51 protein-coding genes, 5 tRNA genes and 1 riboswitch (2 of these 57 only partly in view) are annotated in these 56,774 nt (G+C 61.8%); of the genes, 37 read left to right on the top strand and 19 right to left on the bottom strand.

Annotation, left to right across the window (positions count from 1 at the left end; genetic code table 11):
• A protein-coding gene (locus LDN75_RS15280; RefSeq protein ID WP_223933188.1) for a DNA alkylation repair protein crosses the window boundary here: on the bottom strand, window positions 1-286 show its 5' end (the start). The gene continues 401 nt to the left of window position 1, outside the view; the window shows 286 of its 687 coding nt (coding positions 1-286); it begins with the start codon at window positions 284-286; its stop codon lies off the left edge, out of view.
• A 180-nt stretch (window positions 287-466) separates the two neighbouring features.
• On the opposite strand from LDN75_RS15280, the gene map reads away from it, so the two are divergent.
• Window positions 467-1,234, top strand: a complete 768-nt coding sequence (gene map, locus LDN75_RS15275; RefSeq protein WP_223933186.1) for a type I methionyl aminopeptidase — start codon at window positions 467-469, stop codon at window positions 1,232-1,234.
• Window positions 1,235-1,258: 24 nt separating this feature from the next.
• Here map and LDN75_RS15270 read toward each other — a convergent pair whose 3' ends face one another.
• Both LDN75_RS15270 and LDN75_RS15265 read right to left on the bottom strand, forming a co-directional pair.
• Window positions 1,259-1,879 (bottom strand): GNAT family N-acetyltransferase, encoded by a 621-nt coding sequence (locus LDN75_RS15270; protein ID WP_223933184.1) that lies wholly within the window; start codon window positions 1,877-1,879, stop codon window positions 1,259-1,261.
• Window positions 1,880-1,946: 67 nt separating this feature from the next.
• Window positions 1,947-2,504, bottom strand: coding sequence for a single-stranded DNA-binding protein (locus tag LDN75_RS15265; protein WP_223933181.1), 558 nt, complete (start codon window positions 2,502-2,504; stop codon window positions 1,947-1,949).
• Between the two features lie 220 nt (window positions 2,505-2,724).
• On the opposite strand from LDN75_RS15265, the gene LDN75_RS15260 reads away from it, so the two are divergent.
• Window positions 2,725-2,797: transfer RNA gene (locus LDN75_RS15260), tRNA-Arg, on the top strand.
• 131 nt (window positions 2,798-2,928) lie between these two features.
• Here LDN75_RS15260 and LDN75_RS15255 read toward each other — a convergent pair.
• Together LDN75_RS15255 and LDN75_RS15250 are read right to left on the bottom strand one after the other, a co-directional pair.
• Window positions 2,929-4,029: an IS481 family transposase gene (locus LDN75_RS15255; protein WP_346347143.1), complete on the bottom strand. Its 1,101-nt coding sequence runs from the start codon at window positions 4,027-4,029 to the stop codon at window positions 2,929-2,931.
• Between the two features lie 182 nt (window positions 4,030-4,211).
• Window positions 4,212-4,664 carry an SRPBCC domain-containing protein gene (locus LDN75_RS15250; protein ID WP_223933179.1) on the bottom strand — a complete coding sequence of 151 codons (453 nt, stop codon included), beginning with the start codon at window positions 4,662-4,664 and terminating at the stop codon, window positions 4,212-4,214.
• 98 nt (window positions 4,665-4,762) lie between these two features.
• Between LDN75_RS15250 and LDN75_RS15245 the strand changes: the two genes are divergently transcribed.
• Together LDN75_RS15245 and ettA are read left to right on the top strand one after the other, a co-directional pair.
• Entirely contained in the window at window positions 4,763-5,257 is a 495-nt protein-coding gene (locus LDN75_RS15245) for a hypothetical protein (protein ID WP_223933177.1), read from the top strand.
• A gap of 93 nt (window positions 5,258-5,350) precedes the next feature.
• Complete coding sequence (ettA, locus tag LDN75_RS15240; RefSeq protein WP_223933175.1) at window positions 5,351-7,033, top strand: energy-dependent translational throttle protein EttA; 1,683 nt, start codon at window positions 5,351-5,353, stop codon at window positions 7,031-7,033.
• An 81-nt stretch (window positions 7,034-7,114) separates the two neighbouring features.
• On the opposite strand, the gene LDN75_RS15235 is transcribed toward ettA, so the two are convergent.
• Window positions 7,115-8,020 carry an acyl-CoA thioesterase II gene (locus tag LDN75_RS15235; RefSeq protein ID WP_223933173.1) on the bottom strand — a complete coding sequence of 302 codons (906 nt, stop codon included), beginning with the start codon at window positions 8,018-8,020 and terminating at the stop codon, window positions 7,115-7,117.
• 63 nt (window positions 8,021-8,083) lie between these two features.
• Between LDN75_RS15235 and LDN75_RS15230 the strand changes: the two genes are divergently transcribed.
• The gene (locus tag LDN75_RS15230; protein WP_223933171.1) at window positions 8,084-8,755 is read left to right on the top strand and encodes a hypothetical protein; all 672 of its coding nucleotides are present in this window, start codon (window positions 8,084-8,086) and stop codon (window positions 8,753-8,755) included.
• A gap of 2 nt (window positions 8,756-8,757) precedes the next feature.
• Here the strand turns inward: LDN75_RS15230 and LDN75_RS15225 are convergent, their stop codons facing one another.
• Entirely contained in the window at window positions 8,758-9,171 is a 414-nt protein-coding gene (locus LDN75_RS15225; RefSeq protein ID WP_223937596.1) for a globin, read from the bottom strand.
• A gap of 34 nt (window positions 9,172-9,205) precedes the next feature.
• Complete coding sequence (locus LDN75_RS15220; RefSeq protein WP_223933170.1) at window positions 9,206-9,868, bottom strand: mechanosensitive ion channel domain-containing protein; 663 nt, start codon at window positions 9,866-9,868, stop codon at window positions 9,206-9,208.
• 87 nt (window positions 9,869-9,955) lie between these two features.
• On the opposite strand from LDN75_RS15220, the gene LDN75_RS15215 reads away from it, so the two are divergent.
• Window positions 9,956-10,987: an NAD-dependent epimerase/dehydratase family protein gene (locus LDN75_RS15215; RefSeq protein WP_223933168.1), complete on the top strand. Its 1,032-nt coding sequence runs from the start codon at window positions 9,956-9,958 to the stop codon at window positions 10,985-10,987.
• 15 nt (window positions 10,988-11,002) lie between these two features.
• Here the strand turns inward: LDN75_RS15215 and LDN75_RS15210 are convergent, their stop codons facing one another.
• From LDN75_RS15210 to pepN, 3 genes are all read right to left on the bottom strand, one after another.
• Window positions 11,003-11,482, bottom strand: a complete 480-nt coding sequence (locus tag LDN75_RS15210) for an OsmC family protein (protein ID WP_223933166.1) — start codon at window positions 11,480-11,482, stop codon at window positions 11,003-11,005.
• Window positions 11,483-11,549: 67 nt separating this feature from the next.
• On the bottom strand, window positions 11,550-12,551 hold the full coding sequence (locus LDN75_RS15205) for an IS481 family transposase (RefSeq protein WP_223933164.1): 1,002 nt from the start codon (window positions 12,549-12,551) through the stop codon (window positions 11,550-11,552).
• Between the two features lie 110 nt (window positions 12,552-12,661).
• Complete coding sequence (gene pepN / locus LDN75_RS15200; RefSeq protein ID WP_223933162.1) at window positions 12,662-15,223, bottom strand: aminopeptidase N; 2,562 nt, start codon at window positions 15,221-15,223, stop codon at window positions 12,662-12,664.
• A 130-nt stretch (window positions 15,224-15,353) separates the two neighbouring features.
• Here pepN and LDN75_RS15195 point away from each other — a divergent pair, with 130 nt between their 5' ends.
• From LDN75_RS15195 to LDN75_RS15185, 3 genes are all read left to right on the top strand, one after another.
• Entirely contained in the window at window positions 15,354-16,364 is a 1,011-nt protein-coding gene (locus tag LDN75_RS15195; protein WP_223933160.1) for a hypothetical protein, read from the top strand.
• Between the two features lie 115 nt (window positions 16,365-16,479).
• Window positions 16,480-16,920 (top strand): ribose-5-phosphate isomerase, encoded by a 441-nt coding sequence (locus LDN75_RS15190; RefSeq protein WP_263422399.1) that lies wholly within the window; start codon window positions 16,480-16,482, stop codon window positions 16,918-16,920.
• Window positions 16,920-17,807 (top strand): DNA-formamidopyrimidine glycosylase family protein, encoded by an 888-nt coding sequence (locus tag LDN75_RS15185; RefSeq protein ID WP_223933156.1) that lies wholly within the window; start codon window positions 16,920-16,922, stop codon window positions 17,805-17,807. The genes LDN75_RS15190 and LDN75_RS15185 overlap by 1 nt, the downstream gene beginning before the upstream one ends.
• Before the next feature lie 57 nt (window positions 17,808-17,864).
• Here the strand turns inward: LDN75_RS15185 and LDN75_RS15180 are convergent.
• A tRNA-Gly gene (locus LDN75_RS15180) sits at window positions 17,865-17,938 on the bottom strand.
• Between the two features lie 153 nt (window positions 17,939-18,091).
• Here LDN75_RS15180 and LDN75_RS15175 point away from each other — a divergent pair.
• The 6 genes from LDN75_RS15175 (at window position 18,092) to LDN75_RS15150 (ending at window position 23,398) form a co-directional block, all read left to right on the top strand.
• Window positions 18,092-18,166 (top strand) — tRNA-Pro (locus LDN75_RS15175).
• A 70-nt stretch (window positions 18,167-18,236) separates the two neighbouring features.
• On the top strand, window positions 18,237-19,610 hold the full coding sequence (tig, locus tag LDN75_RS15170; RefSeq protein WP_223933154.1) for a trigger factor: 1,374 nt from the start codon (window positions 18,237-18,239) through the stop codon (window positions 19,608-19,610).
• A 253-nt stretch (window positions 19,611-19,863) separates the two neighbouring features.
• Window positions 19,864-20,487 (top strand): ATP-dependent Clp protease proteolytic subunit, encoded by a 624-nt coding sequence (locus tag LDN75_RS15165; protein ID WP_275959818.1) that lies wholly within the window; start codon window positions 19,864-19,866, stop codon window positions 20,485-20,487.
• A gap of 38 nt (window positions 20,488-20,525) precedes the next feature.
• Window positions 20,526-21,185, top strand: a complete 660-nt coding sequence (locus LDN75_RS15160; RefSeq protein WP_018777832.1) for an ATP-dependent Clp protease proteolytic subunit — start codon at window positions 20,526-20,528, stop codon at window positions 21,183-21,185.
• A gap of 182 nt (window positions 21,186-21,367) precedes the next feature.
• Entirely contained in the window at window positions 21,368-22,657 is a 1,290-nt protein-coding gene (clpX, locus tag LDN75_RS15155; protein WP_223933150.1) for an ATP-dependent Clp protease ATP-binding subunit ClpX, read from the top strand.
• Window positions 22,658-22,753: 96 nt separating this feature from the next.
• Window positions 22,754-23,398, top strand: coding sequence for a DsbA family protein (locus LDN75_RS15150; RefSeq protein WP_223937595.1), 645 nt, complete (start codon window positions 22,754-22,756; stop codon window positions 23,396-23,398).
• Window positions 23,399-23,453: 55 nt separating this feature from the next.
• Here the strand turns inward: LDN75_RS15150 and LDN75_RS15145 are convergent, their stop codons facing one another.
• Entirely contained in the window at window positions 23,454-24,329 is an 876-nt protein-coding gene (locus LDN75_RS15145; protein ID WP_223933148.1) for a DNA-formamidopyrimidine glycosylase family protein, read from the bottom strand.
• Window positions 24,330-24,696: 367 nt separating this feature from the next.
• Window positions 24,697-27,318: a valine--tRNA ligase gene (gene valS, locus LDN75_RS15140; protein ID WP_223933146.1), complete on the bottom strand. Its 2,622-nt coding sequence runs from the start codon at window positions 27,316-27,318 to the stop codon at window positions 24,697-24,699.
• Window positions 27,319-27,368: 50 nt separating this feature from the next.
• Between valS and LDN75_RS15135 the strand changes: the two genes are divergently transcribed.
• Together LDN75_RS15135 and LDN75_RS15130 are read left to right on the top strand one after the other, a co-directional pair.
• Window positions 27,369-27,752, top strand: coding sequence for a DUF488 family protein (locus tag LDN75_RS15135; protein ID WP_223933144.1), 384 nt, complete (start codon window positions 27,369-27,371; stop codon window positions 27,750-27,752).
• A gap of 9 nt (window positions 27,753-27,761) precedes the next feature.
• A complete protein-coding gene (locus tag LDN75_RS15130; RefSeq protein ID WP_223933142.1) occupies window positions 27,762-28,523 on the top strand; it encodes an SDR family oxidoreductase in 762 nt (253 codons plus the stop codon).
• A gap of 11 nt (window positions 28,524-28,534) precedes the next feature.
• Here LDN75_RS15130 and LDN75_RS15125 read toward each other — a convergent pair whose 3' ends face one another.
• Window positions 28,535-29,578, bottom strand: coding sequence for an endonuclease/exonuclease/phosphatase family protein (locus LDN75_RS15125; protein ID WP_223933140.1), 1,044 nt, complete (start codon window positions 29,576-29,578; stop codon window positions 28,535-28,537).
• 355 nt (window positions 29,579-29,933) lie between these two features.
• Between LDN75_RS15125 and ileS the strand changes: the two genes are divergently transcribed.
• The 4 genes from ileS to ndk are packed head-to-tail and all read left to right on the top strand — an operon-like array spanning window position 29,934 to window position 35,514.
• A complete protein-coding gene (gene ileS / locus LDN75_RS15120; RefSeq protein ID WP_223933138.1) occupies window positions 29,934-33,233 on the top strand; it encodes an isoleucine--tRNA ligase in 3,300 nt (1,099 codons plus the stop codon).
• Window positions 33,234-33,236: 3 nt separating this feature from the next.
• Window positions 33,237-34,598 carry a folylpolyglutamate synthase/dihydrofolate synthase family protein gene (locus tag LDN75_RS15115; RefSeq protein WP_223933136.1) on the top strand — a complete coding sequence of 454 codons (1,362 nt, stop codon included), beginning with the start codon at window positions 33,237-33,239 and terminating at the stop codon, window positions 34,596-34,598.
• 2 nt (window positions 34,599-34,600) lie between these two features.
• On the top strand, window positions 34,601-35,053 hold the full coding sequence (locus LDN75_RS15110; RefSeq protein ID WP_223933134.1) for a DUF4233 domain-containing protein: 453 nt from the start codon (window positions 34,601-34,603) through the stop codon (window positions 35,051-35,053).
• A 41-nt stretch (window positions 35,054-35,094) separates the two neighbouring features.
• Complete coding sequence (ndk, locus tag LDN75_RS15105) at window positions 35,095-35,514, top strand: nucleoside-diphosphate kinase (protein WP_223933132.1); 420 nt, start codon at window positions 35,095-35,097, stop codon at window positions 35,512-35,514.
• A 103-nt stretch (window positions 35,515-35,617) separates the two neighbouring features.
• On the opposite strand, the gene LDN75_RS15100 is transcribed toward ndk, so the two are convergent.
• Together LDN75_RS15100 and LDN75_RS15095 are read right to left on the bottom strand one after the other, a co-directional pair.
• Window positions 35,618-36,838: a DDE-type integrase/transposase/recombinase gene (locus tag LDN75_RS15100; protein ID WP_223933130.1), complete on the bottom strand. Its 1,221-nt coding sequence runs from the start codon at window positions 36,836-36,838 to the stop codon at window positions 35,618-35,620.
• Window positions 36,839-36,985: 147 nt separating this feature from the next.
• Window positions 36,986-37,657, bottom strand: coding sequence for a vitamin K epoxide reductase family protein (locus LDN75_RS15095; protein WP_223933128.1), 672 nt, complete (start codon window positions 37,655-37,657; stop codon window positions 36,986-36,988).
• Window positions 37,658-38,137: 480 nt separating this feature from the next.
• Here LDN75_RS15095 and LDN75_RS15090 point away from each other — a divergent pair, with 480 nt between their 5' ends.
• The 12 genes from LDN75_RS15090 (at window position 38,138) to LDN75_RS15035 (ending at window position 51,279) form a co-directional block, all read left to right on the top strand.
• Window positions 38,138-41,356: an Rne/Rng family ribonuclease gene (locus LDN75_RS15090; protein ID WP_223933126.1), complete on the top strand. Its 3,219-nt coding sequence runs from the start codon at window positions 38,138-38,140 to the stop codon at window positions 41,354-41,356.
• Between the two features lie 143 nt (window positions 41,357-41,499).
• Window positions 41,500-41,598: riboswitch (TPP riboswitch) on the top strand.
• Window positions 41,590-43,146 carry a bifunctional hydroxymethylpyrimidine kinase/phosphomethylpyrimidine kinase gene (locus tag LDN75_RS15085; protein ID WP_223933124.1) on the top strand — a complete coding sequence of 519 codons (1,557 nt, stop codon included), beginning with the start codon at window positions 41,590-41,592 and terminating at the stop codon, window positions 43,144-43,146. Its footprint overlaps the riboswitch before it by 9 nt.
• A gap of 377 nt (window positions 43,147-43,523) precedes the next feature.
• Window positions 43,524-43,832, top strand: coding sequence for a 50S ribosomal protein L21 (gene rplU, locus LDN75_RS15080; RefSeq protein WP_207616561.1), 309 nt, complete (start codon window positions 43,524-43,526; stop codon window positions 43,830-43,832).
• 59 nt (window positions 43,833-43,891) lie between these two features.
• Window positions 43,892-44,155: a 50S ribosomal protein L27 gene (gene rpmA / locus LDN75_RS15075; RefSeq protein WP_223933123.1), complete on the top strand. Its 264-nt coding sequence runs from the start codon at window positions 43,892-43,894 to the stop codon at window positions 44,153-44,155.
• Between the two features lie 133 nt (window positions 44,156-44,288).
• Window positions 44,289-45,875 carry a GTPase ObgE gene (obgE, locus tag LDN75_RS15070; RefSeq protein WP_223933122.1) on the top strand — a complete coding sequence of 529 codons (1,587 nt, stop codon included), beginning with the start codon at window positions 44,289-44,291 and terminating at the stop codon, window positions 45,873-45,875.
• On the top strand, window positions 45,865-47,013 hold the full coding sequence (proB, locus tag LDN75_RS15065) for a glutamate 5-kinase (RefSeq protein WP_223933121.1): 1,149 nt from the start codon (window positions 45,865-45,867) through the stop codon (window positions 47,011-47,013). The genes obgE and proB overlap by 11 nt, the downstream gene beginning before the upstream one ends.
• Window positions 47,014-47,039: 26 nt before the next feature.
• On the top strand, window positions 47,040-48,404 hold the full coding sequence (locus tag LDN75_RS15060; protein WP_223933118.1) for a glutamate-5-semialdehyde dehydrogenase: 1,365 nt from the start codon (window positions 47,040-47,042) through the stop codon (window positions 48,402-48,404).
• Between the two features lie 82 nt (window positions 48,405-48,486).
• Window positions 48,487-48,729: a hypothetical protein gene (locus LDN75_RS15055; protein WP_223933116.1), complete on the top strand. Its 243-nt coding sequence runs from the start codon at window positions 48,487-48,489 to the stop codon at window positions 48,727-48,729.
• 55 nt (window positions 48,730-48,784) lie between these two features.
• Window positions 48,785-49,420 (top strand): nicotinate-nucleotide adenylyltransferase, encoded by a 636-nt coding sequence (nadD, locus tag LDN75_RS15050; RefSeq protein ID WP_263422398.1) that lies wholly within the window; start codon window positions 48,785-48,787, stop codon window positions 49,418-49,420.
• A gap of 7 nt (window positions 49,421-49,427) precedes the next feature.
• On the top strand, window positions 49,428-50,606 hold the full coding sequence (locus LDN75_RS15045; RefSeq protein ID WP_223933114.1) for a hypothetical protein: 1,179 nt from the start codon (window positions 49,428-49,430) through the stop codon (window positions 50,604-50,606).
• Between the two features lie 58 nt (window positions 50,607-50,664).
• Entirely contained in the window at window positions 50,665-51,069 is a 405-nt protein-coding gene (gene rsfS, locus LDN75_RS15040) for a ribosome silencing factor (RefSeq protein ID WP_223933112.1), read from the top strand.
• 137 nt (window positions 51,070-51,206) lie between these two features.
• A tRNA-Ala gene (locus LDN75_RS15035) sits at window positions 51,207-51,279 on the top strand.
• A gap of 105 nt (window positions 51,280-51,384) precedes the next feature.
• Here the strand turns inward: LDN75_RS15035 and LDN75_RS15030 are convergent.
• Window positions 51,385-51,975, bottom strand: a complete 591-nt coding sequence (locus LDN75_RS15030; protein ID WP_223933110.1) for a ScbR family autoregulator-binding transcription factor — start codon at window positions 51,973-51,975, stop codon at window positions 51,385-51,387.
• A 415-nt stretch (window positions 51,976-52,390) separates the two neighbouring features.
• Between LDN75_RS15030 and LDN75_RS15025 the strand changes: the two genes are divergently transcribed.
• Window positions 52,391-52,463 (top strand) — tRNA-Ala (locus tag LDN75_RS15025).
• Between the two features lie 92 nt (window positions 52,464-52,555).
• On the opposite strand, the gene LDN75_RS15020 is transcribed toward LDN75_RS15025, so the two are convergent.
• Entirely contained in the window at window positions 52,556-52,933 is a 378-nt protein-coding gene (locus LDN75_RS15020) for a cupin domain-containing protein (protein WP_223933108.1), read from the bottom strand.
• 247 nt (window positions 52,934-53,180) lie between these two features.
• On the opposite strand from LDN75_RS15020, the gene LDN75_RS15015 reads away from it, so the two are divergent.
• The 3 genes from LDN75_RS15015 to LDN75_RS15005 form a co-directional block, all read left to right on the top strand.
• A complete protein-coding gene (locus LDN75_RS15015) occupies window positions 53,181-54,311 on the top strand; it encodes a methyltransferase (RefSeq protein WP_223933106.1) in 1,131 nt (376 codons plus the stop codon).
• A 205-nt stretch (window positions 54,312-54,516) separates the two neighbouring features.
• Window positions 54,517-55,716 carry an ROK family transcriptional regulator gene (locus tag LDN75_RS15010; RefSeq protein WP_223933104.1) on the top strand — a complete coding sequence of 400 codons (1,200 nt, stop codon included), beginning with the start codon at window positions 54,517-54,519 and terminating at the stop codon, window positions 55,714-55,716.
• Window positions 55,717-55,760: 44 nt separating this feature from the next.
• On the top strand, window positions 55,761-56,774 hold the 5' portion of the coding sequence (locus LDN75_RS15005; protein ID WP_223933102.1) for an extracellular solute-binding protein. The gene runs 330 nt beyond the window's last position; only the first 1,014 of its 1,344 coding nucleotides appear in the window; the start codon lies at window positions 55,761-55,763; its stop codon lies off the right edge, out of view.

Raw genomic sequence — 56,774 nt, 5'->3', positions numbered from 1 at the left:
GGTCTTCCTTGACCATAGGCAGGCCTGTCAACTCAATGGCTGCATAGCGTTCTTCGCGGGCCTCGGCATTGCGCCACATATCCAGGACAGCGTCGCGAAGACTCACGGGTGAAGACACGGGAAACTGCTTCGCTGCGACCTTGACGATCCTGCGCACCTCAGGCACCCGGATCCCCCAGGAGGGCATGTCCGACTTCATATAAGCCTGGGCGCCCCTGGCACGCTCAGCGTCCCCGGCGGAGCGAAGTGTTGACCGGATGGCCTCAAGCAGGTCCTTGTTGTCCATTCCCCAACTCTATGACCGGCTGTCTTGGGAAAAGGACCCAGGCCGGCCGTACCTCTCTGTTCTCCGCTTTGTTCTCCGCACTCGCAGCGACCTGCGCCGTAGAGTGGAATTAATCGCCAGCGGGTCCGGGAATGATCCCGAACGGCAAACTACCCCGCCCAGCAAAAATGGAGGAACCCCATGTCCATGGTGAAAACACCGGACCAGATCTCGATGATGCGCGAGGCCGGCAGGGTGGTGGCCCACGCCTTGGCAGCTGTCAAGGACCACGCGGACGTCGGTATTTCCCTCAAAGAACTGGACGAGCTTGCAGCCAGCGTGATTTCAGATGCGGGGGCCAGGCCGGCTTTCCTTAATTACCACCCACGGTGGGCCGCGGTCCCGTTTCCCGGCGTGATCTGTGCCAGCGTCAATGACGCCGTGGTGCATGGAATTCCGGATGGCTATGTTCTCCGGGATGGGGACCTCCTAAGTGTGGATTGCGGCGCCTTCCTTGAGGGCTGGTGTGGAGACGCGGCTGTCAGCTTCATCGTGGGCACTGCTGATCCGGTGGACCAGGCATTGATCGACGCCACAGATGCGGCACTCGCCCGCGGTATCGAAGCAGCCCGGGTGGGTAACAAAATGGGTGACCTCGCCTATGCAATCGGCGGCGAGGCTAAACGGGCTGGATATGGTTTGCTTGCCGACCACGGTGGTCACGGCATCGGCCGGACGATGCACGCCGAACCTCCCGTTCCCAACATGGGCAGGCCGGGCCGGGGCATCAAACTGGAGGAGGGTTTGGTTATCGCCATCGAACCCATGCTCATCCTGGGAGGCAAGGACGACTACTACCACGATGACGATGAGTGGACTCTGCGCTCAGCAAGCGGAAACAAGGCTGCTCACAGTGAGCACACCGTCGCTATCACCGCGGATGGACCCATGATCCTGACGTTGCCCTAGCGGCATCGATGACAGCTGACCCTGCTATGCGGGCTCCCCGTTGAGGCGAACTAGGGCGCGGTTGAGGCGAACTACGGCGCGCCCAGGAATGGGAGTTGAAACCACAGAGAACCCGCCTTCAATGAACAGCGAAACCGTGCCGTGATACAAATCGGATGGACCAGCCTTTGGCCGCAGGCTGGTGTCAATGGGATATGCCTCCAGAGTAGTAGCCCCGTTCTTGAAGGCATGGTTGACCGCTGCCCGGAGTAGCATCGCAGCAACACCTGATCGTCGATGGTCCCGTGAAACCACAAAACAGCTCACTGACCAGAGGGTTTCAACGTCAACGGGCGGCAGGTCCGCTGCCCGCAACAGCTGCGACCGTTCTATGCGGGGATAGTTTGCCCGTGGTTCCACTGCACACCAGCCGACCGGCTGGCCGCCCCGGAACGCCAGCACCCCCGGCTCAGGATCCTCGTCGAAACGTGCCCGCAGGAGTTCTTTGAGTTCGCTGGGTGCCGCAGACCTGAACTCCGTGCCGGGGAGGGCGAACCAGCGGCACCAGCACCGGGACGGCTCGCCCTTGACCCCGAACAATTCCTCCACTGCCTCCCAAGAAGCAGGAGCAGTCTCAAGCCGGTGAGCTGCTGTGTCGTGTGGCATGGACCCAGAATAAACTCCGCATGCGGTGCTGGCCCCACAAGTCTCTCCCGCAGTGCCATGCCGAAGTTCAAGCCCCGGCACCCACCAACTCACCTGTGGCTGTGTTTACCACCAGCGGACCGGCACCGTCCGGATCATCGACGTCCACCGTTTCTGTCTCATCCTCCGGGGGCGCCTGTTCGTTGTCGCCGGCCTCCCACTCAATACCCGCATGTCCAGGCTTCCCGGCGGCCTCGCTTGGCTGGTTACCATCAGCTGGAGCCGAGGTCCCGGTCATCCGGGTGAAGTTCGCAGAGCCCCACATGAGGTCGTGCCCCACTGATTCAGCGTCGATTTCTGCCACATGATATATCCGACCCTCGTGTTCCCACTGCCGTAGGCGTAGCTTTCCGATGACGATCACGCGTTGCCCCTTCTTCACGCTGCAGCCGACGTGGCCAGCCAAGTAGCGAAAGGATTGCACCGTATACCAGTTGGTGGTGCCGTCTATCCATGTATTGCTTGCCCGGTCATAGCGCCGTTCAGTTGTTCCAAGACGAAAAGAAGCCGTAGCGGTACCTCGCGTAGTGGTCGAACTCTTAACCTCTGAAGCTACGAAGCCTCGAAGAGTGATGGTGTCGTTCATGGTGGTCCTTCTCGATGTAGGAAAGTGCCCGTCCGGCCCTCTTAGCTTCATCCATGCAAACCAGGCAGGGGAGTGCGGTGTCTGCCTATGTGAATAACTCCGGCACGAAGGGTTGTTGTGGAGGAGAAGTATCCGTAGGCGTGGGCTGACAGGCTGCAGGCCGAATGCACTGTAAACTCTTTGTGGCGCCAGCGGCTTAGGCTGGTATTGGCGCAAGTGCGCCCCAGTAGCTCAGGGGATAGAGCAGCGGCCTTCTAATCCGCCGGTCGGGGGTTCGATTCCCTCCTGGGGCACAAGTGTGATGTAGCGGGACATCCTTTACGGATGTGTCGGGACATCATTGACACCCCCGGTCTTCGGACCGGGGGTGTTTTGTTTTTTCTGGTAGCCGCGGTCTGGGTTGATTGTGAACTCCGCGAGGACTTCACCGGTTCCGTGTTCGATGGTCAGGACGTGTTCTTCGTGGGCCGAGCAGGATCACTCGTTTGTGCTTGTGGAGTCGACCGATGCCCAGGTGGCGGAGGCGTCCGGCGTAGCGGAGTGAGACTTTCCCATCGGCATCGACTCGGTCGGTGCGGGTCCGCCAGTGGTCGCCTTGGATGGCGAGCTTCGGGGCGGCTTTGGGGGCGGCGTTGTAGGCGGTGGCCGGTGTGCGCCGGTTCAGGGCACGGTGCGGGCGTTCGTGGTTGTAGATCTGCCTGAACTTCGCGAGCTGGTCGTTCAGGCCGTCGAGGGTGTGGGCGCGAGGCTGCCCGGCAAGCCATTTTTTCAGGGTCTGGTGGAATCGCTCGATTTTGCCTTGGGTTTGGGGATGGCCTGGGTGGCCGTTCTTCTGCGTGATGCCGAGCGAAGCTATGAGGGTTTCGAAGGCGTTCCGGCCGCCCTTCCCGCCAGCCAGGCGGGTGGTGTAGACCATGCCGTTATCGGTCAGGGTTGAGGCCGGGAGCCCGTGTTCGCTGCCTGCGTCGAGGAACGCGTTGACCACGATGGGGCCGGTAACCCGGCGGTGGGCGGTGCAGTGCAGCAGGTAGCGGGAGTGGTCATCGAGGAAGTTCAGGATCTCGGTGTCGGTTCCGTCGGCCAGGGCCCAGTGGGTGAAGTCGGATTGCCAGGTCTCGTTGGGCTGGTGCGCTTCGAAGCGCCGCAGCGAGGAGCGGGGGCGCTTGTGGGGTTCCGGGGTGACGGTTCCGGCCTGGCGCAGGATTCTATGAATGGTGCTCGAGGCCGGCGGCCTGCACCCTTCCAGTTCAAGATGGCTGGCGATGGTTTCCGCGCCTGCGTCAAGGCCCTCGGCGGCGAGGCGCTGCCGCAGGGCAAGTACGCGGTCCCGGATGGCAGGGCTGGTCGCCTGTGGGCTGCGGCGGGGGCGCCTGGACCGGGGCGAGAGGCCCGCTTCGCCGGCCTCGGCGTGGCGGCGAAGGAGTTCGTGCACCCATTGCCGGCTGACGCCGTAGCGGCGGGCGGTTTCGGTTTTGGACATTCCGCCCTCAAGGACGGCCAGGACGATGACCTTGTTCTTCGACATGGCCCAGCCCATCAGGGCATGTGTCGTCTATGTCCCGCGACATGCCGGCAGTGTCGACGATGTCCCGCCACAGGCACTGTCAAGGATGTCCCGCCACATGTGTAAACGATGTCCTGAAATCACACACCTCCTGGGGCACAAGAAATCCCCCGGAACCCACATGGTTCCGGGGGATTTATTCTTTAGTCGTCTAACTTGTTGCCATGTGACTCAAGAAATTCCTTGAGGTTCTGAAGAACCATTCGCCAGGTCGCTGCGGAATGCTCCACTTCTTGTTCGCTCTTGTTGTTGCCCTGCGTAATCGTTACGGATGTCTCCTCGCCAGCATCGTCCAGCTGGTATGCAACGGTGTGATAGTTCTCGGGAGCATCGGGAAGTCCCGTTGACGGGCTGTAGTGGGTGGTTTTCAAGAGCTGCAGTGGTTCGAAGGCCAGGATGATGCCCTTGTCCTCGTATGCATTGCCGTTGTATTCGCCGGAGTACGTGATCGGATCGCCCACCCTCCAGGACGTTTCCACATTGGTTCCGAGAAAGTATTGCTTGATGAGGCCAGGATCCGTCAGGGCCTTCCACACGGCGTCGCGCGGGGCAGCTACGGTGATTGACGCCTCGGCGTTGGGGACTTTTCCTTCCATGGTTCCCTCCCTTCCGAGGCCCACCGGTACGGGTGGGCCACCACTTGGCCCACGCTACGCCCGTGCGCAGTCCATGGGAATGGCAGAATGGCACTGTGATGAGCAGGGGAACCAAGGCCGAGCAGCCCAGACATGCCAGCAACTTTCAGCTGAACGGAAAGGCCGCGGCGGCCTTCCTGGTGGTTGTCACTACGCTTGCACTGTCAGCATGCACCGCGTCGTCCCCCCAAGCACCCGCGGCTGGCGGCCCTTCTTCAAGCCCGGCATCCCAACCGGCCGGCGGGACGAGTATGGACCCTGCGGTAGCGGCCACGAGCACAGCTGTGGAGGCGGCGCTGAAGAGAATCGCGGCTGCCAACCCCAAGCCTGACACTGAATCGGTGCGGGCAGCCTTGGTATCTGCGGGCGTTCCCAAAGCCAACGTGGAAGTGTCCGTGGGCCGAACGCCCACAGGTCTTGATGTGGATGCCTTGGAAGCTGCCGCCCTGACCGGTGATAGTTGCATCATGGGTCAGATCCGGGATGGCGGTGTGGTGGTGAGCGTCCTGCCGGTACTTGCCACCGGAAAATGCTTCGTGGGGAGCGTTCGCTAACTGCGGCCGGCCGCACTGCCCCCCGGGAGCTGCTGGCGTCGCCCAATAGCACCGAATGTGAGATCTGTCCGCCTACCCACTAGATTTAAGGGCATGGCGGAATTCATTTACACGATGACCAAGGCTCGCAAGGCCGTTGGCGACAAACTTATTTTGGACGATGTCAGCATGTCGTTCTATCCTGGCGCGAAGATTGGCGTCGTAGGCCCGAACGGTGCTGGTAAGTCCACCATCCTGAAGATCATGGCGGGGCTGGACACTCCATCAAACGGCGAGGCCCGCCTGAGCCCCGGCTACACCGTGGGCATCCTCTTGCAGGAACCGCCGCTGAACGAGGAAAAGACCGTCCTTGGCAACGTCCAGGAAGGCGTTGGCGAGATCTACGGCAAGATCCAGCGTTTCAACGAGATCTCTGAAGAGATGGCCAACCCGGATGCGGACTACGACACACTCCTGGATGAGATGGGGAAGCTGCAGGAAGCCATTGACGCTGCCGATGCCTGGGATATCGATTCCCAGCTCGAACAGGCCATGGACGCATTGCGCTGCCCGCCCGCCGATTCCGATGTCACCGTCCTCTCTGGTGGTGAACGACGCCGCGTAGCGCTGTGCAAGCTTCTCCTCCAGAAGCCGGACCTCCTGCTCCTCGATGAGCCCACCAACCACTTGGACGCCGAGAGCGTACTTTGGCTCGAACAGCACCTCTCCCAGTACCCCGGTGCGGTCCTGGCCGTGACCCACGACCGTTACTTCCTGGACCACGTGGCTGAGTGGATCGCAGAAGTCGACCGCGGCCACCTCTACCCGTACGAAGGCAACTACTCCACATACCTGGAGAAAAAGAAGGCCCGCCTCGAGGTCCAGGGCAAGAAGGATGCGAAGCTGTCCAAGCGCCTGACCGAAGAACTTGAATGGGTGCGCTCCAACGCCAAGGGGCGCCAGACCAAGTCAAAGGCCCGCCTGGCCCGCTATGAAGAAATGGCTGCAGAGGCCGAGCGCACGCGAAAGCTGGACTTCGAAGAGATCCAGATTCCGCCTGGACCGCGCTTGGGTTCCGTGGTGATCGAGGCCAAGAACCTGAAGAAGGGCTTCGACGATCGAGTCCTGATCGAGGACCTCTCCTTCTCGCTGCCCCGCAACGGCATTGTTGGCGTTATTGGACCGAATGGCGTGGGCAAGTCCACCCTGTTCAAAACCATCGTTGGCATGGAGCCGCTGGACGATGGCGAGCTCAAGATCGGCGAGTCCGTGAAGATCTCCTACGTGGACCAGTCCCGTGGCGGCATCGATCCCAATAAATCCCTCTGGGAAGTTGTTTCGGAAGGCCATGACTATATCCAGGTCGGCCAGGTCGAAATGCCTTCGCGGGCTTACGTTTCGGCGTTCGGCTTCAAGGGACCGGACCAGCAGAAGAAGGCTGGCGTCCTCTCCGGTGGTGAGCGTAACCGCCTCAACCTGGCGCTGACCCTTAAGCAGGGTGGAAACCTTCTGCTCCTTGACGAACCAACCAACGACCTCGACGTCGAAACTCTGAGCAGCCTCGAAAACGCCCTGCTTGAGTTCCCTGGCTGCGCTGTGGTGGTCTCCCACGACCGTTGGTTCCTGGACCGCGTAGCAACCCACATCCTCGCCTATGAAGGTGACGACGAGAACCCCTCCAAGTGGTACTGGTTCGAGGGTAACTTCGACTCCTACGAGGAGAACAAGGTGGAGCGCCTGGGCCCCGATGCGGCCAAGCCGCACCGCGTGACGCACCGTCGCCTTACCCGCGACTAATCCAGTCGCCAAGACACAAACACAGAGGTCGGTCCCATCACGGACCGGCCTCTGCGCTTTAACGCTTCAACGCAAAGCAGCCTACGGAATCCGGACCATCCCCTCTTGTGCCACGGTTGCGACGTGAATGCCTTCGCGGTTGAATATGCGCCCGGTGGCCAGGCCGCGTGCGCCTTGGGCGCTGGGGGACTCCTGGACGTACAGCATCCACTCGTCCACCCGGACGGGCCGATGCCACCACATGGCGTGATCGAGGCTGGCGACGCTCATGCCCGGTGTCATCCACGCGAGGCCGTGTTTGCGGAGGATGGGTTCCAACAACGTGTAGTCGCTGGCGTAGGCCAACGCGGCCCTGTGCAGCTTGGGGTCGTCCGGCAAGGGGCCCATGGTTTTCATCCACACGGCGTTGGTGGCCACGTGCTCGGTTGGCGGTGATACGTAGAGCGCAGGATCGATGTGACGGACGTCGAACGGCCGCTCGGAGGACATGTGCCTGGCCAGAGGGTGATCGAATTGAGCCAGGAGATCTGCGGTGCTGGGCAAGGATTCGGGGTCCGGAATGCCTTGGGGCATGGCCGCTTGGTGATCCACGCCCTCATCTTCAACCTGGAACGAGGCAATCATGGAAAGGATGGGAACGCCGTCCTGGTAAGCATGGACGCGCCGTGCCGAGAAAGACCGACCGTCACGCAACCGTTCCACACCGAACGTGATGGGCTTATTGGCGTCACCGGGGCGCAGGAAGTAGCCGTGCATGGAGTGGGCCACGCGGTCCGGTTCCACGGTCCGCATGCCGGCCATCATGGATTGGGCTAAAACCTGGCCGCCGAAGACACGATGCCTGGGCTGTTTTTGGGACGGTCCAAGGAAGATGTCCTCATTGGTCCGGGCTCCGTCGAAGTCACCCAGGTCCAACAGGCTTATGAGCACTTCCGTGGGATCCTCTGTGGGTGCCTCAACCTCGAGGCCAGCGTTCGTGTCAGTCATGGTTCGACTCTAGACGGCCCCCCGAGCCCTCTCAACCGCGGACATGCCGGTAGAGTCGATGATGTGACAGACCTCTTGACCCAGTCCTTCCGCTTTGCCGATCCCCGCGACCTCGCTGACCTGAGGACGTACGTCACCCGTGCCAAGAGCATCGACGACGGCGCCATCCGACTGCAGGCCGCGGGCGAAGTGTTGGCCGCTTACGTGTGTGTGCTTAGGCCACGCATCCTTGGCGAGTCAACTCCCACAATCCTTGGTTTGCGCACCATGGCGCTGGCAGAACCGGCGCAGGCCGATGTCACGGTGACGCTCGCGTCCGTCATGGACCGTCTTGCCCGCTCCGGCGCCGAAGATGTCGAGTTGCCCATCCCGCCGTCGACGGTTTCGGAGTCATGGGCTGGCGTCGGCGCGCCACGGAGCGGTTGGGAAGCCTTGGGGATGGTGCCCGACGCCGATCTCAAGTCAGCGGCGGAAGCCGGAATTGCAGAGGTGGCTGGCGTTGTGCCCGCTACCGCCGGTGCTGCCGTTGTGAATACTGCCCGGGCCGCCGTGTGGGGACGGGCGCTGCCCGGCCTCCGTGACATGCCTGCTGGTGCGGCTTTCGCTGCCTTCGCCTTGGGGTTCCTCGGCGCAGGCGAGCAGCAGCTGTTCCGGAATGGACGGTGGTTCCGTCTGAGTGGTCCTCGTGGCCATGTCCTGGTCCGCACGGGCGCTGGCCTGGGTCTGGGCTTTTAGGCTCAGACTGCGGAGGGGCTGTTCACCATAGTTAGGGCAGCGCGTTCCATGTAATCCCAAAGCGTTCCCTCATGAAGGGGCGACAACCCCAGTGAGTCCACTGCTGTCCGCATATGGAAGAGCCAGCGGTCCTTCGCTTCGGGAGTGACGCGGAACGGCATGTGGCGCATCCGCAGGCGGGGGTGGCCGCGTTCCTCACTGTAGGTGGTGGGGCCACCCCAGTACTGCTCCAGGAACATGAGGAAGCGCCGCTTTGCCGGCTCCAGGTCTTCTTCCGGGTACATGGGACGTAGCAGGGGGTCCTGGGCAACGCCGTCGTAGAAGACGTCAATCAGCTTCACGAAGGTTTCGTGACCGCCCACGGCTGCGTAAAAACTGTCGGTGTAGGCAGGTTGGCTGAAGGGATCGTTTTGCATCAGCTGGCGTCGTTGACCAGCTTGGGGATTCGTTTCACTCACTTGCTTTCTCCTCAGCCTTCTCGGCGGCGCCGGTGGGGTCGGTGTCCGGCGACTCCAACGGAACGTAGTCTCCTTGCGAACGGTTGCCCACACGAAGGATTTCACCGTTTCGCAGATACCAGATGGCTCCGTCTTCAGCGCGCACCCGCGTGATGCGCAAGCCCACTGATTCAACGGTACCAATCACTTCGCTGGTGACGATCACATCGCCAATTCCGTACTGGTCTTCGATGGTGATGAAGATGCCGGCCAGGAAGTCACGGATCAGTTGTTGTGCGCCGAAACCAATCGCGACACCCAGAATTCCCACGCTCGTCAGCAGGGGTGCGACGTCCACGTTCATGTACTTGAGGACGTAGATAATCACGATCACTACAACGACGACGCTCACGAGGCTTGTCAGCAAGGTGCCGATGGTTTCGGCGCGCTGTGACCGGCGTTCATGGTCCAGTGCGCGGATGGCGGGTTGAACCCATTTGAAGTGTGGCTTCTTGAAGAAGGAACTGCCCGCAGACACTCGCCGCGTAATGCGCAGGATGATGAAACGCGCCACGATCCACACCACCAGGCCTACGCCCACGGTGATGAGGATCGAAACGACGTCGATTTTCTCCGGTTCTATGGTGATGGTTTCCGCCAGGGGGATGGAGATCAAGGTGGAATAGCTCCTTGTCGTCGGCCCGTGTTCGCCGGGCGCGGAACACTCTGTCCACCTCCAACCCTATCGCCGTAGCGTGACCGTATGCGCATCCTGGTCTTGGGCGGTACTGCCTTCCTGTCAGCTGAAGTCGCAAAGCAGGCGGTTGCCTTGGGGCATGACGTCACCTGTTTTGCCCGTGGGACCCAGGCGAACCCGCCCGACGGCGTTACCTGGGTCCGTGGCGACCGCAGCTTGGGTAGGGCGGCCTATGAGGATGTGAACGGCAGCTGGGACGCGGTTGTTGACGTGTCCCGGGATCCTGTGCAGGCGAGGGATGCCCTGGAAAGGTTGGGGCCGGGCGCACGACATTGGACCTTTGTGTCCAGTTGCTCGGTGTATGCCGATCATTCGGTTCCCGGTGCCGACGAGAGTGCACCACTTCTTGAACCCCTGCCTGAAGGTCAAGCGGGTACCCCGGAAACGTATGGCGAATCGAAGTCGGCGATCGAGCAAATGACACTCGCCTTGGTTGGGCATAAAGCCCACATTGTGCGGGCCGGGCTGATTGGAGGGCCAGGAGACGGCTCTGACCGTTACGGCTACTGGCCAGCACGCTTTGCCGCCAACTCCGAGCCGGTTATCGTGCCGGACATTCCAGATGATGCCACCCAGGTCATTGATGTCCGAGACCTCGCCACGTGGATCGTCCACGCGGCGGAGAAGGCATGGACGGGCACGTACAACGCCATGGGGGATGTGGTTCCGTTCAGTGAGTACATTGCGGAGTCACGCCGCATGGCCGCAGGTCCGGGGACGCAGCCAGGTGCAGAGGCAAGGCCTCTGTCGGCCCAAACCATCTGGGCTGAGGAAGACTGGCTGGTGGAGCATGGCGTCGACTACTGGGCGGGGCCGGACTCACTTCCCCTCTGGCTGCCATCGGACCATGACGGCTTCCAGGCGCGGACAAATCGAGCCGCGAAGGGGCTCGGTATGACACTGCGGCCCTGGCAGGAGACCCTGCGGGACGCCTTGGACTACGAGCGCAGCCTGGGGTTGGAAAGGGAGCGCAAGGCTGGCTTAAGCCGTGAAACCGAACGCAGGCTGGTGGGACTCCTCGGGAAACAACAGGCCTAAGGCGAGGTCACAGGCTCAGGCCGCTGCGGCCGTCGTGACTGGCTCGTGCAGCACGGGGAAGTTGACGCTGCGGGCGATGAAGCAAACTTGGTTGGCTTCGTGGTGAAGTTGCGGCATGAGGGCCGACTGCGAGGGGTCGCTGATGGTTACGTGCGGCCTCAGGGTCACGCTCTCGAATTGGCCGCTGCCGTCGCGGTTGAGCTTCATGAGGCCTTCCGCCTGGTCCTCGTAGGCCGTCACTACTACGCCATGCCGTACGGCCACGTGCAGGAAGGAGAGCATATGGCATTGGGACAAGGCGGCAAGCAGGAGTTGCTCGGGGTTGTAACGCGTCCGGTCGCCGTGGAACGTCGGATCAGAGGAGCCCTTCAGCGTGGGAAGGCCCGGGATTTCGACGTCGTGGTCACGTGAGTATCCCCTGTAATTTGCAGTGCCTTCGCCAAGGTTTCCGGTCCAGCGGACGGTCAGTGCGTAGTGGTGTTCGTTGAGGCCCATGCGGACAGTCTAGCCAGACGCCACTGACTGTCCGCAGGGGCATTTCAACCAAATCGGTCTAGATGTACTAACCCGGTTGGTTGGTGACGCGGCTGATGGGTGAGGCGCCTTTGAGTGCAGTGTGTGGCCTGCGTTGATTGTAGTGCTCGATGAAGCTCGGGTAGCAGGCTTGGCGTTCGGCTTCTGAGGTGTAGGTCTGGGCGTAAGCCCATTCTTCTAGAAGGATGCGGTTGAAGCGTTCTACTTTGCCGTTGGTCTGGGGCCGGTAGGGTCTGGTGCGTTTGTGTCGGATACCTGCCTCCGTCAAGGTCTGGGCAAAGAGTCGAGACCGGTAGCAGGAGCCGTTATCGGTGAGCACGCGCTGTATCTTCACCCCGTGGGCTGCGAACGCGGCGATCGCGTTACGCATGAAAGCGGCGGCGGTTTCCTTGGTCTCATCGGCGCGGATCTCTGAGTAGACGTAGCGGGAGTGGTCATCGACGGCATGGTGGATGAACGTGTACCCACGGCGCAGGCCTCTGTTCGTGCGGGCGCCTTCAGCCAGATTCCGGGCCCGGGAGTTCGCTTCCCCGGCCACCCGGCCAAGGCTCCTATGGCCGCCGCCATCGGGGATCCTGCCGAGCTTCTTCACATCGACGTGGATCATTTCCCCGGGCCAGGCGTATTCATAGCGGCGGGCGCGTTCTCGGCGGATCCTGATCCCGGTGGCACGGTCCGTGAAACGCAGGGGTGGGCAGTGATAGCGGTGCAGGATCCGATGGACCGTGGAGATGTTCAAGTGCAGGTGGTAAGCGATCCTGGCCGGTCCCCAGCGCTTGGACGTCCGAAGGCCCACGACGCGATGTTCTATCCGCACTGAGCTGCGGTGCGGGCAGCTCAGTGGTCGGCTGGGACGATCCAGCATGCCGGCTTCCCCGAACTCGACATAGCGTCCCGCCCAGCGGGCCGCGGTCGGCACGGAGACATTGAATCGTTCGGCGGCGCGGCGCAACGGCAAGTGAGCATCCACCACGCACCGGGCGAGTTTCAGACGACCGGCAGGGGTAAGGATCGCGTTAGAGTGGGACACGAGGACCTCCTGGATTGTGTAACTGCTCTCGACAAGCACCACACAACACCCGGAGGTCCTCTTATTGCGTCACATCAATCCCGTGTCACCAACCTGCCGGGACACTACATCTAGACGTCCGCGGCCCGTGCACGGAGCGCCCGCGCCACGCCGTCACGGTTTTCCAGCATCATGCGGCGCAACGCTGCACTGTCCTCCGGAAGGGATGCGAGGAATTCGTCCGTGCGGTCCACCGTGGCCTGGGTAGTGAGTTGCGCCGGGTAGAGGCCCACAACGATTTGCTGGGCCAGGGCGTGCGTGCGTTCCTTGACGATGCCCGGGACCGCTTCGAAGTACTTTTCCGCGTAAGGCTCCAGCAGGGCCGTGTCCGGCACCCGCATGAAGCCAGCCACCGCTGAGGCTTGGAGGGCGTTGGAGAGTTCGCCTTTGACCACAATGGAATCCCACGCTGCGGCTTTGGCCTGCGCTGTGGGTATTGCGGCCTTGGCCTGTGCTGCGGCGTTTTGGCCTGTGGAGGTGTTGTCCAGGGCGAGCTCCTGGTCGATGCGCTCCTGGCCCTGCCTGCCGCCAGCCACCAAGGCGGTCAGCAGCTCCCATCGCATGTCCTGGTCAACAGTGAGGCCTTCAAGGGTGTCGGTTCCGTCAAGCAGGGCTTGGATGCGGTCCAGTTGGTCTGCGCTGCGTGCAAGTTGCGCGAAGGACTTCGCGAACTGAAGTTGGGCGTCGGAGCCGGCTTCCACCGCCGAAGCGAGTTCCCAGAGCTTGTCTGCTGCCGCGATCGTAGCGTCCAGCTTGTGCTCGGCCGCTACATAGTAGGTCAGCGTTGTAGCCAGCTGCCGCAGTTGGACGAGGATCACCGAAGAGTCGGTTTCCTCTGCGATATTTGCCAGGATCAGTTCCACGTAGCCGCGGGCAGGAGTTTCCCCGTCGCGCGCTGCGTCCCATGCAGAACCCCAGACCAGCGTGCGTGGCAGGCTGGCTGCAAAATCCTTGAGATGCGCTTTGGCCGTGGCCAGCGAGTGCGCATCCAGGCGCACCTTGGCGTAGGCCAGGTCGTCATCGTTGAGCAGGATGAGGTCCGGGCGTGCGAGGCCTGTCAGGACGGGGACTTCGGTGCGGTGGCCCTCGACATCCAGCTCCTCGCGGTGCGTCCGCTCCAGCTTGCCCTCTTCGGAAAGGTTGTAGAAGCCCACTGCAAGGCGGTGTGGGCGCAGCGTGGGTTGTTCATCGATCGCCGTCTGCAGGATGCTGAACGCGGTGATGGTGCCGTCTTCCTCCACGTCCACCTCGGGAGCCAGGGTGTTTACGCCGGCGGTTTCCAGCCAGAGCTTGCCCCATACGTCCAGGTCACGGCCGCTTGCGGCTTCGAGTTCCACCATGAGATCAGCAAGTTCGGTGTTTTTCCATGCGTGCTTGGCGAAGTACGTGCGCACACCTGACATGAACTGTTCCGGTCCAACCCAAGCCACCAACTGCCGCAGCACGGAGGCGCCCTTGGCGTAGGTGATGCCGTCGAAATTGACTTCCACGTCTTCCAGGTTGTTGATTTCCGCGAAGATCGGGTGCGTGGTGGGCAGCTGGTCTTGGCGATAGGCCCACGACTTCTCCACGGAGGCAAACGTGGTCCAGGCCCGGTCGAAGGCGGTGTTTTCCACGGCAGCCAGGTGGGACATGTACTCGGCAAAAGACTCGTTGAGCCAGAGGTCGTTCCACCAGCGCATGGTCACCAGGTCCCCGAACCACATGTGCGCGAGTTCGTGCAGGACGGTGATGGCACGGCGTTCGATCTGTGCGCCTGCGACCTTGCCGCGGAAGATGTAGCCCTCCAGGATTGTCACCGCACCAGCGTTTTCCATCGCGCCCGCGTTGAACTCCGGTACGAACAGCTGATCGTACTTCTCAAACGGATACGGGCAGCCGAACTGCGCCTCGAAGAATTCGAAGCCCTGGCGGGTCAGCTCGAAGATGTTCTCCGCATCCAGGTACTGCATCAGCGATTTGCGGGCAAATACGCCAAGCGGAACCACCCTGCCGTCCGAACCAGTGACCTCCGAACGAACTGATTGATAGGGTCCGGCTATCAGCGCGGTGACATAGGAGGACAGACGCGGGGTGGGAGCGAATTCCCACACGGACCTGGCCCCGCCGTCCTCGCCGGCCGGAGCTTCAACAGGGACAGGCGTGGCAGAGTTGGAGACGACGTCCCAGTGCGAGGGAGCAGTGACGGTGAACGTGAAGCTGGCCTTCAGGTCCGGCTGTTCGAAGACAGCGAACATTCGCCGGGAATCCGGAACCTCGAACTGGGTGTAGAGGTAGACCTCCCCATCCACCGGATCCACGAAACGGTGCAGCCCCTCGCCGGTGTTCATGTAGCGTGCATCGGCGACGATCACGAGCTCATTGTCGGCAGCAAGGTTTGGAAGCTGGATTCGGACACCGTCGGATACCTCGGCCGGATCCAGTTCGGTGCCGTTCAGGGTAACGCTGTAAACGGTGTCGGTTACGGCGTCGATAAACGTCGAGGCTCCGGCCTTTGCCGAAAACTTCACCACGGTTGTGGACCCGAAGACCGAGGCTCCCTTGGTCAGATCCAAGGTGACGTTGTAGGACTCGACATTGAGTATTTCAGCGCGCTGCGCGGCTTCGTCGCGCGTCAGGTTAAGGCCTGGCAAGTGTGCCTCCAGAGGTTGGGGTGGCGGCCGGGGCAGGTCCGGTCGATGGTGTGAAGCCATTCTTTCACTCCAATCGCCGATCGCAAGGAGGTGCCACCACAGTGTCGTTCCTACGGAGTAGCGTTGGATCATGGGAACGTTCAGGGAGTCACTTGATATCCGCGCACTCAGGTTCGGGATGACATTTCCGTTGCTTCTGGCGATCGGTTTCGTCGTGTGTGCCCAGATGCTCCGGAACAGCCTTCCGGATCCGGTGGCCGTGATGTGGAACGCCGACGGCGGAACTTCCTTTGCGCCCTTCGGTGCCTACGTAACGGGCGGCGCAGCCCTGATCACCTTCTTCGGATGGGTGGCCTTCCTGCAGGCGGTGCCGATTTCCAGGCCCGTGGTGATGCGACGCGTCATGATGGGCCTTGGCCTGATGGTGAGCCTTTTCATCACTGCGGTACTGGCCGCCGGGCTGGTGGGGCAATCGGGACTCGGGGATGCCCGTGATTCCCATGTCGATCCGATTGTCCTTGCCATGGGCAGCGGTGCTGCGGTGTCCCTTGGTGTTGTCCTCATGTTCGCGTTCAAACCCGATCCCCGTTGGACGCGCGAAGACGACGAAGCTTTGGAGGCCGAACGCCTGCGCGCCGCGGATCCGGAAATAGCCCGCGATACCCTGCGCATGTGGGTCCATGCCCGCAGTTCAGTTTTCGTCATGATCATCGTGTCAGCACTGTTTCCAGCCGCACTGATAGCGATAGCAGTCCCATGGCTCGGAGCCTTGGTCGCCGCAGTGGCGCTTGTTGGTGCCGGGTTCCTTTTCGCCCGCGTCCGGGCGGACAGGGGAGGGCTGCAAGTCTTTGCCGGTGGCATACTACGGGTCCTGACCGTTCCCGCCGTCGATATTGCGGCAGCAGCTCCCGCTGAAGTGAAAGCTGCAGACTTTGGTGGTTGGGGCTGGCGGCACCATGACGACGCCACAGCGATGCTGGTAAGCAGCGGACCGGCCGTCGTCGTAAGGAAACTTAACGGAGGCAGGGTGGCGCTCAGTGCTGGTACTGCCGCTACCGCTGACAAACTCGCCGGTATCCTGAACCGGGCTGCCGAGCGGGCCCACCCCGGCGGACAGCCCCAGCAACCCGGGGCGCGGTAACCTAGGTAACGCATCCCACACCGCCGCGCCCGGCCAGGTGCCATACCGGCGCGCCAGAAAGAATGGACTTCCTGTGACTACACCCCGTGTCCACATCGCCACAGACCACGCCGGCATGGAACTCAGCGCCCACCTGGTCAGCCACCTCACCGCCAAGGGCTACGAGGTTGTGGACCACGGACCCAAGGAATATGACGCGCTGGATGATTACCCGTCCTTCTGCATCAACGCAGGAGTCGCAGTGGTGGCCGACCAGCAGGCAGGCGTGCATGCGCTGGGCATCGTTCTGGGCGGTTCCGGCAACGGTGAACAAATTGCCGCCAACAAGGTCAAGGGTGTGCGCGCCGCGCTGGCCTGGAACCTCTCTACCGCCAAACTGGCCCGTGAGCACAACGATGCCAATGTGGTGGCTGTCGGGGGTCGCCAGCACACGGTGGAAGAAGCAACCGAACTCATTGAAGCCTTCCTGCAGGAACCGTTCAGCAACGACGAACGCCACATCCGCCGAATCGGCAAGATTGCGGCCTACGAAACCACCGGCGAGATCGTCGAGTAGTGCCGGAGGGGCATTCCGTCCATAGGCTGGCCCGCCAATTCCACGATGTTTTTGGCGGCCGGCGTTTGGAAGTTTCCAGTCCGCAGGGAAGATTCACGGCCGGCGCAGATCTTCTGAATGGCCATGTGATGGTTGAAGCTGCTGCCCACGGGAAGCAGTTGTTCCTGCGCTTTGACCACGATCTTTTCCTGCACGTCCATCTGGGCCTGTACGGGGCTTGGAATTTCGGCGGGGACAGTTCGTTCAGCGGCGCTTCAAGCATCGGCGCTCCGCGCCGGATCGGTGAGCGGGAGACTGCTTCATCCGGCATTGACTTGGACTACGCAGGGCCGCCGGAACCTGTCGGCGCCGTCCGTGTGAGGCTGGTCTCTGACCACGGCTGGGCCGATCTTCGTGGCGCCACTACCTGCGCCGCTATTACGTCCCATGAAGCCGAAGCCGTACTGGCCCGGCTGGGGCCTGATCCGCTGCGCAACCGGCCGGGGGACAGGGACGAGTTCATCCGCCGGTTGCGTCGCCGTAGGACTGCTGTGGCCTTGCTTTTGATGGACCAGTCTGTGTTGGCTGGCGTGGGCAATATTTACCGCGCCGAGGTCCTCTTCCGTCAGGGAGTGGACCCTTGGACCCCTGGAAACACGATTGATGCAGCGACGGCAGGCAAATTGTGGGACGACGCCGTGCTGACCATGTCCGACGGCGTCCGCGACGGCCGGATTGTCACCACTCCGCCAGCGCTATGGACCGGTGACGGCGGCACAGCGCCCGACGCCGATGCCCACTTTGTCTATAAGCGCGAAGGACTGCCCTGCCGCGCTTGCGGGACGCTGGTGGGCATGGCCGAAATCGGTGCCCGCAAACTGTATTGGTGCCCTGGCTGCCAGTTGTAGCAGCTGCCCGTAGAAACAACGAAAGAGCCCCAATCCGAGGATTGGGGCTCTTTTTGCTGGAGGGGACGACGGGAATCGAACCCGCGTAATCAGTTTGGAAGACTGAGGCTTTACCATTAAGCTACGTCCCCGGATGGGATCTCCTGCTGGATCCTTTGTACTGGATTCCGTGATCAGGACATCTTCCCGGTGGCTGTTGAAGCCGGGTACAACTAAACCTAATTCCGGCGGCGGTGTCAAATGTGCATTCAGGGCCTGCTTGCCCGTAGACTGTCCTGTGCATTCGGGGTGTAGCTCAGCTTGGCTAGAGCGCCTGCTTTGGGAGCAGGAAGTCGCAGGTTCAAATCCTGTCACCCCGACTCTGTGTTTCGTGTCCATTTCAGGGATGCGGCAGAACCCCATACCCACAAAATCAGGAGTACTTAGACTGTGAAGAGCGCTGTCGAGAACCTCACCGCCACGCGGGTCAAGCTCAACGTTGAGGTTCCCTTTGAGGAACTCAAGCCGAGCATCGATGCCGCGTACAAGACCGTTGCTTCGCAGATCCAGGTCCCCGGATTCCGCAAGGGCAAAGTTCCCTCCAAGCTCATCGACCAGCGTGTTGGCCGTGGGTACGTTCTGGAGACCGCCATCAATGATGGCCTCAACGGCTGGTACCAGGCCGCAGTCCAGGAAACCGGTGTTCGTCCCCTGAGCCGTCCCGAGGTTGAGATCACGGAGGTTCCGGACCCGTCCGCAACCGACGGCGAGCTCAAGTTCCAGGTGGAGATTGACGTTCGTCCCGAAATCGAACTGCCGGACTATGCAGGCATCAAGGTTGAGGTTGCTGCGGCTGAATCCTCCGCCGAGGACGTCGACAAGGCCCTCGATGAACTGCGTGGCCGCTTTGGCACGCTGAAGTCCGTGGAGCGTCCCGCCCAGAACGAGGACTTCCTCACGATCGACATCACCGCCACAATCGACGGCGAAGAGATCGATTCCGCTTCCGGCCTGTCCTACCAGGTTGGTGCCGGCACCATGCTTGAAGGCCTGGACGAAGCCGTGACCGGCCTCTCGGCGGACGAAGAAGCAATCTTCGACACCACCCTCGTTGGCGGCGACCACGCCGGCGAGGCAGCCCAGGTGAAGGTTGTTGTCAAGGCTGTCAAGGAGCGCGAGCTTCCCGAGGCCAATGACGACTTCGCCCAGTTGGCCTCTGAATTCGACACCCTTGCTGAGCTCCGCGAGGACCTCGCCAAGCAGGCTGCCGATTCCAAGGTTGTCGGACAGGGCGTTGAGGCCCGCGACAAGGTTCTGGACAAGCTCGTTGAGCTCGTCGAGGTTCCCGTTCCGGCTTCGGTGGTCGAAGAGCAGATTGAAGCTCACTTCAACCCGGAGAACGCCCACGGCGAAGGTGACCACGACACCGAGGAACACCGCGCCGAGGTCAAGGCCAACACCGAGCGTGCCTTCCAGAACGAGGTCATCCTTGACGCCATTGCGGACAAGGAAGAAGTTGACGTCAGCCAGAACGAGCTGATCGACTACATCGTCAGCACCGCAAGCCAGTACGGCATGGATCCGAACCAGTTCGCCCAGATCATCGATCAGAGCGGTCAGGTCCCCATGATGGTTTCCGAGGTCCGTCGCCGCAAGGCGCTGGCCGTTGTGCTGGGCCAGGCCGAGGTTGTCGACTCCGAAGGCAACAAGGTTGACCTGAGCGACTTCGTCCGGCCCGCCGGCGAAGTTGCTGCCGATGAGGCTGAAGCCACGGAGGAAGCGGATGTCGTCGCCAGCGATGACCCCGCAGCCGTAAAGTTCTAATTAGTAGCGTCAACCGACCCCGGATCCATGGATCCGGGGTCGGTTTGTTTTAAGCCCTGAACGGACAAGCCCTCGTCCGGTCAGCGTACTGGATCTGCGGGCCTGCTCCAATCGTGCGCCGTCAGCGAACAGCGCGATTCCGGCGAACAAATCGTCCGTGAAAACGGTTAGTGTCCAAGTAGTGAAGTTCAGTGAGGTCACTGGCACCAGCGAGAGGTAAGTACTTATGTCACAGCAATCAGAGGCTCCCCGGATGGCAACTGTCGATCCCGCAGCCCAGGACAACTACATCTACAACCGCCTGCTGAAAGAGCGCATTATCTGGCTCGGCTCTGAAGTCCGTGACGAGAACGCCAATGCCATCTGCTCGCAGCTGCTCCTCCTCTCGGCTGAAGACCCCGAGAAGGACATCTACCTGTACATCAACTCACCCGGTGGTTCCGTGACGGCCGGCATGGCCATCTACGACACCATGCAGTTCATCCCCAACGATGTTGTCACTGTTGCCACTGGCTTGGCCGCCTCCATGGGCCAGTTCCTGCTCTCCTCCGGGACAAAGGGCAAGCGTTATGCCACCCCCAACGCCCGTATCCTGATGCACCAGCCTTCAGGTGGTATCGGTGGCACTGCCTCGGACATCAAAATCCAGGCCGAGCTGATCCTGCACATGAAGAAGGTCATGGCGGAACTCACCGCAGAACAAACGGGCCAGACCGTGGAGACCATTCTCAAGGACAATGACCGCGACAAATGGTTCACGGCCACTGAGGCTTTGGAATACGGCTTCTTCGACAAGATCTCGGCTCACGCAGGCTCGGTAGCTGGTGGCGGTGGAACGGCTAACCAGTCGAACTCCGAGCCCAGCTCCGAAAACTAACCGGCACCAAAGAACCACTGAAACCCAGGAGTAATGACATGAACTACAACTTCGGATGGTCTGCCGGTAACCTCCCGTCCAGCCGCTACGTCCTGCCCCAGTTTGAAGAGCGCACACCGTACGGCTTCAAGCGCCAGGATCCGTACACCAAGCTGTTCGAGGACCGCATCATCTTCCTCGGCGTCCAGGTTGACGACGCCTCCGCCGATGACATCATGGCCCAGCTCCTGGTCCTTGAGTCCACGGACCCGGACCGGGACATCACCCTGTACATCAACTCGCCGGGTGGCTCCTTCACGGCTATGACGGCCATCTACGACACCATGCAGTACATTCGTCCTGAGATCCAGACGGTGTGCCTGGGCCAGGCGGCCAGCGCGGCTGCGGTCCTGCTCGCAGCGGGCACTCCCGGCAAGCGGCTGGCACTGCCGAACGCGCGCGTGCTCATCCACCAGCCGGCGTTGTCCGGAGGCCAGGGTGGCCAGGCATCCGACCTCGAGATCCAGGCGGCTGAAGTCATGCGCATGCGTACATGGCTTGAGGACACGCTGGCACACCACTCGGGCCGCACGTCCGAGCAGGTTAACAATGACATCGAGCGCGACAAAATCCTTACCGCGGCCGAGGCCATGAACTACGGTTTGATCGACCAGGTTCTGGACTCCCGCAAGATCAAGCCCCAGGCAATCGCCAGGTAGCATACGGAAAACGACGCCGGTGCGGTTCGCGAAATATGGACCGCACCGGCGTTCTGTTTCCACCCAAGCAGCCCATTGTGACCTAGAGTGGATGTTGTCACGGTGGTGCCAACCCCGGCCAGGCTGCACACTTGAGTACGGCACGGAGCCGCATCACCCGCATGTAACGAAGGGATTCCCACATGGCTCGGATTGGCGAGAGCACGGACCTGCTGAAGTGTTCTTTCTGCGGAAAGAGCCAGAAGCAGGTACGGAAGCTGATTGCCGGGCCCGGTGTGTACATCTGCGATGAGTGCATCGAGCTTTGCAACGAGATCATCGAAGAAGAACTTGCGGAAGTCTCGGACCTCGGCAGCTTCGAACTGCCTAAGCCGCGGGAAATCTTCGATTTCCTGCAGGAATACGTCATCGGCCAGGAACCCGCCAAGCGGTCGCTGGCAGTGGCTGTCTACAACCATTACAAGCGCATCCAGGCCGGTCATGCTCCCAAGGCCGGGAGCCTTGGTGAGGGTCCGCATCACGAGGATGTGGAGATCGCCAAATCCAACATCCTGCTGATCGGGCCAACTGGCTGTGGCAAGACGTATTTGGCGCAAACGCTCGCCCGCAGGCTGAATGTCCCGTTCGCAGTAGCCGATGCCACGGCCCTCACGGAGGCAGGTTACGTTGGCGAGGATGTCGAAAATATACTGCTCAAGCTCATCCAGGCCGCTGATTACGACGTCAAGAAAGCCGAACAAGGCATCATCTACATTGACGAGATCGACAAAATCTCCCGCAAGAGCGAGAACCCCTCGATCACCCGGGATGTCTCGGGCGAAGGAGTCCAGCAGGCCCTGCTGAAAATCCTCGAAGGCACAGTAGCCTCCGTGCCGCCGCAGGGTGGACGTAAGCATCCGCACCAGGAATTCATCCAGATCGACACCACCAATGTGCTCTTCATCGTGGCAGGCGCATTTGCCGGTCTCGAGGACATCATTGGTTCGCGGTCGGGGCGCAAGGGCATCGGCTTTGGAGCGCCGCTGAACGAAGTCCGGGACAACGTGGACACCTACGGTGAAGTCATGCCGGAGGACCTGCTGAAGTTCGGACTTATTCCGGAGTTCATTGGCCGCCTGCCAGTTATCACTACCGTCTCGAATCTCGACCGTCCTGCGTTGATCCAGATCCTTTCCACGCCCAAGAATGCCCTGGTAAAGCAATACCAGAAGATGTTCCAACTGGACGGTGTGGACCTGCAATTCGACGACGACGCCTTGGATGCCATCGCTGACCAGGCTCTTGAGCGCGGCACTGGCGCCCGTGGCCTGAGGGCCATCATGGAAGAAGTGTTGCTGCCTGTCATGTTTGATCTCCCGAGCAGGGATGACATCGCAACTGTGGTCATCACCGCTGATGTTGTAGACAACAAGGCCCAGCCCACCATGATTGGCCACGACGTCGTTGCGAAGCGCCGGAATAAGTCGGCCTAGCCACCCGTTGGCGTAGTAAGCGGCGGTTTCATTCACTTCGCGTCGCGCCATGCCCGCTTTTACTCTTCCGAGGAGTTCCCTGTGCCCGAACAGATTGTGCCCGAACAGATTGTGCCCGAACAGAGCCTGCCAGAGCAGTCCGTCAATAAAGCCGATTTCTGGTTCGATCCCGTTTGTCCCTTCGCCTGGATCACCTCGCGCTGGATTGGCGAGGTGGAGCAAGTCCGGGGTATTGAGACCGAGTGGCACGTCATGAGCCTGTCAGTGCTCAATGAGGGCCGTGACCTTCCCGAAAATTACAGGGCAATGATGGACGACAGTTGGGGTCCTGTCCGTGTGATCATTGCGGCCCAGGAACTGCATGGCAGCAGCTTCATCAAGCCGTTGTATGACGCCATGGGGGAGCAGATTCACCATGAGGGCAACAAAGACCGTAGTTCCGTGATCCAGAAAGCCCTGGCAGAGGTGGGGCTTCCTGCTGAGCTGGCACGGTTCGCTGATTCGGAGGACTACGATACCAAGCTGCGCGCCAGTCACGAGGCCGGGATCTCATTGGTGGGCCAGGATGTCGGAACGCCCGTGGTCGCCGTGAACGGCACGGCCTTCTTCGGTCCGGTCCTTACCCGGATTCCAAGGGGCGAAGACGCAGGGCAGCTTTGGGACGCCACGGTGACCCTTGCCGGTTACCCGCACTTCTTCGAACTCAAGCGCAGCCGCACGGAAAGCCCTGAATTCAACTAAACCCTGAATTCAACCAGGGAAACCCTGGGTTCAAGTAGCCAGGACCGCCACCGCGCTACTTCAGGAACCGTGACGTGCGCCGGTCCGCGAGGATCTTTCCGTTGGTTTGGCAGGTGGCACAGTACTGCAGTGAGGTGTCTGCGAAGGACACCTCACGAACAGTGTCGCCACAGACAGGGCATGGCAGCCCGGTCCTGGCATGCACCCTGAAGTTGCTTCGCTTGGTGTCCTTCAGCTCACTGGAAGGCTTTCCAGCTGCCGCGTTCACGGCACCCACCAGGACTTCCTGCATGGAATTGTAGAGCCGGCGCACCGTTTCGTCGTCGAGCGTCTTTGCGATGGCGAAGGGAGAAATCCTGGCAGCGTGCAGAATCTCATCGCTGTAGGCGTTGCCGATCCCTGCGATGACACTTTGGCTCCGGAGCAGTCCCTTGATTTGCTGTGAGCTTGAGTTAAGGATTGCCCCGAAGGCGTCCTCGTCGAAGTCGGGGCTGAGCGGTTCAGGGCCCAGTGTTGCGATTCCGGGAACGTCCATGGGATCCCTCACCACGTAAATGGCCAGGCTTTTCTTCGTGCCGGCTTCTGTCAGGTCCAGGCCGATATGGGCATCGTCGGCGGCCCGGTGCAGCAGTAGCCTGGCAGCGATGTTGCTCTTGCCCATGCGCAGCCCGGCGGACGAGGGATGCTCCGTGTAGCGGACCCAGCCGGCCTTCGCCAGGTGGAAGACGAAAAACAGGCCGTCGGCATTGAGGCAGATGAATTTGCCGAATCGCTGCGTGCCCTGGATGGTGCGGCCTTCCAGTGAACTGTAGGGCGGATCAGCTGTCTTCAGGGCCGCGATGGAGTTTATGCGGACACTGGTCAGCACGGCTCCATGGAGTTGGGTGTCCAGGTACGTGCACAGGCCGTGCACTTCGGGGAGTTCCGGCATGACCATACTCTGCCATAGCTTTGGCCCGCCTGCAGGAAAGCTCCAGCAACACCGAAAAAGGCGCTGGGAAAAGGTCCGGCAGAACTACAGGATTGTAGTTCTGCCGGAGGTCTTGTGCATGGTCCCTGGCGGGACCACAATGGTTCTTACCCACTTCGAAAGAAGCGGGACACGGAAACCAAAGATTCAGTGATATGCAACCGACGCAGCCTTTGGCAAAGTTGGAAGCAAGCTACCAGTGACGAGGTAGTAAGACCTGAAATTCCGAGGATTCCGCCAGACTGTCAAGCCGTCACCAGACAGCCGAAAAGTCGAAGCCCCACCAACGGCAAAACGCTGATGGGGCTTCCCCTTTGCCCGAAAGCTGCTAGGACGCGGGCGTTTCCTCGGCAGGTGCCAGGACAACGTCGCTCACTGTGAGCTCACCTTCGCCGGACTGAAGCGCAATCTCCTGGGCGTTCGCGGCGGCCTTGAGGTCCCCGAGTCCGGCCTTGAGCTGTGCCACAAGCATTTCGTTGGCTGTGATGGATGCCGAGAGTACGGCGGTCCGCTGCTTCACTTTGGCTTCTGACTTGGCCTTGCGGATGCCACTGAGGGCCACGCCAACAGTGCCCAGCATAGTGGTGTCGCCGTCGGCGATTTCCAGGGCGGCCGGCCATTGGGCGCGGTGCACCGAGCCTGTGCGCCACCAGCTCCATACCTCTTCGGTGGCGAAGGGCAGGAACGGTGCGAAAAGCCGCAGCAATGAGTCCAGTGTGGTGGCCAGCGCAGCCAGCACAGATGCTTGCTCCGAGTCCCCGGCCGCACCGTAGGCGCGGTCCTTGATGAGCTCGACGTAGTCGTCAGTGAACTGCCAGAAGAACGACTCAGTGATCTGCAGGGCACGGGCGTAGTCGTAGTTTTCGAATGCCTTGGTGGACTGGGACACGACGTCGGACAGTTGCGCGAGCAGCGCACGGTCCAGCGGGTTCGTGAGTACCGAAAGGTCCGAGGAGACAACCGAGTTCTCGGTGGCGCCAAGGTTCAACACGAACTTGGATGCGTTCAGGAGCTTGATGGCCAGTCGACGGCCGATCTTCATCTGTGCGATTTCGTACGCGGTATCGGCGCCGAGCTTGGCCGAAGCCGCCCAGTACCGCACAGCGTCCGAGCCGTACTCGTTCAGGACATCGGTGGGAACAACCACGTTGCCCTTGGACTTGGACATCTTCTTGCGGTCGGGGTCAAGGATCCACCCTGAGATGGCTGCGTGCTTCCACGGCGCACTCTTCTGGAGGGCGTCGGCGCGGACAGCGGAGGAGAACAACCACGTGCGGATGATGTCGTGACCCTGGGGGCGGAGGTCGAAGGGGTACACCTTGGAGAACAGTTCCTCGTCACGGCTCCAGCCACCCACGATCTGCGGGGTAAGGGAGGACGTGGCCCAAGTGTCCAGGACGTCTGCGTCACCTGTGAAGCCGTTGGCCTGATCACGCTGCGATTCCTCGAAGCCAGGGGCTGCATCCGCGGCGGGATCTACCGGGAGCATGTCATCCGAGGGCAGGATGGGGTGGTCGTAGTCGGGGTTGCCCTGCGCGTCCAGCGGATACCACACGGGAATCGGCACGCCGAAGAAGCGCTGGCGCGACACAAGCCAGTCACCGTTCAGGCCAGCGATCCAGTTCTCATAGCGGGAGCGCATAAAGGACGGGTGGAAGTTGATTTCCTGGCCACGGCCAATGAGGCGTTCGCGGCGTTGTTCGTCGCGGCCGCCGTTGCGGATGTACCACTGGCGTGAGGTAACCACCTCGAGGGGCTTGTCGCCCTTTTCGAAGAAGTTGACGGGGTGAGTGATCTTCTTCGGTTCGCCGTCAAGCAGGCCTGCCGCAGCGAGGAGCTCTACAACTGCTTCCTTGGCGGAGAAGGCCGTCTTGCCGGCGATCGCGGCGTAGGCTTCCTTGCCGGCGTCGGTAGTGATCCATTCCGGGGTCTCGGCGATGATGCGGCCATCGCGGCCCATGATGGCGCGTGTGGGCAGCTGCAGCTCGCGCCACCAGGTGACGTCGGTCAGGTCGCCGAAAGTACAGACCATCGCGATGCCGGAACCCTTGTCCGCCTTGGCGAGCGGGTGGGCCTTTACTTCAAGCTCAACTTCGAAGAGCGGCGACTTCACGGTCTTGCCGAACAGCGGCTGGTAGCGCTCGTCGTCGGGGTTGGCCACCAGCGCAGCGCAGGCGGCGAGCAGCTCCGGACGGGTTGTCTCGATGAAGATCTTCTCGCCGTCCTCGGTGAAGAACGGGTAGCGGTAGTAGGCGCCCGCAACTTCGCGGTCCTCAAGCTCGGCCTGGGCTACAGCGGTACGGAACGTGACGTCCCACAACGTGGGGGCCTCGGCCATGTAGGCGTCGCCCGCAGCAAGGTTGGCGAGGAAGGCGCGCTGGGAAACCGCGCGGGAGGTGTCGTCGATCGTGCGGTACGTCAGGTCCCAGTCCACGGACAGGCCGAGGGTCTGGAACAGGTTCTCGAAGACCTTCTCGTCCTCAACAGCGAGTTCCTCGCAGAGTTCGATGAAGTTCTGGCGCGAAACGACGTCGAAGTCGCGCTGGTTCTTGGCCGGCTGTGCAGGCGGGCGGTAGTCAGCGTTGTACGGGATGGCAGGATCGCAGCGGACACCGTAGTAGTTCTGGACGCGGCGCTCTGTGGGCAGGCCGTTGTCGTCCCAACCCATGGGGTAGAAGACGTTCTTGCCCGTCATGCGCATGTAGCGGGCCTGGACGTCCGTCTGCGTGAAGGAGAACATGTGGCCCACGTGGAGGGAACCCGATGCCGTCGGCGGGGGAGTGTCGATCGAGTAGACCTGCTCCCGGGTGGTGTCCGGGTTGAACTTGTAAGTTCCTTCGTCCAGCCAGCGCTGCGTCAGGGCAGCCTCAAGGCCTTCAAGGGCCGGCTTGTCGGGAACGTTGATGGGGGCGGTGGCGGGCGTGTCTGTACCCTGCGTTGATTCAGCCATGGGTCAATTGTTCCATGGTCCGGCGCGCCGCCTTGCCGTAGCATGCCGTCATGGCTGGCCTCAGGGACGTTTTCGTCCTCAAACGCATCTACGACGACCCCGCGGACGACGACGGTGCCCGGGTGTTGGTGGACCGGCTATGGCCGCGCGGGGTGTCCAAGGAAAAGGCCCACCTGGATCTGTGGCTCAAGGAAGTCGCGCCATCGTCGCCTTTAAGGACCGAGTTCGCACACATGCAGGAGCGGTTCACCGATTTCCGGAGGCAGTACGAGGCTGAACTGGACAACAATCCTGCAGTTCAGACTTTGCTGGAGTTGGCGAGGTCGAATCCACGGGTCACCTTGCTCTATGCCGCAAGGGATCCAGAGGTAAATCATGCCGTGGTGTTACGCGAATTCCTGCTCGGCCAAGCGGGTGCCCAAGACCCCCGATAGTGTGGAGTCATGACTTTGGCAGCACAGAACAAGACGGCAGTGGTAACGGGTGCCAGCACCGGCATCGGCGAGGCGACGGTCAGGGCATTGGCCGCCACCGGATGGAAGGTCTTCGCTGTAGCTCGCAGGGAAGACCGGCTCGGTGCGCTGGGCGCGGAGACTGGTGCTATTCCGTTCCCCGCAGACATCACCAGTGATGACGACATTGCGGCTTTGTTGCAAGCCGTCACCAAAGCAGGGGGAGCCGACACCCTCATCAACATTGCTGGTGGAGCCCGCGGCGCGGACACCATCGCCGAGGCCGACGCCGAGGACTGGGACTGGATGTACCGGGTCAATGTGCTGGGAACAATGAAGATAACGCGCGCTTTCCTCCCCATGCTGCGTGCCAACGGCGAGGGCACCGTCCTTAACCTGACCTCCACTGCGGGGCTTGCCGCCTACGAGGGTGGGGGAGGCTACAACGCTGCCAAGTTCGCACAGCACGCCATGACGGGTGCCCTCCGGCTGGAAGAAGTGGGAAACAACATCCGAGTCATCGAGGTTGCTCCGGGACTCGTCCAGACCGAAGAATTCGCCCTGAACCGCCTGGGCGACAAGGACGCAGCTGCCAAGGTCTACGCGGGAGTTGAGAAGCCGCTCACCGCGGATGACGTTGCCGACGTCGTGAAGTACGCCGTTTCCCTGCCGCATCACATCAACCTGGACCACATCACCATCCGCCCCGTGGCCCAGGCAGCGAACCACAAGCTGATCCGGAAGCAGGCCTGATTGGCGGTGCGCTAGCCCGCTGCCGGAACCGTCAGCGTCGCCAGGATGGCTGCGTGGTCGCTGCCGGGAACGCGGTGTACGGCGTAGCCGGTGTTCGCAACATCCTGGCTGGTCACCATGTGGTCAATGACGATGCCGGGGAGCACAGGCCCTTCCATCGGCCATGTCGGCGAAAACCGTCCCCCGGAAGACACGCCAACATCAACCAGTTTGGTTCCGTCCCCTCCCGCATCCAGCAGTTCCCGGAACTCGTGGTGGTCGTAGGTTGCGTTGAAGTCGCCGAGCAAGAGCTGATGGCCAGGACGGGCAGCCTGGCGGGCAACGGCAGCGAGGTCACTTCGCCACTGGGCGATCCGTGCGTCCACTGGAGGCAGCGTATGAACGTTGGTGACCGTAAGGACAGCGCTGTCACCCGGCTTGCCGATGGCGACGCGTGTGACAGGGATCTGGAACGGCGTATTGGGCAACCTCCCTGCCGCCTCCAGTGGATAGAGGGAATAGATGGCACTTCCCGACGCGTCATCGGTGGGGTCGCTCAGGCGGTTCGGGAGGATGTCTGCCAGGCCTGCGGCCTGTAGCCGGTCCTCCAAGCCTTGCGTGTGTTCCTGGACGGCCAATAACTCGACGCCGTTCTCCCGGACCAATCGGACGATCGTTTCGGCATCAGCCTGCCCGTACTCGGAGTTGAAGCTCATGGCCTTCAAAGCGACAGAGTCCGCAGGTGTCATCATCGGGCGGGCGGAGTCCCCCGGAAACAGCCAGTCGAGCGGAAACAGCCAGAACAGCTGCGCCGCCAAGAGGACCGCCGTCGTAGTAATCACCCATGGCCGCCGCCCGAACAGGGCGAGCACCGCAGCGAGTGCCGCGGGCAAGACGAGCCACGGCGTGAAGGACAACAACTGAACCACCTGCAGGGGCCAGTCCGCGGGGATCGCGCGGAACAACGACAACCCCGCCACGGGCACAGCCACCAGTAGTGCCACCACAGACCATGCAGGCGAGCCAAAACGCCTGCGCAGGCGGACAGCGGGCGCGGCTGGAACGGGATACGTCATGACCTTGAGTCTATTCAGCGAGCTGCCCGTACTCCTCCGCCCAAGGGATGAACCTCCAAGTGGAGAGGTGGGCTCTGGTGCCGCTAGACTTGAGGGACCAGCTTTGACCCGGCAATCACCGGTGAGCTTCCGGAAGAACAGCGCTGCACGCCTTCACCAGCGGACAGTACCCAGTAGAACCGGACGGGTAAGCCCGTCACAGCAGTAATGAGAGGCCGGCGCCGGCAGTTGTCCCACACCCAGGGACGCCAAGGTTTCGGTAAGTGAGGTGGTACCGCGGTACCGGTGTTGATGCAATTCAATCCCGTAGCCGTCCTCGCATCCTGACAGTCAACCAGCTATCACAGGATATGAGATGACCCACTACCCCAAGGCCTCAGCGTCTCCTTCCGGCACGCAAGGCGTGTCCGCTTCCGTGAAGTTCCCGGAAATCGAAGAGCGCATCCTCAAGTACTGGGATGAAGACGGCACCTTCCAGGCAAGCATCGACCAGCGCGAAGCAGGCAAAGACGGCAGCAACGAGTTCGTCTTCTACGACGGCCCTCCCTTCGCCAACGGCCTCCCTCACTACGGGCACCTCCTCACGGGCTACGCCAAGGACCTCGTAGGGCGCTACCAGACCCAGCGCGGCAAGCGCGTGGAGCGCCGCTTCGGCTGGGATACCCACGGCCTTCCGGCAGAGCTCGAAGCCATGAAGCAACTGGGCATGACGGACAAGACCCAGATCGAAGCCATGGGCATCGACAAATTCAACGACGCCTGCCGCGCCTCGGTGATGAAGTACGCCAATGAATGGAAGGCCTACGTCACGCGCCAGGCCCGCTGGGTGGACTTCGACAACGACTACAAGACGCTCAACGTCGAGTACATGGAGTCGGTGCTGTGGGCCTTCAAGCAACTGCACGAGAAAGGCCTGACGTACAACGGGTACCGCGTCCTTCCGTACTGCTGGAAGGACGAGACGCCACTGTCCAACCATGAACTCCGCATGGACGACGACGTCTACAAGAACCGCCAGGACCAGACTGTCACGGTGACGTTCCCCATCAAGGCGGGGGAGTCCGAACTCTCCAAGGCCCTCGAAGGCGTTCAGGCGCTCGCCTGGACCACGACGCCCTGGACGCTGCCCACCAACCTGGCGCTCGCCGTCGGGCCTGAGATCCCTTATGCCGTCCTGCCTGCCGGTCCGAACGGCGTTAAGGCCGCTTCGGCAGAAGCGCCCGTCAGTGGCAGCTTCCTGCTGGCTGCCGAACTTGTGGGGACCTACGCGAAGGATTTGGGGTACGACGACGCCGCTGCCGCAACTGCGGCCGTGACGTCCACTCACACAGGCACGGAGCTCGCCGGACTCGACTACGAGCCGCTGTGGAACGACTTTGCCGATGCCGAGAAGTACGGCACGCAGAACGCGTGGCGCTTCCTTGTGGCGGACTATGTCACAACCACCGACGGTACGGGCATCGTGCACCAGGCTCCGGCCTACGGTGAGGATGACCAGAAGGTCTGTGAGGATGCCGGTATCCCGGTGGTTCTCTCCGTTGACGAGGGCGCCAAGTTCCTGCCGCTGTTCGCCCATGGCGAGCTCGCCTCGATCGTAGGACTACAGGTCTTCGACGCCAACAAGCCGATCACCCAGGTGCTCCGCGCCGACGGGCGCTTGGTCCGCCAAGCCAGCTATGAGCACAGCTACCCGCACTGCTGGCGGTGCCGGAACCCGCTGATCTACCGCGCTGTGTCCTCCTGGTACGTGGAGGTCACCAAGTTCAAGGACCGCATGTCCGAGCTGAACCAGGAGATCAACTGGATCCCCGGCAATGTCAAGGATGGCCAATTCGGCAAGTGGCTGGACAACGCACGTGACTGGTCCATCAGCCGTAACCGGTACTGGGGTTCGCCCATCCCGGTGTGGCAGTCGGATGACCCTGAGTATCCGCGCACCGACGTCTACGGTTCGCTGGCTGACCTTGAAGCCGACTTCGGCCGGTTGCCGGTCAACAACGAGGGACAGGTGGACCTGCACCGTCCGTTCATCGACGAATTGACCCGGCCCAACCCGGACGACCCCCGTTCGCCGGCAGAGGGGCAGTCCACTATGCGCCGCGTGGAGGACGTCCTGGACGTCTGGTTCGACTCCGGCTCCATGCCGTACGGACAGGTGCACTACCCGTTCCAAAATGAGGAGTGGTTCGACACCCACAACCCCGCGGACTTCATTGTTGAGTACATCGGCCAGACCCGTGGCTGGTTCTACATGCTGCACATCCTGTCCACGGCGCTGTTTGACCGGCCGGCTTTCCGCAACGTGATCAGCCATGGCATCGTCCTGGGCTCCGATGGACAGAAGATGTCCAAGAGCCTGCGGAACTACCCGGACGTTTCCGAAGTCCTGGACCGCGACGGCTCGGACGCAATGCGGTGGTTCCTCATGTCCAGCCCGATCCTCAGGGGCGGCAACCTGGTGGTTACCGAGCAGGGCATCCGCGACGGCGTACGCCAGGTCATCCTGCCGCTCTGGAACGTGTACAGCTTCTTCACGCTGTACACCAACGCCGCCAACGGCGGCTCGGGCTACGATGCGAAGCTCCGTTACGACGGTTACGCAGACACGCTGGACCAGTACCTCATGGCCAACACCGGAGACCTCGTCCGCAATGTGACGGAAAGCCTGGATACGTACGACATCTCCGGTGCCTGCGACGAACTGCGCAGCTACTTGGACATGCTCACCAACTGGTACGTCCGCCGCAGTCGCCAGCGCTTCTTCGACGAGAACGTGGATGCCTTCGACGCCCTGTACACCGCCTTGGAAGCTGTGTGCCGCGTGTCCGCGTCCTTGCTGCCGCTCGTGACGGAAGAGATCTGGCGCGGTCTGACGGGTGGCCGTTCCGTGCACCTGGCCGATTGGCCTGACGCTTCGCTGTTCCCGGCAAACCCGGATCTCGTGGAGGCCATGGACCGTGTACAGCAGATCTGCTCCACCGGCTCCAGCCTGCGCAAGGCCGCGAACCTGCGCGTCCGCCTTCCGCTCCAGGAACTGACTGTCGTGGCACCCGGGGCAGACGCGCTGGGAGGCTTCGCCGCCGTCGTCGCGAATGAACTGAACCTGCGTTCGGTGCGCTTGCTGGATGCTGCTTCGGCTTCGCCTGAGGAATTCGGCATCGAGCAGAAACTGGTTGTCAACGCCCGTGCTGCTGGTCCGCGCCTTGGTAAGAACGTGCAGCAGGCCATCAAGGGTTCCAAGTCCGGCGACTGGTCGGTTAACGATTCCGGCGTCGTGGTGGCTGGAGGACTTGAGCTTGAGCCGCAGGAATACACGCTGGAGACCGTCGTAGCAGAAACGGCCGACGGCGGGTCTTCCGCAGCCGCTGTTTTGCCCGGCGGCGGCTTCGTTGTCCTGAACACCGAAGTCACGCCCGAACTTGCGGCCGAGGGTCTGGCACGCGACATGGTCCGTGCCATCCAGCAGGCACGCAAGGATGCGGGGCTGAATGTCAGCGACCGCATCCGCACTTCCGTTGAAGCGCAGCAGGACGTCGTTGACGCGCTCGAAGCCAATGCTGAGCTGGTCAAGACTGAAACGCTGTCTCTTGAACTGGAGGTCCTCCTGTCCAGCGCCGAGGAGCCGCAGGTCACCGTAGCAAAGGCAGGGGTCTGAATCATGACTGACGAATTCTCAGTGGAAAGCGTCTACGCAGAACTTCTTGGGCGTGCACCTGAAAACAAGATGGAACCCCGGTTGGCACCGCTCTTCCGGGCCATGGACGTGCTGGGGGAGCCCAACAAGGCTTTTCCGATCATCCACATCACGGGCACCAACGGCAAGACGTCCACAGCCCGCATGATTGAGGCCGGACTCCGTGCGCACGGTCTGAGTACAGGCCGTTACACCAGCCCGCACCTTTCAAAGGTCACCGAGCGCATCAGCATTGATGGTGAGCCGGTATCGGATGCGACGTTTGTTCGGATCTGGGATGAAATCCGTCCATACCTGGAAATCGTTGACAACGAGCTCCTTGCCGACAACCAACCGCGGTTGACGTACTTCGAATGCGTCACCATCCTTGGTTTCGCGATTTTCGCTGACCAGCCAGTGGATGTAGCCGTCATCGAAGTTGGGTTGGGGGGCATTACCGATGCCACCAACGTCGGCGACGGCCAGGTTTCCGTCATCACGCCCATCTCCTTGGACCACACGGACCTGCTGGGGGATACCACCGAGGACATCGCCTACGAGAAAGCCGGCATCATCAAACCAGGCGGCTTCCTGGTAAGTGCCGCCCAGCCGGTGGACGCTGCCCAGGTCCTGTTGGAGAAAGCCCGCGAAGTGGACGTACCGTTCCGCTTTGAGGGTGTTGAATTCGGCGTTGAGTCGCGCAGCGTTGCCGTGGGAGGACAGGTCCTGACGATCCAAGGCCTGGCAGGTCGCTACGAAGACCTCCTTCTTCCCTTGCATGGTGCCCACCAGGCAGAGAACGCCGCCGTGGCTGTGGCTGCATTGGAAGCCTTCTTCGGTGGAGGAGAAAAAGAACTGGACATCGATGTCCTGAAGGAAGCCTTCGGCAATGTGACGTCACCTGGCCGCCTGGAAGTGGTGCGGACCGCCCCTACGATCGTGGTGGATGCTGCCCACAACCCGGAAGGGATCCGTGTCTCTGCCGAGGCGATCCACGAGGCCTTCAGCTTCAGCAAACTGGTGGTCGTCGTCGGAGTCCTGCGGGAGAAGGACGCTGAGGAGATCCTGAAGACCCTCAAGGAACAACTTGGCGATCTTGCCGATGAGTTCTGCTTCACGCAGTCCAACTCACTGAGGGCTGTCCCTGCAGCGGAACTGGCCGAACTCGCCGTCGATCTTGGCTTTGGCGAGGACAACGTCCACATCGCCGAGAAACTCGATGACGCACTGGAGTGGGCCGTTGAACGGTCCGAGTCCAACGATGACCTCGCTGGCGGCGTCCTGGTCACCGGCTCCATCACCCTGGTGGCTGAGGCACGCATCCTGCTTGGAAAGGAAGGTGCCTGACAGTGGCAAAGCTGACCAAGGCCCAGCGTGAATGGCGGCCGGGCATGCCCAAGAAGCGCCGATCCACCAAGGTAATGTTCGCTTCCACGGTGCTGTTGCTCGAAGCATTTGTGGCCTTCTTCGGCACGCTGGTGGTCTTCGGCCTAAAACGCGGGGAAGTGGCTCCTGGAATCATCCTGGGTGTGGGGATCGCACTGAGCGTTGTACTCGTCCTGGCATGTGCGGTGTTGTCCAAGCCCTGGGGAATCGGCCTTGGCTGGGGGCTGCAGCTCCTGCTGATCCTGACAGGGATCGCAGAGCCCATGATGTTCATCGTCGGCGTCCTCTTTGCCATCTGCTGGTGGTATGGAATCCGGACGGGGATGAGGATCGACCGCGAAGTGGCACAACGCGACCGGGAGCAGGCCGAATGGGACGCAACGCACCGTGACGAGGCAGGTCCGGAAACCCCGTAAACTGGCTGGGAAACCCACCCACCAATCACATTGGAGCAACTGTGAGCATTGAACGGACCCTTGTCCTGATCAAGCCCGACGGCGTGGCCCGCAACCTCAGCGGAAGCATCCTCGCCCGGATCGAAGCCAAGGGTTACGCCTTGGCTGAGCTGAAGAAGGTCAACGCGACCCGCGAGCTGCTGGAGCAGCACTACGAGGAACACGTGGGCAAGCCGTTCTACGAGCCTCTGGTCGAGTTCATGCTCAGCGGCCCGGTCATTGCAGCTGTCTTTGAGGGCCACCGCGTCATCGAAGGCTTCCGCTCCCTGGCGGGAACCACGGACCCCACCACCGCTGCGCCGGGCACCATCCGGGGCGACTTCGGCCGTGACTGGGGCCTGGCAGTCCAGCAGAACCTCGTTCACGGCTCGGACTCCGTTGACTCGGCCGAGCGTGAGATCAAGATCTGGTTCGCGGACTAGTTACGCCTCGCCGAATTGACAGTTAAGGCCAATGTTCATCACTGTCATGTCTCAGGACATTGAGGACACTTCGAGTCTCAGGACTTCGTGGACACTGTATGTCTCATGACGTCGTGGACACTTGGTTCGCCATGAAGCCGCGGGGTTTGTTGTTGCCTATGTATTTGGTTCCTCTTGGCGGGCGCGGATGGGAAATGATTTCGGTTCCGTGCCCGTCGAAGAACATGATGCGTTGTGCGTCGTAGAGGATGTGGATTGTTTCTCCGGCGCGGTCTCTGCCTACTTGGAAGTGCGTGCCCACGACCGTGACGACGCCCAGGCGGCTGACGGTTCTTCGTACGGTTCGCCGGATCTGGGTTTTGATCTCAGAGATCACGGGGACCGAGGGGGCGGGCACTTTCTCGGTGGCTTCCCAAGCCTGTTGGGGAGTCATTCGGGCCGGCAGTGCCTGATGTTCACGCTCGGTGTTGTAGTAGTGGTCGAAGGTGTCGACCTGGGCTTGAAGATCCTTGATCGTTGAAGCCGGTTTTTGCTTGTGCAGAAACCGGTGCAGTGTGCGGTGGAATCGTTCGTTCTTGCCCTGGGTGGTGGGCTTGTAGGGCTTGCCCGTGATCGGTTCGACTCCGAGAGATCTCAGGTAGTCCACCAATGCCCCGCTTCGTCCCCTGCGTGTGGGGTTCAGGGCCATGCCGTTGTCGGAGAGAAACTTCCGGGGAACCCCGTGTTTACTGATGGCATGTTTGACCACCCGCAGGGCCGCTTCGCTCGTTTCTCCGGCCGCAACCAGTGACGCCAAGGCCAAGCGTGAATGATCATCAATGAGCTGGAAAATCACAACCTTCCGCCCGTTTTCCAGCTGCCATTCCGTGGCGTCGATCTGCCAGCAACAGTTCGGTGCGGGATATACGAACCGGCGGTAAGCGCTTCGAGGCTTCTTCCGCGGCTCCGGAACCACCATGCCGGCCTTGGTAAAGAGCCGGGCAAGCGTTGCCCGGGACGGCGGTTCCACACCGTCCCGGCGCATCCTTGCCTGAACGCTCAAAGGCCCATGGTCATGGCCTTGGGCCTCCAACGCTTCCCTCACATGCAAAGCCAACGCGGTGACCCCTGCGGGAGTAGCGTTAGGGCTGGTACGTGGCTTGGTCGAACGCATAGCCATCGCTTGTGCCGGCCCACCCGACACCGCAGCGGCCCTGACCTTATAGAACCAAGACCGTGAGACGTTGTGCTCGCGGCAGAAGGCTGCCACGGCACCTCGAGGACTCTCCTCAGGCCACGAGGCGACAAGATACCGGACCTTCATATCGGGTTTGAGTTCGCTCATGGAACGAGCAAAACCCGCACAAGTGCCCACGATGTCCCGAGACACACTGTCCACGATGTCCTGAGACAGAAGTGTCCATTAAGTCATGAGACTCCACAGCCAATGTTCATCACGAACATTGGCCTTAACTGTTATCTCGTGGAGGGTTTAGTAACCCGACGTCCCGGCGAAGACGTGGATGAAGGCGAAGAAGATCGTGGCAATGACGGCCACGTAAAGCAGCGCCACGATGATCCAACCGGAGTCACCCAAAATCTTGGCCAGTGCCGATGGGGCTTTGATGACGCCGTGGGAGATATTGCGGATGGTCACCCATACGAACATGGGGATCATCACGGCCCACACCACCATGCAGAACGGGCAGAGCACGTTGATCACGTACAGTGCCTGCGACCACAGCCACACAACAAAGGCGAACCCCAGGGTTACGCCGGCCTGCAGGCCCAGCCAGTACCCGCGTGAATACTTCGCCCCCGCCAGGAGGCCCATGGCAGTGGTGATGATCACCGCAAAGGCGACGATGCCGATGAACATGTTGGGGAAACCGAAGACCGAACTCTGCGGAGTCTGCATCACCGCGCCACAGGAAACCCAAGGATTCACATCGCAGAGCGTGATGTGGTTGGGGTTCTTGAGCACTTCCAGCTTCTCAAGTACCAATGTCCCGGAAGCCAGCCAGCCGACGACGCCGGTGATCAGCAGGAGCCAGGCGAACGGCTTGTCGCGGACTGCTTTGGGCAGCAGCCCTGCCTTGGTGGACGTGTCCTCCACAGGGGTGGAGGCTTGGTTGGCCAGGTTTCCCCTGGCGGTGCTTGGCATCGCGGACGCAATCCTTTTCGACAAGTGACCCGGCAAGGCCGGTAACGGTTCTTGTCAGGATTGTAACGCCGGCGGCTGGACGCGGCCCCCAGCTTGCACCACCACTTTCCCCACTGTGCGACACAGCCCCCTACCCTTCGAATGTGCGGGGGTGTGAGAGAATGAACATGGCTGGAAGCCGATCCACATTCGGAATCCGGTCCGGTGACTTGTTCCCAAGACCGCCAGTATGAGCAGGGCCTGCCCGGATCACGTGATCCTCGGTATGCCCGCCATGACAATGGACGGCACCTGGTTGTGGCAGCAGAACAACGGGTTTCAGAGCAAAGCCACCGGCCTTCCAGGGCTGCCGCACCCCAATGATGGTGCGAACCGGAAGGAATACTACCGACTTCTGTCAACGCCTGAGGGTTTTGACAAATATTTGCCCCACTGGGCGCCGGATGTGGCGGTGTCGCTGGGGCAGGAGTGTTGCCACATATGGATAATGACCAGGTTGTAGCCGTTAATGACGAGGCAGCTCCCGCGGAAACTGCGGAAGCGCCCAAGAAAACCACGCGGACACGGCGCAAGGCTGCGCCCAAAGAGGCTGAAGCCGCCAGCACTGAGGCAGTTGCCGGTACTGAAGCAGCAGCCGCGACGGAACCGACAGAAACGCCTGTCAAGGCGCCGGCGCGTCGTAGCCGCGCGCGCAAGACAACGGAGGCTGCAGAACCCCTCCCCGGTTTTGATGACCAGGCCGGGGCTGCATCCCAGCCGGAACCGGAAGCCGAACCTGCCCCCGAAAAGCCGGTCCGTCGTCGTCGGACCACCAAGCCCAAGGTCGTTGAGGCAACGGGCCCCGCAGAGGCGCCTGCCTCCGAAGCGGCTCCCGCTGAAGAAAACACGACGCCGGATGCTGCGTCCCAGCCTGCGCTGGCTACCCAGGGCGACGTCCCTGTGGAGGGCGACGCTCCTGTTGAGGAAGAGGCCGAAGCTGCTGAGGAGTCCGCTCCAGGTTCAACATCGTTGTTCCTGGAGCCAGTCTCCATTACGTCCATGATCTTCCAGGCCCCTGATCTCAGCACCGTGGCACGCCCCGCCGTCGAGGACAAGGACGAAGAAGCCGAAGAAACGGCCGAGGCCGCACCGGAAGGCGAGCTTGAAGACGCCGGTAGCCGCCGCCGTCGTCGGAGCCGTGGGCGCCGTGGCCGTCGCGGAACCGAACGCGAAGAAAATGAAGCCGAAGACGGCGGCGAGTCCGAGGACGACGAAGCTCCCGCGACGGAGGCCCTCGAAGAAGGTGTTACGTCGCGGCGGCGTCGTCGTCGCCGCCGTGGCGACCAGGATCTCGAACTGACCGGCGGTTCTGACGATGACCCGCCCAACACGGTGACCCGCGTCCGCGCGCCCCGCCCGATCACTGAGACCGCCCCGTCAAATCGTGTTACCAGCGTCAAGGGTTCCACCAGGCTTGAGGCCAAGAAGCAGCGTCGCCGCGAGTCCCGGGAGACTGGACGCCGGCGGCAGGTCATTACAGAGGCTGAGTTCCTGGCACGCCGCGAGTCCGTTGACCGCCAAATGATCGTTCGCCAGCGCGACGACAGAATCCAGATCGCTGTTTTGGAAGACGGTGTGCTTGCTGAGCACTTCGTTTCCAAGACCCAGCAGGATTCACTGATCGGCAACGTCTACTTGGGCAAGGTTCAGAACGTGCTGCCGTCCATGGAAGCTGCCTTCGTGGATATCGGCCGCGGGCGCAACGCTGTGCTCTACGCCGGCGAAGTGAACTGGGACGCCGTCAACCTTGAGGGACAGCCGCGCCGGATCGAGAACGCCCTCAAGTCCGGCGATTCCGTTCTGGTGCAGGTCACCAAGGACCCCGTTGGCCACAAGGGCGCCCGCCTTACGAGCCAGATTTCGCTCCCCGGCCGCTACCTTGTGTATGTTCCGGGCGGTTCCATGACCGGCATCTCGCGCAAACTGCCCGACGTCGAACGCAACCGCCTCAAGCGCATCCTCAAGGACCGCTTGCCTGAGAACGCCGGCGTGATTGTGCGCACGGCCGCTGAAGGTGCCTCCGAGGAAGAACTGACGCACGACATCAACCGTTTGCGCGCCCAGTGGGAAGGCATTGAAGGCCAGGCGTCCTCCACCAAGGTGCTGGCCCCCGAACTGCTTTATGGAGAACCTGACCTCACCATCAAGGTGGTCCGGGATGTCTTCAACGAGGACTTCTCCAAGCTGATCGTCTCCGGCGACGACGCGTGGGACACCATTGAGGCTTACGTCACGTATGTTGCTCCCGATTTGGTGGGCCGCCTTGAGAAGTGGACCAAGGACCAGGACATTTTTGCTGCCTGGCGGATCGACGAACAGATCCACAAGGCCCTGGAGCGCAAGGTCTTCCTGCCGTCCGGCGGTTCCCTTGTCATCGACCGCACCGAGGCGATGACCGTGGTGGACGTCAACACGGGTAAGTTCACCGGCAGCGGTGGAAACCTGGAAGAAACCGTCACCAAGAACAACCTTGAAGCAGCCGAGGAAGTAGTTCGCCAGCTGCGGCTGCGCGACATCGGCGGCATCATCGTCATCGACTTCATCGACATGGTCCTCGAATCGAACCGTGACCTGGTGCTTCGCCGATTGGTTGAATGCCTGGGCCGTGACCGCACCAAGCACCAAGTGGCTGAAGTCACGTCGCTTGGCCTGGTGCAGATGACGCGCAAGCGCATGGGCACAGGCCTGCTTGAAGTGTTCGGTGAGCAGTGCGAGCACTGCGCCGGACGCGGTGTCGTCACGCATGATGAGCCCGTGGAGCACCGACGCGCCAACGTAGTTGCCGCCGAGCACCACCGTCCACACACAGAACCCCAGCAGCCTGCTGCCCGGACTGAACGCAAGCGTCGCCGTGGGAAAGGTGGGGGACCGGCAATTGCCGAGGAACCAGTCTCCGCTCACAGCACCGCTGCCACCCCAGTAATTACGGCGACTGCCAAGGAGTCCGTTGACCCCGTTCGCCAGGCGAAGGCCGAGGCGACCAGGGCAGCACTTGCCACCATCGCCGCAGCGGCGCATGCCGCCCACTTGCACGACGACGAAGTTCACCGCGCGGAGGAACAAGCCCGCGCTGCGGGCCAGCACGGCCACACTGCCGAATCCGTGCCTGATGCTGCAACCGGCGATGCCGGGGGCCAGGCCGCAGGAGATGCCGCCAGCCATGAAGCAACGGTTCGGGAAGCGCGGTCCACGCCTGTTTTGCGCTTCGGCGGCGAAGAAGTGGCGCTTCCATTTGTGGAACACCACGAGGAACCATCTGCGGGCAAGCCGGCCATGAGCCTGGACCTGCTTGCGGAAGCATTCTCGCACCTCGGTGCTGCACCGGCTGCGGAGGAAGTGGTCACGGATACGGGGTCCGAGCCTGCCACGGCTTCCGAAGCTTCCCCTGCGACTGCCTCTGCGGCCAGCGCTGCGGCCACAGGCGATCAGCCCGATCGTTCTACGCGTTCGCGTGGCGGTCGAGGCCGAAGGAACCGCAGCGCGAGCAGGGCACAGGGAGCCGCAAACGAAACCAGCGTGGAACACCACGAGGTAACTGCCGCGGCCGCAGGTGGAACGGCCCATGAGGCCAAGGCGCCGGCAGCGGAAGAGCCTGCCAAAAAGAAGGCAGCTGACGAGCCCATCATCCTCGGCGTGGGAGTTCCAGCTTCCGAGTTGTAAGCACGTCAGCGCTGACCACGTAGTGAAAGAGTCCCGCAGCATCCGATTTCGTCGGATACTGCGGGACTCTTTGTCGCTGGCGGTCACATCCATTCACCGAAGCTGCCCGGTTCCCGGACGGCTGGACTTCCCGGCTACGCTAGGAAACTGACACGGGGTGCCGGGCGCTGGGCCGGGCTGAGATCCAGACCCGTTGAACCTGTCCGGTTAGCACCGGCGAAGGGATGTCCATCATGACTTCATTGCCGAGTTCTCCTGTCTACCCCCTTTACCCCGCTGGTAGCGTTGGCGGCCCCGTGCCTGACCGGCAACATCCGCGCGTGCTTAGCATTGCCGGCTCGGATCCGTCCGGAGGCGCCGGAATCCAGGCAGACCTGAAGAGCATTGCTGCACACGGTGGTTATGGAATGGCTGCCATCACGGCGCTGACTGCGCAGAACACCCTTGGTGTCAGTGCAGTCCATGTTCCGCCCGTGGAATTCCTGCGCCAGCAACTGGACGCCATCAGCAGCGACATTGAGATCGATGCCGTCAAGATCGGGATGTTGGGTGACGCGTCTGTCATCCACGAAGTCCGCAGCTGGCTCGAGGACGTGCGTCCCGCCGTCGTGGTCCTTGACCCGGTGATGGTGGCCACCAGTGGCGACCGTCTTCTGCGCGAGACCGCCGAAAGCGCGCTGCGCAGCCTCCTGCCCTTGGCGGATCTCGTCACCCCCAACCTTCCCGAACTGGCCATGTTGTTGGGCGAGCCTGAAGCCCTGGACTGGGCCACTGCGCTTGACCAAGGCAAGCGTCTGGCTGCCGACTGTGGAACCACCGTGTTGGTGAAGGGCGGCCATTTGGCGGGAACGGAATGTCCTGATGCCCTGGTCAATACGAGCGGCTTGCTGCGTCAGGACGTCATCGAAGTGGCTGGTCCCCGCGTGGATACCAGGAACAGCCACGGAACGGGCTGTTCACTCTCCTCGGCATTGGCCACGGTGCAGGCCCGCAGAGGTGACTGGGAAGCGTCCCTCCGGGAGGTTAAGCCGTGGCTGCTGCAGGCCCTCTCTGCGGCCGACGGGCTCGAGGTGGGCAGGGGCAGTGGGCCCATCCATCACTTCCACCATTTGGAGCCAACGCTGGATCCCGCTGGCCAGTCCGGCGAATTTGCCGCGCGGCTGTGGGCGGAAGCCACACCGGAATTGGACGGAATTTACGGCTTGGCCTTCATCCAGGGCCTGCAGTCCGGGGGGCTCCCGGAGCCCGAGTTCAACTACTACCTCGCCCAGGATGCCATCTACCTCAACGGCTATTCCCGCGTTTTGGCCCGCGCCGGTGCACTGGCCCCCACGGAGGAAGAGCAGCTTTTCTGGGCCAAGGCATCGCAGACCTGCCTTGAGGTCGAGTCCGAGCTTCATCGGAACTGGCTGAGCACGCGCCCCGCTACGACGCAGACCGGACCCGTGACCAAGTCGTACGTGGACCACCTCCTGGCCACCTCCGCTTCGGGCAGTTACGCCGTGTTGCTGGCGGCAATCCTGCCCTGCTACTGGCTGTACGCGGAGGTAGGCCGGCAACTTCACGCAGCGTACGTGGATGCAGGCGCACCCGGCGACCACCCGTACGCCGACTGGTTGAAGACGTACGCCGACGAGGAGTTTGCTGCCGCAACCCGGAAAGCGATCGACCTTACGGACGCAGCTGCCCTCAGAGCCTCTGCGCAAGAACGCGAGGCCATGGTTGAGGCCTTCGCACACTCTTGCCGCTACGAGACGGCCTTCTTTGATGCACCCCGGCTCTACGCCTGAGTCGGATTTCCGTGGTTTTTGCGTGGCCAATCCACGAAAACTCCCGCGCGTCGCCGGCCAAATCGCAGTATTTCCGCCCAAACCCTGTAGGCTGTATGGGCACGGTGCCGGGAGAGTCCGTTACAACTGGTGATGCAAGTCACCCGATAGCCTCCGGACCCGGCCTCATTTGCAGCTGAAGGTCAAACTAGCGTAATCTTGATCTTCGGTGCTTACGCCAACACTTGGGTTATGCCCCTTGGAATTGTTCATGGGATGACTCGCGGGCTTCGATCTGAAGTCCACGGCGTTGAGGCACAGCGCGAACCAAGCCTGATTCCGGTTCAAGGTTCCGCACGCAAATTTAGTAAGAAACGTCGAGAGAAGTGAGTACCCAAGTGGTGTACGCGATTGTCCGCGCAGGCGGCCGCCAAGAAAAAGTTTCCGTTGGAGACTACGTAACGCTGAACCGCGTCCCCGGTGGAGCCGGCAGCACGCTTGAGCTGCCCGCCTTGCTCCTGGTTGACGGCGACAAGGTCACGTCCGCTGCCGCGGACCTGGCCAAGGTCAAGGTCACGGCTGAGATCCTTGAGGACCTTCGCGGTCCCAAGATCGTCATCCAGAAGTTCAAGAACAAGACCGGCTACAAGAAGCGCCAGGGTCACCGTCAGGAACTGACCAAGATCAAGATCACGAGCATCAAGTAACTTTCGTTACTCTGTTCAGATTTTCAGTTTCCCCAGAAATTTAGAGGCAGGCATTTCACATGGCACACAAAAAAGGCGCGAGCTCCACTCGCAACGGTCGTGACTCCAACGCACAGCGCCTCGGCGTCAAGCGTTTCGGTGGCCAGGCAGTTTCCGCAGGCGAGATCATCGTTCGCCAGCGTGGAACCCACTTCCACCCCGGTGCAGGCGTCGGCCGCGGTGGCGACGACACCCTGTTCGCACTCGAGGCCGGTGCGGTTGAGTTTGGTACTCGCCGCGGACGTCGCGTAGTGAACATCGTTGCTGCTGCAGCTGCAGAGTAACAACAAGTTCTGAACCGGTGGAGCGGGCCAAACGGCCCGCTCCACCGTTCTTTTAACCGCATTACAATCGATTAGGGCGCCCATGGCGCTCTGGTTTATGCAACAGCGCTGGCAACAGCAAGAGGAGATTCACGTGGCGAGCTTTGTAGACCGGGTAGTCCTGCACGTATCCGGCGGAACCGGCGGCCACGGCTGTGTCTCTGTCAAGCGGGAAAAGTTCAAGCCTCTCGGTGGACCCGACGGCGGCAATGGTGGCAACGGCGGAGACGTTATCCTCCGGGTGTCGGCGCAGACCACCACCTTGCTTGACTACCACCACGCCCCGCACCGCCACGCCACCAACGGTGGCCCGGGCATGGGCGATTGGCGAGGCGGTAAGAACGGCGAAACCTTGATCCTCCCCGTGCCGGACGGCACCGTGGTGAAGACGAAGGATGGCGAGGTCCTCGCCGACCTCGTGGGCGAAGGTGCGGAGTATGTTGCCGCCGCAGGAGGCCAGGGAGGCCTGGGCAACGCCTCACTTTCCTCCCAGAAGCGGCGTGCGCCCGGTTTCGCGCTTCTGGGCATTGAAGGCGAATCCAGCGACATCGTCCTGGAGCTGAAGTCCATCGCAGATATCGCGTTGGTGGGATTCCCCTCCGCTGGAAAATCCAGCCTCATTGCGGCCATGTCCGCTGCCCGGCCCAAGATTGCCGACTACCCCTTTACCACGCTCATTCCCAACCTTGGCGTGGTCCAGGCCGGCGAGATCCGTTTCACCATCGCCGATGTGCCCGGCCTGATCGAAGGCGCCAGCGAGGGCAAGGGCCTTGGCCACAACTTCCTTCGCCACGTTGAGCGCTGCGCGGCCCTGGTTCACGTCCTGGACTGCGGAACCCTGGAATCGGACCGTGATCCACTCTCCGATCTCGCCATCATTGAGGCGGAACTGGACAAGTACGCCGTGGACATGAGCTACGCCGGCGTAGACGGCGAAGTAGTGCCGTTGAACGAGCGTCCCAAGCTTGTTGTCCTGAACAAAGTGGATCTTCCGGATGGCAAGGACATGGCAGAGTTCGTTCGTCCGGAACTCGAATCACGCGGCTACCGTGTGTTCGAAGTTTCGGCAACAAGCCATGAGGGCCTGCGCCAGCTTGGCTTCGCGATGGCGGAAATCGTCAAGGCTGCACGGGATGCCGTAGAGATTGCCCCTCCCAAGGTTGCCCCGCCCATCCTTCGTCCGCGCGCCGTCAACGAGAGCGGATTCCGGATCCGCCGCGAGGAAAAGAACCTCGAGCCGCTGTTCCGCGTGTTGGGCGAGAAGCCTGTCCGCTGGGTCAAGCAGACCGACTTCACCAACGAGGAAGCCATCGGCTACCTGGCTGATCGCCTGGCCAAGCTTGGCGTCGAGACGGAGCTCTTCAAGGTTGGAGCCAAGCCCGGCGATACGGTGGTTATCGGCGAGGACGATGGCGTGGTCTTCGACTGGGAGCCCACCATGATGGCAGGCGCCGAGCTCCTGGCGACTCCCCGTGGTACCGACATCCGCGTCGCGGACATCGGCGACCGTCCCACTCGCTCACAGAAGCGCGATGAACAGCTTGAGCGCCGGGAAGCGAAGGCTGCCGCCCGTGCTGAACTCGAAGCCGAGCGCAAGGCGGGCATCTGGACTGAGTCCGTCAGCCGTCGTCGTGCCCAGCCCGTAACGGAAGGCCACCTGGATACCGGTGATGACGACTAGGACTGTCGAAATTCCGGACGCAGAGGTTCTTGAGCGCCAGGCCCTGGCCACCGCCAAGAGGATTGTTGTCAAAGTGGGCTCGTCCTCGCTGACCAGTATCAAGGGTGGCATTTCCGAGAAATCGCTGACGTCGTTGGTTAACGCGCTGGCGGACAAGCGAAATGCCGGTACTGAAATCATCCTGGTTTCTTCGGGTGCCATCGCGGCAGGTCTTGCACCGCTGGGACTTGCCAAGCGCCCGAAAGATCTCGCTACCCAGCAGGCTGCGGCAAGCGTGGGGCAGGGCCTGTTGATGGCGCGCTATACGCAAGCTTTCAGCGCGCACGGCGTCACGGTCAGCCAGGTCCTGCTGACAGCTGACGACCTCATGCGCCGGACGCAGCACACCAATGCTTTCCGCGCCCTGGATCGCTTGCTGAACCTTGGTGTCGTTCCCGTCGTCAATGAGAACGACACCGTGGCCACCCATGAGATCCGTTTTGGGGACAACGACCGCCTCGCAGCCTTGGTGGCACACCTGGTGCGCGCGGACGCACTGGTGCTGCTCTCGGACGTCGATGCCCTGTACGACGGTCCACCCGCCCACGGAGCCAAGCGCATCCCCTTGGTTCGTGGTCCGCAGGACCTTGAGGACGTGACCATTGGCAAGGCAGGCAAAGCCGGCGTAGGTACTGGCGGCATGATGACCAAAGTGGAAGCGGCGTCCATAGCTGCCGGATCAGGGATCCACGCGCTGGTGACGTCAACTGCCAATGCTGCTGCTGCATTGGCGGGCCAGGACGTAGGAACGTGGTTTGCCGTCAACGGCAGCCGCAAGCCCGTCCGGCTCCTATGGCTGGCTCACCTGGCAACGGTTCACGGACGCTTGATGCTCGACGACGGCGCGGTGAAGGCAGTGCGCGATCGGCATAGGTCACTCCTGCCCGCGGGGATATCGGATGTATCCGGAGACTTCGAAGCCGGCGACCCCGTTGAAATGGTGGCATTGGATGGAACCGTGGTTGCCCGTGGGCTGGTGAACTATTCCTCGGAGGAGTTGCCCCGCATGCTGGGACGTTCCACCCAGGAACTCGGGCAGGCGATGGGCCGCGGCTACGACCGCGAAGTTGTTCATGTTGACGACCTCGTGCTCCTTTAGGCTGCGCGCTCATCTAAACTTGGAGCATGACTGAAGCGCTGACCCCTGACGCCCCTGTGATTTCCGACGTTTCCGGTTCCGCCGGCCAAACGCCGGAGAGCCCTGTGGCAGGTGGCGCTCCGTTGTCGCCGGAAGATGTCCAGGCTGCTGTTCACGCCATTGCCGACCGCTCCCGCAAGGCCGCCCGCCGCATGGGACAAGCCAACCGTGCGTGGAAGGACCGCGCCCTGCGGGCTATTGGTGCCGCCCTGCAGGAACGGCAAAAGCACGTGCTGGAAGCAAACGCCAAGGATGTTGCCGCAGGGCGTGCCAACGGGACATCTGCCGCGCTCCTTGACCGGCTGACCCTCACTCCCGCCCGCATCGATGGGCTGGTTGCAGCTTTGGAAAACCTGGCCGGGTTGCCGGACCCCGTAGGCAACGTGGTCCGCGGGCAGACGCTGCCCAACGGCCTGCGCCTGCGCCAGGTCAACGTCCCCATGGGCGTTGTTGCCGCTATTTATGAAGCGCGCCCCAATGTCACGGTGGATATTGCCGGACTCGCGCTTAAGAGCGGTAACGCCGTCATCCTGCGAGGTGGTTCCGCCGCAGCGAACACCAACGAGGCCTTGGTGCAGATCCTTCGGGAAGCCCTGGACTCTGTGGGCCTGCCTGCCGATGCTGTGCAGACCGTGGACCAGTACGGCCGCGAGGGCGCCAACGTCCTCATGCGTGCCCGTGGCCGGGTTGATGTCCTGATTCCCCGCGGTGGACGCGACCTCATCCAGACTGTAGTAACCAACTCTTCGGTGCCCGTCATTGAAACAGGTGAGGGGAACGTCCATATCTTCATCGACGAATCGGCGAATGAAGAGATGGCCGTGGACATCCTCTTGAATGCCAAGACCCAGCGTCCCAGCGTATGCAACACTGTGGAGACCCTCCTGGTCCACTCGGGTTCCACCGTGCTGCCTGCTGTTGCGGCAGCCCTTCGCTCTGCCGGAGTCACCCTTCACGTCGATGACAGGATCGCTGCGGCCTTGGGCAAGGACGTTGAAACCGTTCCGGCCGACGACGACGATTGGGCCACTGAGTATATGGACCTGGACCTCGCCGTGGCCATGGTGGACAACCTGGATGATGCCGTGAAGCACATCCGCAAGTGGACCACCGGACATACCGAAGCGATCCTGACGAACAATCTGTCGAACGCGGAGAAGTTCATCGCCGAGATCGACTCAGCGGCGGTCATCGTCAACGCCTCCACACGTTTTACCGACGGCGGCGAGCTCGGCCTCGGTGCAGAAGTGGGCATTTCCACGCAAAAGCTGCACGCCCGTGGGCCCATGGGCCTGACGGAGCTCACCACCACCAAGTGGATCGTCCAGGGCGAAGGCCAGGTCCGCGGCTAGCTACGCGGTAACATAGAACAGAAGTCCGGAGCGGCGGGGAGTCCCGCCGTCGAAAATCCTTGAGAACCAACTAGGGGAGAAGATGCTGTTTCAGCAGATCGCCACGTCCATTGCAGCCCAAACAGAAGGCGGCGCCCACGAAGAGGCCGCCCCGCTCTGGGCCGAGCCGTGGGTCTTCGGAGTCAGCATGTTTGCCCTCTTGCTGGTCTTGATGTTCGTTGCCCTCTCCTACACCAACCTTGGCAACCGTCACGAGGCTGTGGAAGAGCACTCGGATCCGCACCGCCAGCACCCGAACAAGCACACCCACAAGCCGGGCCACTAACATTATCGCCGCAACACCGCGCGGGAAGTCGGAGCGCAGGCTCCGGCTGGGCGTGATGGGTGGAACTTTTGATCCCATCCATCACGGCCACCTTGTGGCTGCAAGTGAGGTTGCCGCCAAGTTCGATCTCGACGAAGTGGTTTTCGTGCCCACTGGCCAGCCGTGGCAGAAGTCCAGCAAGCAGGTCAGCAAGCCCGAGCATCGCTACTTGATGACCGTGATCGCGACGGCGTCAAACCCGAGGTTCACGGTGAGCCGGGTTGATGTTGACCGCCCTGGACCCACCTACACCATCGACACCCTGCGCGACCTCCGGGCTCAGCGACCAGACGCTGATCTGTTCTTCATCACGGGCGCTGATGCCTTGGCCCAGATTCTGTCCTGGAAGGACGTTGACGAACTCTGGTCTTTGGCGCATTTCGTCGGAGTAACCCGTCCTGGCCATGAATTGGACGGCATGGGCAGGGAGGACGTCAGCCTGCTGGAAGTTCCAGCTATGGCAATCTCCTCCACGGATTGTCGAACACGCGTGGGCGCCGGGAACCCTGTCTGGTACCTGGTGCCGGATGGCGTGGTGCAGTACATCGCCAAGTATGGTTTGTACGCCGCGCACTCTGGAACCGCGCAACCCGGGACAGGGGAGCTGGCCCCCGCACTATCCGGATCAGACGACCAAGCACGTACTGAATGAGTTTTGAATGAGCAGCCAGGAACAGCGACCCATCCGCAGCAGGCGTGAGCTTCGCCGCGCCCGGGAAGAGAACCAAGAGCCGCAGGCGGATGCTGCAACAACCCAGGCGGCAGGCGCGGAAAATGCTGGAACTGGCCGGAACCGTCGGGTGGCGGATGCTCCGGTAGACGCCGTGGGCTCTGCTGCGCAGGAGAGGTCCTCCCAGATCCGCGCCCGCGACCGTGCAGCGTTGCGTACCATCAAGGAGCTGGCAGACAAGGAAGAGCAACTCTCGGGCGGTGGTCCGCCCACGCGGCGCCAGCTTCGCCTGCAGCAACTCCAAGCCGAAGTAGCGACGTCTGCCAATCCCATCGTTCCCATGCCTGGCGGAAAACCAGCCGATAAGCCGGCCGGTAAATCCGTGGATGCCCAGGCTGCGCCTGATGCGGCCGCTGAGGGTTCCGACGACGATTCGGCAGCCAGCGCTGGAACCGCAGAATCTGAAATGTCCGTGGAGCAGGCACTTGCGGTTCGTGAGCTGATCGCAGCCCAAGTCCAGAATCAGACCGCCAAGCTTGAGCACATTGCCGAGCAGGATCCACTGGCAGTCGATCCTGAAGTCCTCGCCCAGCAGATTGCCCTTGCAGAGCGTGCTGCGGTGTTGAATAAGCGCGCCGCCGCCAAGCAGAGGCTTGCCGAGCAGAACCAAGCCGAAGCCAAGGTTCCGGCTGCTGTAAAGGGTGCTGCTGAGGGGAAGAAGTCTCCTGCGGACTCGGCCGGCCCGTCGACCGCCAACAATCTCGCCATGGTCACGCCGCTGGAGTTCGTCAAGGTGCCGGGCATTGAACGTCCGGTCATGAAGCGCCCCAGCACCACTTTCGTGCCTCTCGTGACCTCGTCGGGTCCCACTCCGGATGCCGGCAAAGCACCGGCGAACGGAAAGGGCACGCGTGGCCGTTCGGGTGTTCTCGCCCGTGCCGAGGCTGTGGCAAGGAACGCCCGGAAGCGGCCTGCCGCCGTCGGCGAACAGCTTGAAGAAACACAGCGTCCGCCGGTTTCTGCCACCGCAGCCTATGGGCTGGACCCCCTGGACGCCAATACGGCTGGCCTGGCGCGGGCCCAGCGCAACAGGTTGCTGCAGTTCGGCGTCCTGGCGTTGGGTGTTGTCGCGCTCATCGTCGGCATCATCATGATTACCAGCGGCTAGTTCCGCTAGAACCCGGCTAACGCCATTTACAGGCCAACGGCCACAACAAGGAGTCTCCGTGTCTGCACATGAACAATCCATCACCCTCGCCCGTCACGCCGCCCGTGCGGCGGCTGACAAGCTCGCTGAGGACATCATTGCCCTTGACGTCAGCGAACGGCTCGCCCTGACTGACGTCTTCCTGATCGCCTCTGCGCCCACTGAGCGCCAGGTCAACGCCATCGTTGATGGCATCGAGGAAGAGCTGCTGAAGCAGGACCTTCGCCCGGTGCGCCGTGAAGGCCGTTCTGAAGGCCGTTGGGTTCTCTTGGACTACGCGGACATCGTCATCCACGTCCAGCACGCAGAGGACCGCGTTTTCTACGCCCTGGAGCGCCTTTGGAAGGACTGCCCGGTAGTTGACCTCGAATTGGGGGATGATGCCTCGGCCAAGGCAGCCCCGGCAGCGGACTCCGAGCGCTAGACCTGGTCCGGCATCCGAATATGCCCGATTTGGAATTTTCGGAAACGCTGTTCTAAGATATTTGAGTTGCTTCGGCGAGGATAGCTGAAAAGTTGGCTGGCCCACTTGAAAAGTTAGTCGTCAAGCAGCAAAAATATGGGGCTGTGGCGCAGCTGGTAGCGCACCTGCATGGCATGCAGGGGGTCAGGGGTTCGAGTCCCCTCAGCTCCACCCTTGAGGTTCTGCCTTTCTTCGTGAACGTGAAGAAAAGCAGGGCCTCTTTTGTGTTGCTGCGCCTTTGTATGCCTCTACGCTCTGCGGGTTTGCTGTTTCGCCCTAGCTGGCAGCGGGCGGTTCGATTGCCGGCAGCATGAATTCCCACATCTCGTCAATGCGGCGAAGAACGTCGGAGCGGGCTGTCAGGACGTTGGACACCATCTGGACTCCGGTGAAGGAGGCGACCAGATACCGGGCAAAGGCGGCGGGCTCCAGCGTGGGCCGGACAGTTCCCTCGGCTTGGGCTTGGCGGAGCAGTTGGTCCACTGTTTCTATCCAGTCCTGGTAGGGGCCCGAAATATCGGCATCAAATGCGGATGCTTCGAAAGTGAGACGAATTCCGCCTTGGACAATCGCTTCATCAAGCAACTGCCGGCCGAACATCCTGCATAGCCCAATGATCTTGTCCAGGGCAGGCGTGCTTGAGCCCACGATGCCTGCACCCGCAGCGAGAACCAGCGCATGCTGTTCCTCGATGACGGCCAAGGCCAAGTCCCGCTTGGACGTGAAATGGAAGTACAGTGCCCCCTTGGTTACCCCGGCGCGTTTGGTGATGTCGCTCAGGCTTGCATTGCCGTACCCAACTTCTGCGAAGACATGGGCGGCACCTTCAATGACGGAAAGGCGGGTGTGTTTCGCACGTTGCTGCATGTGTGGTGGGGGAACCTTTCCGTTGTTCCGAAGGTGGGGTGGCAGCAACAGCCGCCGTCGAGACTCCACAACGCTACCACCGCGGATAAATCAAAGTGCGAAGAAACCGACTGAACGGTTTGGTTTATTGGCTGACTGATCCTAGACTTCAGGTGGAGTCGCACCGGCCTAGGCCGGGCGGGACTCCCGCAGCCGATTGGGGGGGAGGTGCGGTGGAGCGATCCAGCGCACCCCGGCTGCGGTGAACGGTTGCGAGAATCGGCTGGGTCAACCTAGCCCCATCGGACAGGAACGCCCGCCGATCCCAGTGATGGGGATCACGCTTCAGCGATTTCGCTTCTTGGTGGATTGTGGTTAGTATTGACGAGTTGCTTCGGCGGGAAGGGAAATCTTCCTCCTGAAATCAACAAGATCCGGGGCTGTGGCGCAGCTGGTAGCGCACCTGCATGGCATGCAGGGGGTCAGGGGTTCGAGTCCCCTCAGCTCCACTTCGGATAAGAAAGACCCCGCTCAGGCGAGCGGGGTCTTTTGCTTTGACAGCCAGTATTGCGGTCCAGCTTTGTTCTCCCGTGGCGGATTCCTATTCCGGGCGGACGCCAAATTCGGCTGCACTCAGGAACTCGATGCCTTGGAATGGCTGATCTCCTACTACGCGGGCATGGTGTCCCGGTGGGATCGAGTACGAATCACCGCCGGAAATGTTGACCTTTCCACCGTCGTTGGTTTCCACCTCAAGGGCACCGGAGACGCAGAAGCCTACATGGCTCAATTGGCAGGAGTCAGTTCCCACGACGGGTTTGATGCAGTCGTCCCAGGTCCAGCCGGGTTCAAAGGTGGTCCGGCCGATTGTGTAGTCGCCGACGGTCACTACCTCAACCGTTGTCTTGTCCGGTTTGCGCGTTTCGTCGGGGGAGTTGTGTGATTTCACTTGGAGTTGCGTGACAACATTGACACTCATGGTTTGCTCTCAGGGAAGGGAGCCGGTTAAAGTGCGGTCCCGGGGCCTGGCTCGTCGGTTGGGCGGGACCGATGCCTGCCGCGGTCACGGTATGGGTTCACCATCCGATGCGTCAACAGGTGCTTGGCGTGCTGCATCATCCACATTCCTCCGAAGGCACCATGAAGTCGAGACACTAAAGCGAACGAATTTCTTACGGGTTTGGGTACCACTTCCGTATGACTGACAAGAAAGCGAGAACAGCATAGTGACCGCACAGGAGCTGGAATCACTGTTCGGCACGCTCAGCCGGCTTCCTGATGTTGAAGCGGAGAACCTCCAGGCATACGACGCCACAGACCGTCTCCTGCTTGAGACCGCCGCGGATTATCTCCGACCGGAAACGCGGGTGGCCGTCATTGGCGACCGGTACGGTGCTCTGACGCTGGGTGCTTTGGTGGCGGCCGACGTCGGGAATGTCCGCGTCAACCAAGACCTCTACACCGGAAGGCTTGCGCTCCAGCGCAACGCGGAGGCAGCTGGCCTGCAGGGCCTGTTCAGCGCCCACGAATTGGGTGCGGAGCACTTGGCGGGCGCGAACCTGGTGTTGATGCAGTTGCCGAAATCGCTGGCGGAGCTGGAGGAAAACGCCGACGCCGTTGCCCGCTACGCTGCGCCTGATGCGGTGCTGCTCGCAGGGGGTCGCATTAAGCACATGTCCCTGGGCATGAATGGGGTCCTTGACCGCTATTTCTCCTCTGTACAACCGCAGCTTGCGCGCCAGAAGTCCAGGGTGCTGGTGGCAAGCAATCCCAAACCAGTTTCCGCCACCCCTCCCTACCCGGTGGTGGAGCAGTTGCCGGAACTGGGAATCACGGTCTGCGCTCACGGTGCTGCTTTTTCAGGTGCGCGCCTTGACATCGGAACCCGCTACCTCTTGACCTTCCTGGACCGTATGCCGGAAGCGCGACGCGTCGTGGATCTGGGCTGTGGGACCGGCATTCTTGCCACGATGTTTGCACGGCACCAGCCGAAAGCGAGCGTGGTGGCCACTGATCAGTCCGCGGCGGCTGTGGCATCCACCGTGGCCACGGCAGCTGCCAATGGGCTGGGTGACCGGATTTCCGTAATCCACGACGACGCCATGTCCACACTCGATGCGCGAAGTGCGGATCTTGTCCTGCTGAATCCACCATTCCACCTTGGAGCCAGCGTGCATGCCGGCGCTGCCCTGAAGATGTTCCAAGCGGCCGCGCGCGTCCTCGCTCCCGGCGGTGAGCTGTGGACGGTGTACAACAGCCATCTGCAATACCGGCCTGCCCTCGAGCGCCTCATAGGTCCCACGGTGGAGGAAGGCCGGAACCCGAAGTTCACGGTGACGCGGAGTCGTCGTGGATGAGCGGCCCGTCGCTCTCACATAGAATTTAGTGTCATCGTTACCAAGCCCTGACCCCGGTGCGTGCGTGTGCGCATACCCGTGTGAGCGTGGGTATCGTACGATTCAGACAAAGACGAAGTACGATGATGTTTTTTCCGAATGACTAGGGGAATCAGTGACTGAGATCCGGCAGCCCACACCGAGGCGCGGAACGAATCTACCCCGCATGGGTGACTTTAATCTGACTGTCATTCTGGAGGCGATCCGGCGGTCGTCGGGTGGGCTCAGCCGTGTGGAACTCGCCCAGATTGTGGGACTGTCGCCTCAGACCATCTCCAATATTTCCCGTCGCCTGCTTGACCAGCACTTGATTGTGGAGGCAGGCAAAGAGGGCACTGGCCCAGGCAAGCCTCGAACCATCCTTCGGCTCAACCCATCGGGCATGTATGCCGTGGGTGTCCACCTTGACCCTGCAGTCATCACTTTCGTTGTCCTGGACCTCCTCGGCGACGTCGTCAGGCATTCGCGGATGGCTACTCCCGGGGGCGATCCTGCCGCTGTGATCACGAGCATCGCCCAGCAGATCAAGGTCCTTATTGAGGAATCGGGCGTGGATGCATCCAAGATCGCGGGGCTCGGCGTAGCCGTCCCGGGCCCGATCGACCTCGATGAAGGTTCCGTTGTGGAGCCCCCGCTGTTGACTCGGTGGAACCGCGTGCGCATCAGGGAGGCCCTTACGGAGGCGACCGGCCTGGAGACTCTCGTGGACAAGGACGTCACCAGTGCCGCGGTGGCCGAAACCTGGGCTGGCGGGGCCAGTGGTGCGGGCAGTTTCGTCTTCATGTATATGGGCACCGGTATAGGCTGCGGCATTGTCCTGAATGATGAAGTGGTCCGTGGGACGTCCGGGAACGCCGGCGAAATCGGACATATCATCGTTGATCCAACGGGTCCGCAGTGTGACTGTGGGCTCCGTGGCTGCGTGAAGTCCTCGTGTATTCCCCAGGTCCTGGTCGCAGAGGCCGAGGCGGCCGGTGTGTTGGACAGCCATGGCGAGGACGCGGATGGGCCCCAGGTACAGGAACGATACGCACTGTTGTGCGACAAAGCCGATGCTGGCGACGAAAAAGCCATTGCCATCCTTGACAAGTCCGCGACGCTCGTGGCCCGTGCCGTCTCGGTAGTGACCAACACCCTTGATGTCGAACGAGTTGTTTTCGGCGGTCCTTTCTGGGGACGCATGTCCAAGTACTTCCTGGAGCGTGTTCCGGGCCTGATCGCTGAGAACAGTGCGGCCCGCATGATCCACGGCATAGAAGTTGTGGGTTCCGGGGTGGGCGAGGATGTCGGCGCTATTGGTGCGGCGTGCCTCGTCCTGGAGCACACGCTGGCACCACGCGCCCAACGGCTACTGCTTGAGGGCTAACTACTCAGCCACGTTGACTCGATTGGAGCAAAATGCGCCGCCCCATGAGGTTTGCCACTGTCCTGCCCGTCGTAGCCGCTCTTCTCGCTGCAGCCGCTTGTTCCTCGACGCCTCCAACTGCCGCGAACAAGACCCTGAAGATCGTCTACCAGAAATCCGACTCCTTCACAGCCCTGGACGCCGTGATGCAGGACGCCAAAAAGGAATTCGAGGCGGCCAACTCTTCGGTGACGGTCAACCTCGAACCGATACAAGCCAACGACGACGATTATGGCACCAAACTTGCGCTGGCCCAGCGCTCGCCGGATACCGCGCCGGACGTCTTCTACGAGGACACGTTCAAGGTGCGTTCGGACGTCGACGCCGGGTACCTCCTCAAGCTGGACAGCTATCTTCAAAAGTGGGACGACTGGTCCACGTTCAACGAAGCCGCCAAAGCAGCGGGCCGGGCTGATGACGGAGGTATTTACGCGGTGCCGGTCGGCACGGACACGCGTGCCATCTGGTACAACAAAGCGGTGCTGAAGAAGGCCGGAATTTCCGTTCCGTGGCAGCCGAAAACGTGGGAAGACATCCTGTCCACGGCACGTGCCATTAAAGCCTCGGACCCCACCGTGATTCCCTTCAACATGTACGCGGGCAAGGGCACGGGCGAGGGCACTGTCATGCAGAGCTTCTACGAACTCCTCTACGGGACCGACAGCACGCTCTACGACGAAAAGGAAAAGAAATGGGTGGTCGGCTCCCAGGGTTTCACTGACTCGCTGGCCTTCCTGAAGACCCTCTATGACGAAAAGCTCGCAGCGAGCCCGGCTGAAGCCCTCGATGCCAATGTTTGGAAGAAGGTCTTTGGCGAGTGGTTCCCGCAGGGCAAACTGGCGGCAACGGTGGAAGGCTCCTATTCGCCGTCGTTCTGGCAAAAAGGCGGCCCCTATGAGTGGGCAGGCTACGAGCAGGACATGGGTGTAGCCATGTTCCCCACCAGGAACGGACAGGAACCTGGCGGCGTCAGCATGTCCGGTGGCTGGACCCTGGCCGTCGGTGCGAAGAGCAAAAAC

Origin of the sequence: Arthrobacter sp. StoSoilB5, from assembly GCF_019977235.1 — a bacterium.
Lineage (GTDB): Bacteria > Actinomycetota > Actinomycetes > Actinomycetales > Micrococcaceae > Arthrobacter.
The sequence above is the reverse complement of the archived record's forward strand: the minus strand, read 5'-3'. Positions and strand labels throughout refer to the sequence as shown.

Bases quoted from the DNA above. Each gene is read 5' to 3' on its own strand.
- map (WP_223933186.1), top strand. From the start codon at position 467: ATGTCCATGGTGAAAACACCGGACCAGATCTCGATGATGCGCGAGGCC.
- LDN75_RS15270 (WP_223933184.1), bottom strand. From the start codon at position 1,879: ATGCCACACGACACAGCAGCTCACCGGCTTGAGACTGCTCCTGCTTCT.
- LDN75_RS15265 (WP_223933181.1), bottom strand. From the start codon at position 2,504: ATGAACGACACCATCACTCTTCGAGGCTTCGTAGCTTCAGAGGTTAAG.
- LDN75_RS15255 (WP_346347143.1), bottom strand. From the start codon at position 4,029: ATGTCGAAGAACAAGGTCATCGTCCTGGCCGTCCTTGAGGGCGGAATG.
- LDN75_RS15250 (WP_223933179.1), bottom strand. From the start codon at position 4,664: ATGGAAGGAAAAGTCCCCAACGCCGAGGCGTCAATCACCGTAGCTGCC.
- LDN75_RS15245 (WP_223933177.1), top strand. From the start codon at position 4,763: ATGAGCAGGGGAACCAAGGCCGAGCAGCCCAGACATGCCAGCAACTTT.
- ettA (WP_223933175.1), top strand. From the start codon at position 5,351: ATGGCGGAATTCATTTACACGATGACCAAGGCTCGCAAGGCCGTTGGC.
- LDN75_RS15235 (WP_223933173.1), bottom strand. From the start codon at position 8,020: ATGACTGACACGAACGCTGGCCTCGAGGTTGAGGCACCCACAGAGGAT.
- LDN75_RS15225 (WP_223937596.1), bottom strand. From the start codon at position 9,171: ATGCAAAACGATCCCTTCAGCCAACCTGCCTACACCGACAGTTTTTAC.
- LDN75_RS15215 (WP_223933168.1), top strand. From the start codon at position 9,956: ATGCGCATCCTGGTCTTGGGCGGTACTGCCTTCCTGTCAGCTGAAGTC.
- LDN75_RS15210 (WP_223933166.1), bottom strand. From the start codon at position 11,482: ATGGGCCTCAACGAACACCACTACGCACTGACCGTCCGCTGGACCGGA.
- LDN75_RS15195 (WP_223933160.1), top strand. From the start codon at position 15,354: ATGGGAACGTTCAGGGAGTCACTTGATATCCGCGCACTCAGGTTCGGG.
- LDN75_RS15190 (WP_263422399.1), top strand. From the start codon at position 16,480: ATGGAACTCAGCGCCCACCTGGTCAGCCACCTCACCGCCAAGGGCTAC.
- LDN75_RS15165 (WP_275959818.1), top strand. From the start codon at position 19,864: ATGGCAACTGTCGATCCCGCAGCCCAGGACAACTACATCTACAACCGC.
- LDN75_RS15160 (WP_018777832.1), top strand. From the start codon at position 20,526: ATGAACTACAACTTCGGATGGTCTGCCGGTAACCTCCCGTCCAGCCGC.
- clpX (WP_223933150.1), top strand. From the start codon at position 21,368: ATGGCTCGGATTGGCGAGAGCACGGACCTGCTGAAGTGTTCTTTCTGC.
- LDN75_RS15145 (WP_223933148.1), bottom strand. From the start codon at position 24,329: ATGCCGGAACTCCCCGAAGTGCACGGCCTGTGCACGTACCTGGACACC.
- valS (WP_223933146.1), bottom strand. From the start codon at position 27,318: ATGGCTGAATCAACGCAGGGTACAGACACGCCCGCCACCGCCCCCATC.
- LDN75_RS15135 (WP_223933144.1), top strand. From the start codon at position 27,369: ATGGCTGGCCTCAGGGACGTTTTCGTCCTCAAACGCATCTACGACGAC.
- LDN75_RS15130 (WP_223933142.1), top strand. From the start codon at position 27,762: ATGACTTTGGCAGCACAGAACAAGACGGCAGTGGTAACGGGTGCCAGC.
- LDN75_RS15125 (WP_223933140.1), bottom strand. From the start codon at position 29,578: ATGACGTATCCCGTTCCAGCCGCGCCCGCTGTCCGCCTGCGCAGGCGT.
- ileS (WP_223933138.1), top strand. From the start codon at position 29,934: ATGACCCACTACCCCAAGGCCTCAGCGTCTCCTTCCGGCACGCAAGGC.
- LDN75_RS15115 (WP_223933136.1), top strand. From the start codon at position 33,237: ATGACTGACGAATTCTCAGTGGAAAGCGTCTACGCAGAACTTCTTGGG.
- LDN75_RS15100 (WP_223933130.1), bottom strand. From the start codon at position 36,838: ATGAGCGAACTCAAACCCGATATGAAGGTCCGGTATCTTGTCGCCTCG.
- LDN75_RS15095 (WP_223933128.1), bottom strand. From the start codon at position 37,657: ATGCCAAGCACCGCCAGGGGAAACCTGGCCAACCAAGCCTCCACCCCT.
- LDN75_RS15090 (WP_223933126.1), top strand. From the start codon at position 38,138: ATGGATAATGACCAGGTTGTAGCCGTTAATGACGAGGCAGCTCCCGCG.
- LDN75_RS15085 (WP_223933124.1), top strand. From the start codon at position 41,590: ATGACTTCATTGCCGAGTTCTCCTGTCTACCCCCTTTACCCCGCTGGT.
- rpmA (WP_223933123.1), top strand. From the start codon at position 43,892: ATGGCACACAAAAAAGGCGCGAGCTCCACTCGCAACGGTCGTGACTCC.
- proB (WP_223933121.1), top strand. From the start codon at position 45,865: ATGACGACTAGGACTGTCGAAATTCCGGACGCAGAGGTTCTTGAGCGC.
- LDN75_RS15060 (WP_223933118.1), top strand. From the start codon at position 47,040: ATGACTGAAGCGCTGACCCCTGACGCCCCTGTGATTTCCGACGTTTCC.
- LDN75_RS15055 (WP_223933116.1), top strand. From the start codon at position 48,487: ATGCTGTTTCAGCAGATCGCCACGTCCATTGCAGCCCAAACAGAAGGC.
- nadD (WP_263422398.1), top strand. From the start codon at position 48,785: ATGGGTGGAACTTTTGATCCCATCCATCACGGCCACCTTGTGGCTGCA.
- LDN75_RS15045 (WP_223933114.1), top strand. From the start codon at position 49,428: ATGAGCAGCCAGGAACAGCGACCCATCCGCAGCAGGCGTGAGCTTCGC.
- LDN75_RS15030 (WP_223933110.1), bottom strand. From the start codon at position 51,975: ATGCAGCAACGTGCGAAACACACCCGCCTTTCCGTCATTGAAGGTGCC.
- LDN75_RS15020 (WP_223933108.1), bottom strand. From the start codon at position 52,933: ATGAGTGTCAATGTTGTCACGCAACTCCAAGTGAAATCACACAACTCC.
- LDN75_RS15010 (WP_223933104.1), top strand. From the start codon at position 54,517: ATGGGTGACTTTAATCTGACTGTCATTCTGGAGGCGATCCGGCGGTCG.